The sequence below is a fragment of the Burkholderia sp. YHN3-13 genome (assembly GCF_055810675.1).
The window spans coordinates 503,847-559,855 of record NZ_JBVVNQ010000003.1; the positions used below are offsets into that span (position 1 = coordinate 503,847).

52 protein-coding genes and 2 pseudogenes (2 of these 54 cut by a window edge) are annotated in these 56,009 nt (G+C 66.1%); 23 read left to right on the top strand and 31 right to left on the bottom strand.

The annotated features are described in order from the left end of the window. Positions 1-600 carry the 3' portion of an ABC transporter substrate-binding protein gene (locus AC0KUR_RS10525; RefSeq protein ID WP_034191906.1) on the top strand. Its footprint begins 183 nt before the window's first position, so the window shows 600 of its 783 coding nt (coding positions 184-783); the start codon falls outside the window, past its left edge; the stop codon is at positions 598-600. Positions 601-768: 168 nt separating this feature from the next. Then, positions 769-1,680, top strand: a complete 912-nt coding sequence (locus tag AC0KUR_RS10530; RefSeq protein ID WP_124670044.1) for a LysR family transcriptional regulator — start codon at positions 769-771, stop codon at positions 1,678-1,680. A 99-nt stretch (positions 1,681-1,779) separates the two neighbouring features. Here the strand turns inward: AC0KUR_RS10530 and AC0KUR_RS10535 are convergent, their stop codons facing one another. Both AC0KUR_RS10535 and AC0KUR_RS10540 read right to left on the bottom strand, forming a co-directional pair. Beyond that, positions 1,780-2,196, bottom strand: coding sequence for an SRPBCC family protein (locus AC0KUR_RS10535; protein ID WP_301741807.1), 417 nt, complete (start codon positions 2,194-2,196; stop codon positions 1,780-1,782). 17 nt (positions 2,197-2,213) lie between these two features. Next, positions 2,214-3,233: an aldo/keto reductase gene (locus AC0KUR_RS10540; protein WP_473375852.1), complete on the bottom strand. Its 1,020-nt coding sequence runs from the start codon at positions 3,231-3,233 to the stop codon at positions 2,214-2,216. A gap of 319 nt (positions 3,234-3,552) precedes the next feature. On the opposite strand from AC0KUR_RS10540, the gene AC0KUR_RS10545 reads away from it, so the two are divergent. Next, positions 3,553-3,876, top strand: a complete 324-nt coding sequence (locus tag AC0KUR_RS10545; RefSeq protein ID WP_176730026.1) for a DUF4148 domain-containing protein — start codon at positions 3,553-3,555, stop codon at positions 3,874-3,876. A gap of 106 nt (positions 3,877-3,982) precedes the next feature. Here AC0KUR_RS10545 and AC0KUR_RS10550 read toward each other — a convergent pair whose 3' ends face one another. Both AC0KUR_RS10550 and AC0KUR_RS10555 read right to left on the bottom strand, forming a co-directional pair. Continuing rightward, positions 3,983-4,684, bottom strand: coding sequence for an ankyrin repeat domain-containing protein (locus AC0KUR_RS10550; RefSeq protein WP_473375853.1), 702 nt, complete (start codon positions 4,682-4,684; stop codon positions 3,983-3,985). Positions 4,685-4,726: 42 nt separating this feature from the next. After that, positions 4,727-5,581 (bottom strand): helix-turn-helix transcriptional regulator, encoded by an 855-nt coding sequence (locus tag AC0KUR_RS10555; protein WP_034191910.1) that lies wholly within the window; start codon positions 5,579-5,581, stop codon positions 4,727-4,729. 271 nt (positions 5,582-5,852) lie between these two features. Here AC0KUR_RS10555 and AC0KUR_RS10560 point away from each other — a divergent pair, with 271 nt between their 5' ends. Both AC0KUR_RS10560 and AC0KUR_RS10565 read left to right on the top strand, forming a co-directional pair. Then, positions 5,853-6,971, top strand: coding sequence for a polyamine ABC transporter substrate-binding protein (locus tag AC0KUR_RS10560; RefSeq protein WP_059562400.1), 1,119 nt, complete (start codon positions 5,853-5,855; stop codon positions 6,969-6,971). A 77-nt stretch (positions 6,972-7,048) separates the two neighbouring features. After that, a complete protein-coding gene (locus AC0KUR_RS10565) occupies positions 7,049-7,420 on the top strand; it encodes a cupin domain-containing protein (RefSeq protein WP_082744791.1) in 372 nt (123 codons plus the stop codon). Between the two features lie 62 nt (positions 7,421-7,482). On the opposite strand, the gene ampC is transcribed toward AC0KUR_RS10565, so the two are convergent. The 4 genes from ampC to AC0KUR_RS10585 all read right to left on the bottom strand — a co-directional run bounded on the left by ampC (position 7,483) and on the right by AC0KUR_RS10585 (position 11,212). After that, on the bottom strand, positions 7,483-8,652 hold the full coding sequence (gene ampC, locus AC0KUR_RS10570) for a class C beta-lactamase (protein ID WP_175026847.1): 1,170 nt from the start codon (positions 8,650-8,652) through the stop codon (positions 7,483-7,485). A 230-nt stretch (positions 8,653-8,882) separates the two neighbouring features. Beyond that, positions 8,883-9,839: an alpha/beta hydrolase family protein gene (locus tag AC0KUR_RS10575; RefSeq protein WP_473375854.1), complete on the bottom strand. Its 957-nt coding sequence runs from the start codon at positions 9,837-9,839 to the stop codon at positions 8,883-8,885. A 22-nt stretch (positions 9,840-9,861) separates the two neighbouring features. Then, on the bottom strand, positions 9,862-10,674 hold the full coding sequence (locus AC0KUR_RS10580) for an alpha/beta fold hydrolase (RefSeq protein WP_226229219.1): 813 nt from the start codon (positions 10,672-10,674) through the stop codon (positions 9,862-9,864). A 70-nt stretch (positions 10,675-10,744) separates the two neighbouring features. Further along, positions 10,745-11,212, bottom strand: coding sequence for a hypothetical protein (locus AC0KUR_RS10585; protein WP_226229221.1), 468 nt, complete (start codon positions 11,210-11,212; stop codon positions 10,745-10,747). A gap of 401 nt (positions 11,213-11,613) precedes the next feature. On the opposite strand from AC0KUR_RS10585, the gene AC0KUR_RS10590 reads away from it, so the two are divergent. Further along, positions 11,614-11,748: a hypothetical protein gene (locus AC0KUR_RS10590; RefSeq protein ID WP_006405345.1), complete on the top strand. Its 135-nt coding sequence runs from the start codon at positions 11,614-11,616 to the stop codon at positions 11,746-11,748. 91 nt (positions 11,749-11,839) lie between these two features. Here the strand turns inward: AC0KUR_RS10590 and AC0KUR_RS10595 are convergent, their stop codons facing one another. The 9 genes from AC0KUR_RS10595 to AC0KUR_RS10635 form a co-directional block, all read right to left on the bottom strand. Next, on the bottom strand, positions 11,840-14,491 hold the full coding sequence (locus tag AC0KUR_RS10595) for a GH92 family glycosyl hydrolase (protein WP_473375855.1): 2,652 nt from the start codon (positions 14,489-14,491) through the stop codon (positions 11,840-11,842). A 324-nt stretch (positions 14,492-14,815) separates the two neighbouring features. After that, positions 14,816-16,003: a YncE family protein gene (locus AC0KUR_RS10600; protein ID WP_473375856.1), complete on the bottom strand. Its 1,188-nt coding sequence runs from the start codon at positions 16,001-16,003 to the stop codon at positions 14,816-14,818. Between the two features lie 122 nt (positions 16,004-16,125). Next, entirely contained in the window at positions 16,126-17,628 is a 1,503-nt protein-coding gene (locus tag AC0KUR_RS10605; protein WP_034191918.1) for a M81 family metallopeptidase, read from the bottom strand. Further along, positions 17,625-18,905 carry a Zn-dependent hydrolase gene (locus AC0KUR_RS10610; protein WP_034192036.1) on the bottom strand — a complete coding sequence of 427 codons (1,281 nt, stop codon included), beginning with the start codon at positions 18,903-18,905 and terminating at the stop codon, positions 17,625-17,627. The genes AC0KUR_RS10605 and AC0KUR_RS10610 overlap by 4 nt, the downstream gene beginning before the upstream one ends. Positions 18,906-18,939: 34 nt before the next feature. Then, positions 18,940-19,641: an ABC transporter ATP-binding protein gene (locus tag AC0KUR_RS10615; RefSeq protein ID WP_059562383.1), complete on the bottom strand. Its 702-nt coding sequence runs from the start codon at positions 19,639-19,641 to the stop codon at positions 18,940-18,942. Then, entirely contained in the window at positions 19,638-20,405 is a 768-nt protein-coding gene (locus AC0KUR_RS10620; protein WP_049034556.1) for an ABC transporter ATP-binding protein, read from the bottom strand. Before AC0KUR_RS10620 ends, AC0KUR_RS10615 begins: the two co-directional genes overlap by 4 nt. Next, positions 20,402-21,445, bottom strand: a complete 1,044-nt coding sequence (locus tag AC0KUR_RS10625; RefSeq protein WP_034191921.1) for a branched-chain amino acid ABC transporter permease — start codon at positions 21,443-21,445, stop codon at positions 20,402-20,404. Before AC0KUR_RS10625 ends, AC0KUR_RS10620 begins: the two co-directional genes overlap by 4 nt. Beyond that, positions 21,442-22,302 (bottom strand): branched-chain amino acid ABC transporter permease, encoded by an 861-nt coding sequence (locus AC0KUR_RS10630; RefSeq protein ID WP_034191922.1) that lies wholly within the window; start codon positions 22,300-22,302, stop codon positions 21,442-21,444. Before AC0KUR_RS10630 ends, AC0KUR_RS10625 begins: the two co-directional genes overlap by 4 nt. Before the next feature lie 70 nt (positions 22,303-22,372). After that, the gene (locus tag AC0KUR_RS10635; protein ID WP_034191923.1) at positions 22,373-23,581 is read right to left on the bottom strand and encodes an ABC transporter substrate-binding protein; all 1,209 of its coding nucleotides are present in this window, start codon (positions 23,579-23,581) and stop codon (positions 22,373-22,375) included. Between the two features lie 226 nt (positions 23,582-23,807). Between AC0KUR_RS10635 and AC0KUR_RS10640 the strand changes: the two genes are divergently transcribed. Beyond that, on the top strand, positions 23,808-24,662 hold the full coding sequence (locus AC0KUR_RS10640) for a FadR/GntR family transcriptional regulator (protein ID WP_034192037.1): 855 nt from the start codon (positions 23,808-23,810) through the stop codon (positions 24,660-24,662). A 171-nt stretch (positions 24,663-24,833) separates the two neighbouring features. Here AC0KUR_RS10640 and AC0KUR_RS10645 read toward each other — a convergent pair whose 3' ends face one another. Genes AC0KUR_RS10645 through AC0KUR_RS10655 form a run of 3 tightly spaced genes read right to left on the bottom strand, consistent with a single transcriptional unit; the run spans position 24,834 to position 29,143 of the window. Further along, positions 24,834-26,270: an aldehyde dehydrogenase family protein gene (locus AC0KUR_RS10645; protein WP_473375857.1), complete on the bottom strand. Its 1,437-nt coding sequence runs from the start codon at positions 26,268-26,270 to the stop codon at positions 24,834-24,836. Between the two features lie 33 nt (positions 26,271-26,303). After that, positions 26,304-27,701 (bottom strand): aspartate aminotransferase family protein, encoded by a 1,398-nt coding sequence (locus tag AC0KUR_RS10650; protein WP_034191925.1) that lies wholly within the window; start codon positions 27,699-27,701, stop codon positions 26,304-26,306. A 50-nt stretch (positions 27,702-27,751) separates the two neighbouring features. Further along, the gene (locus tag AC0KUR_RS10655) at positions 27,752-29,143 is read right to left on the bottom strand and encodes an APC family permease (RefSeq protein ID WP_473375906.1); all 1,392 of its coding nucleotides are present in this window, start codon (positions 29,141-29,143) and stop codon (positions 27,752-27,754) included. Positions 29,144-29,409: 266 nt separating this feature from the next. On the opposite strand from AC0KUR_RS10655, the gene AC0KUR_RS10660 reads away from it, so the two are divergent. Next, entirely contained in the window at positions 29,410-30,504 is a 1,095-nt protein-coding gene (locus AC0KUR_RS10660; RefSeq protein ID WP_226229236.1) for an AraC family transcriptional regulator, read from the top strand. Between the two features lie 365 nt (positions 30,505-30,869). On the opposite strand, the gene AC0KUR_RS10665 is transcribed toward AC0KUR_RS10660, so the two are convergent. Beyond that, positions 30,870-31,055: a hypothetical protein gene (locus AC0KUR_RS10665; protein ID WP_034191928.1), complete on the bottom strand. Its 186-nt coding sequence runs from the start codon at positions 31,053-31,055 to the stop codon at positions 30,870-30,872. Between AC0KUR_RS10665 and AC0KUR_RS10670 the strand changes: the two genes are divergently transcribed. The 6 genes from AC0KUR_RS10670 (at position 31,054) to AC0KUR_RS10695 (ending at position 35,602) form a co-directional block, all read left to right on the top strand. Beyond that, the gene (locus AC0KUR_RS10670) at positions 31,054-31,770 is read left to right on the top strand and encodes an ABC transporter permease (RefSeq protein WP_034191929.1); all 717 of its coding nucleotides are present in this window, start codon (positions 31,054-31,056) and stop codon (positions 31,768-31,770) included. The two genes, AC0KUR_RS10665 and AC0KUR_RS10670, sit on opposite strands and share 2 nt — an antisense overlap. Continuing rightward, complete coding sequence (locus AC0KUR_RS10675) at positions 31,767-32,672, top strand: glycine betaine ABC transporter substrate-binding protein (protein ID WP_200086766.1); 906 nt, start codon at positions 31,767-31,769, stop codon at positions 32,670-32,672. Before AC0KUR_RS10670 ends, AC0KUR_RS10675 begins: the two co-directional genes overlap by 4 nt. Positions 32,673-32,682: 10 nt before the next feature. Beyond that, the gene (locus AC0KUR_RS10680) at positions 32,683-33,336 is read left to right on the top strand and encodes an ABC transporter permease (protein WP_049036718.1); all 654 of its coding nucleotides are present in this window, start codon (positions 32,683-32,685) and stop codon (positions 33,334-33,336) included. Then, positions 33,333-34,508, top strand: a complete 1,176-nt coding sequence (locus AC0KUR_RS10685; protein WP_059562369.1) for an osmoprotectant ABC transporter ATP-binding protein OsmV — start codon at positions 33,333-33,335, stop codon at positions 34,506-34,508. Before AC0KUR_RS10680 ends, AC0KUR_RS10685 begins: the two co-directional genes overlap by 4 nt. Positions 34,509-34,542: 34 nt before the next feature. After that, entirely contained in the window at positions 34,543-34,764 is a 222-nt protein-coding gene (locus AC0KUR_RS10690) for a PEP-utilizing enzyme (protein WP_049036721.1), read from the top strand. A gap of 70 nt (positions 34,765-34,834) precedes the next feature. Then, positions 34,835-35,602, top strand: coding sequence for a DUF169 domain-containing protein (locus AC0KUR_RS10695; protein ID WP_059562358.1), 768 nt, complete (start codon positions 34,835-34,837; stop codon positions 35,600-35,602). 38 nt (positions 35,603-35,640) lie between these two features. Here AC0KUR_RS10695 and AC0KUR_RS10700 read toward each other — a convergent pair whose 3' ends face one another. Beyond that, positions 35,641-36,015, bottom strand: coding sequence for a hypothetical protein (locus AC0KUR_RS10700; protein ID WP_059562355.1), 375 nt, complete (start codon positions 36,013-36,015; stop codon positions 35,641-35,643). A 197-nt stretch (positions 36,016-36,212) separates the two neighbouring features. Here AC0KUR_RS10700 and AC0KUR_RS10705 point away from each other — a divergent pair, with 197 nt between their 5' ends. Both AC0KUR_RS10705 and AC0KUR_RS10710 read left to right on the top strand, forming a co-directional pair. Continuing rightward, complete coding sequence (locus AC0KUR_RS10705) at positions 36,213-37,193, top strand: bifunctional helix-turn-helix transcriptional regulator/GNAT family N-acetyltransferase (protein WP_124608672.1); 981 nt, start codon at positions 36,213-36,215, stop codon at positions 37,191-37,193. A gap of 65 nt (positions 37,194-37,258) precedes the next feature. Further along, entirely contained in the window at positions 37,259-38,104 is an 846-nt protein-coding gene (locus AC0KUR_RS10710) for a lysozyme inhibitor LprI family protein (protein ID WP_051701120.1), read from the top strand. A 19-nt stretch (positions 38,105-38,123) separates the two neighbouring features. Here AC0KUR_RS10710 and AC0KUR_RS10715 read toward each other — a convergent pair. Then, positions 38,124-38,258: pseudogene (locus AC0KUR_RS10715) on the bottom strand (IS256 family transposase); the annotation flags it as partial. A gap of 184 nt (positions 38,259-38,442) precedes the next feature. Further along, complete coding sequence (locus AC0KUR_RS10720; RefSeq protein WP_049036729.1) at positions 38,443-39,216, bottom strand: TetR/AcrR family transcriptional regulator; 774 nt, start codon at positions 39,214-39,216, stop codon at positions 38,443-38,445. Positions 39,217-39,329: 113 nt separating this feature from the next. Here AC0KUR_RS10720 and AC0KUR_RS10725 point away from each other — a divergent pair, with 113 nt between their 5' ends. From AC0KUR_RS10725 to AC0KUR_RS10745, 5 genes are all read left to right on the top strand, one after another. Then, positions 39,330-41,042, top strand: a complete 1,713-nt coding sequence (locus AC0KUR_RS10725) for a bifunctional 3-(3-hydroxy-phenyl)propionate/3-hydroxycinnamic acid hydroxylase (RefSeq protein ID WP_059562346.1) — start codon at positions 39,330-39,332, stop codon at positions 41,040-41,042. 7 nt (positions 41,043-41,049) lie between these two features. Beyond that, positions 41,050-42,120 (top strand): VOC family protein, encoded by a 1,071-nt coding sequence (locus AC0KUR_RS10730; protein ID WP_059562343.1) that lies wholly within the window; start codon positions 41,050-41,052, stop codon positions 42,118-42,120. 36 nt (positions 42,121-42,156) lie between these two features. Then, positions 42,157-43,113 carry a fumarylacetoacetate hydrolase family protein gene (locus AC0KUR_RS10735; RefSeq protein WP_034191941.1) on the top strand — a complete coding sequence of 319 codons (957 nt, stop codon included), beginning with the start codon at positions 42,157-42,159 and terminating at the stop codon, positions 43,111-43,113. Further along, positions 43,110-45,071: an acyl-CoA synthetase gene (locus tag AC0KUR_RS10740; RefSeq protein ID WP_059562340.1), complete on the top strand. Its 1,962-nt coding sequence runs from the start codon at positions 43,110-43,112 to the stop codon at positions 45,069-45,071. The genes AC0KUR_RS10735 and AC0KUR_RS10740 overlap by 4 nt, the downstream gene beginning before the upstream one ends. Before the next feature lie 212 nt (positions 45,072-45,283). Next, on the top strand, positions 45,284-46,009 hold the full coding sequence (locus AC0KUR_RS10745; protein ID WP_034191943.1) for an OmpW/AlkL family protein: 726 nt from the start codon (positions 45,284-45,286) through the stop codon (positions 46,007-46,009). Between the two features lie 41 nt (positions 46,010-46,050). Here AC0KUR_RS10745 and AC0KUR_RS10750 read toward each other — a convergent pair. The 3 genes and pseudogenes from AC0KUR_RS10750 to AC0KUR_RS10760 form a co-directional block, all read right to left on the bottom strand. Further along, positions 46,051-46,344, bottom strand: a pseudogene (locus AC0KUR_RS10750) (ISNCY family transposase); the annotation flags it as partial. Positions 46,345-46,458: 114 nt separating this feature from the next. Beyond that, entirely contained in the window at positions 46,459-47,031 is a 573-nt protein-coding gene (locus tag AC0KUR_RS10755; protein ID WP_034191944.1) for a cupin domain-containing protein, read from the bottom strand. 83 nt (positions 47,032-47,114) lie between these two features. Continuing rightward, positions 47,115-47,525 carry a hypothetical protein gene (locus AC0KUR_RS10760; protein ID WP_034191945.1) on the bottom strand — a complete coding sequence of 137 codons (411 nt, stop codon included), beginning with the start codon at positions 47,523-47,525 and terminating at the stop codon, positions 47,115-47,117. 226 nt (positions 47,526-47,751) lie between these two features. On the opposite strand from AC0KUR_RS10760, the gene AC0KUR_RS10765 reads away from it, so the two are divergent. Continuing rightward, entirely contained in the window at positions 47,752-48,591 is an 840-nt protein-coding gene (locus AC0KUR_RS10765) for an AraC family transcriptional regulator (RefSeq protein WP_034191946.1), read from the top strand. 103 nt (positions 48,592-48,694) lie between these two features. Here AC0KUR_RS10765 and AC0KUR_RS10770 read toward each other — a convergent pair whose 3' ends face one another. The 4 genes from AC0KUR_RS10770 to AC0KUR_RS10785 all read right to left on the bottom strand — a co-directional run bounded on the left by AC0KUR_RS10770 (position 48,695) and on the right by AC0KUR_RS10785 (position 55,102). Continuing rightward, positions 48,695-49,267 carry a Fur family transcriptional regulator gene (locus AC0KUR_RS10770; protein ID WP_080288027.1) on the bottom strand — a complete coding sequence of 191 codons (573 nt, stop codon included), beginning with the start codon at positions 49,265-49,267 and terminating at the stop codon, positions 48,695-48,697. 124 nt (positions 49,268-49,391) lie between these two features. Then, on the bottom strand, positions 49,392-50,861 hold the full coding sequence (locus tag AC0KUR_RS10775) for an efflux transporter outer membrane subunit (protein ID WP_226229254.1): 1,470 nt from the start codon (positions 50,859-50,861) through the stop codon (positions 49,392-49,394). Beyond that, a complete protein-coding gene (locus tag AC0KUR_RS10780) occupies positions 50,848-53,940 on the bottom strand; it encodes an efflux RND transporter permease subunit (RefSeq protein WP_473375858.1) in 3,093 nt (1,030 codons plus the stop codon). The genes AC0KUR_RS10775 and AC0KUR_RS10780 overlap by 14 nt, the downstream gene beginning before the upstream one ends. Before the next feature lie 13 nt (positions 53,941-53,953). After that, positions 53,954-55,102, bottom strand: a complete 1,149-nt coding sequence (locus AC0KUR_RS10785) for an efflux RND transporter periplasmic adaptor subunit (protein WP_473375859.1) — start codon at positions 55,100-55,102, stop codon at positions 53,954-53,956. Positions 55,103-55,581: 479 nt separating this feature from the next. Here AC0KUR_RS10785 and AC0KUR_RS10790 point away from each other — a divergent pair, with 479 nt between their 5' ends. After that, on the top strand, positions 55,582-56,009 hold the beginning of the coding sequence (locus tag AC0KUR_RS10790; protein WP_473375860.1) for a TonB-dependent receptor. The gene runs 1,708 nt beyond the window's last position; only the first 428 of its 2,136 coding nucleotides appear in the window; it begins with the start codon at positions 55,582-55,584; the stop codon falls past the right edge of the window.

Below are 56,009 nucleotides of genomic sequence, written 5' to 3' on the forward strand. Positions count from 1 at the left end.
AAGCTGAAGGCGAAATGCGTGTGGGTGTCGAGCAGTTTCGACGGGCTGATTCCGGGGCTGCAGGCGCGCAAGTTCGACGTGATCCTGTCGTCGATGGCCGCGACCGAACAGCGGCGCCAGCAGATCGACTTCACCGACCGCCTGTACCGCAACCAGACGCGGCTGATCGCGCGCACCGGCTCGGGGCTGTTGCCGGACGCGGCGAAGCTCGCCGGCAAGCGCGTCGCGGTCGAACAGGGCACGATCCAGGAAACCTATGCGCGAGAGAAGTGGGCGGCCGCGAAGGTCGAGGTCGTCCCGTATCCGAGCTACGACCAGGCGTATGCGGACCTCGTCACCGGGCGCGTCGACGGCGTGCTGATGGATGCCGTGCAAGGCCAGCTCGGGTTCCTGTCGACGCCGCGCGGCAAGGGCTTCTCGTTCGCCGGCGGCGTCGTGTACGACCCGAAGATCATGGGCAACGGCGACGCGGCCGGCGTGCGCAAGGCCGACGGCGACCTGCGCGACGCACTCAATCGCGCGATCGCGCAGATTCGCAGCGACGGCACCTACAACACGATCCAGTCGAAGTATTTCGATTTCGACCTGTACGGAAATTGACGAGGCGCGCCGGCGGCGCCGCGCATGCGACGCCTGACGCGCGATCGGCGGCATGTCGTCGAGGCTCGCACGCCTCCCCGGGTTTGAAGGAAATTGCATCCGGCCAGGTTGCACGAGTAAGTCCACCAGGGACATAATTACAAACACTTGAGTCCCCGAAGGTCTTATATGCTCGACATCCGCCAGCTTCAGTATTTCATCGCGGTCGCGGAAGAAGAACACGTCGGCCGCGCGGCCGAGCGCCTGCACATTTCGCAATCGCCGCTCAGCCGCCAGATCGCGCAGCTCGAGGAAAAGCTCGGCCTGACGTTGTTCGAACGCAGCCAGCAGCGCATTCGTCTGACGCGCGACGGGCGCACGTTCCTCAGCGAAACGCATGCGTTCCTGCGCCATGCGAACCGGCTCGAATCGCTCGCGCGCCGGCTCGGCCGCGGCGACGAAGGCGGCCTGTGCATCGGTTACCTCGAAACGGCCACGCACTCGGGCGTGCTGCCGCGCGCGCTGAAGACGCTGCGCGCCGATCGTCCCGCCGTTCATATCGCCTTGTACAACTATCAGTCCGCCGCGCAGCTTGAAGGCTTGCGCGAGCGCAGCCTCGACATCGCGCTCGTCACCGAGCCCCCCGCGCCCGACGATCCCGAACTCGACTCGACGATGGTGCTGAACGATCCGATGCTGCTCGCGATGCCCGACGGGCACCCGCTCGTGAAGAAGAAGGCGCTCGTTGCCGGCGATCTCGCCGCCCAGGCGTGGATCGGCGTGACGCAGCAGGAAAGCGCGCCGCGTCACGGCGCGTTCGTCGCGGCCTGTGCAAGGGCCGGCTTCTCGCCGGACATTTCGGTGGAAGCGACCGAGCCGCTCGCGGCGCTCGGCCTGGTTGCCGCCGGGCTCGGCGTGACGATGATCCAGCAGAGCCTGCGACACCAGGTACCGGAAGGCGTCGTGTTGCGCGAGCTGCCGTGGTTCAGCTACCGCACGCCGCTGTGGGCCGCGTGGCACAAGGTCAACCTGCGGCCGCTGGTCGGCATCTTCCGCGAGATCCTGACCGGCGAGGACGTCGTCGCGGCGGTTGAGAAATAAGACCGGCACCCCGCGCGCAGGTGGCGGGCGCGCACCTGCTTCGCATACCGAACGGCATGGACGCGCCCCCGCCTTCACACACGATGCGACGCACTGCCGTCAGTCCGCCGCGAACCGCTTCGCCAGTTCCTCGAGGCCGTCTTCGTAGATCCCGCGGAACAGCCGGATGGTCTCGTCGTCGGTCGCGCCGCGTGGCGTAAACGTGCCCGACCACTCGACGGTCGACGCGTTCGATCCGTTTTCGCGCACGCGCAGCGTGGCGCGATAGTTCACGACCGGGAACGGCGCTTCGAGGATCGCGTACGTGTAGCTGCGTGCCGCTTCGTCGAACGCGACCAGCCGCTCGACGATCGTCTCGCCGACCGGGTTCGCGAGACGCCTCACGCGCCCGCCTTCGCCCAGCTCGCTGGCAGGAATGTACGACAGCCAGTCGGGCAGCGACCCGAAGCCGCCGATCAGTTGCCAGACGGTTCCGGCCGAAGCCGGGAGTTCGATGCTTGCATTTGCCTGTGCCACGTCATCACCCGTCAGGATCAACGACCGGTCGGTAGCGGCGCATTGGCCGCGATCAGGCCTTGTTCACGCATGTCACGCCAGAAATCGGCCGGAATCGCCACGTTCAGCGCAGCCTGGTCTTCCGCGATCCGCTCCGGACGGCTCGCGCCCGGGATCACCGCGACGGTGGCCGGATGCGACATCGAGAACTGCAGCGCGGCGGCCTTGATCGGCACGTCGTGGCGCGCGGCGATCGCCTTGATCCGCTCGACCTTCGCGAGGATTGCCGGCGAAGCCTTCTGGTATTCGAAGTGCGTGCCGCCTGCAAGCACGCCCGAGCTGTACGGGCCGCCGACGACGATCCCGACGTTCTGCGCGGCAGCCGCCGGCATCACGCGTTGCAGCGCACGTTCGTGATCGAGCAGCGTGTAGCGGCCGGCCAGCAGCATGCCGTCCGGTTGGGGTTCGGCGAGGTCGAGCACCAGCTCGATCGGTTCGACGCGGTTCACGCCGAGGCCCCATGCGTCGATCACGCCTTCTTCGCGCAGCTTGCTCAGCACGCGGAATGCGCCCTTGCGCGCGACCTCGAATTGCGCGAGCCATTCATCGCCGTAGAAGTCCTGGGCGATGTCGTGCACCCAGACGATGTCGAGGCGGTCGGTACGCAGGCGCTTCAGGCTGTCCTCGATCGAACGCAGCGTCGCGTCGGCCGTGTAGTCGTTGACGATGCGGTTCGGCCGGCCGTGTTCGAACAGGCCGCCCTTTTCGCCGAGATCGCGTGCCGACACGTCTTCGATTTCATCGAGGATCACGCGGCCGACCTTCGTGCTCAATACGTATTCGTCACGCGCATGGTTCGCCAGCGCGTCGCCGAGGCGGATTTCCGCGAGACCGGCGCCGTAGAACGGTGCCGAATCGAAATATCGGATGCCGTGTTGCCATGCCGCTTCGACGGTGGCCGCGGCTTCCGCGTCGGGAATGTTGCGGAACATGTTGCCGAGCGGGGCAGTACCGAAACCAAGGATCTTGTTGCCGGGCAGCTTGTCTTCGAGACTCATGATTTTCTCCAGGGAGTATGGGAAAGCGAGTTCAGTCTAGGGAAGCCGGTTAAGTCTGTCCAAGACGGAATTCGACACACTTGAGTCCCACGAGGTCTGATCGGCCTGTTTGATGCGCGTACCGATGTGCCTCCCCGCCCCCGTTCCGGCGAAACGCTTGACCGGCAAGGCCGTCGACCGAATTCGCTCCCGATTCGTGATTCCAGCTCAAAAATCAATTGGGCCGGAGGCCGTTTTTCCCGGGCGTGGCGATACCTATATTGGCTGCACTCGCAACGACATCGACGTGGTTGCGGTTCACCCAACCTGACAGGGACCCATGATGAAAACGCTGATTTCTTCCACGCTTGCCGCACTGATCCTTTCCGCACCGGCGCTGTCGTTCGCGCAACAGGCCGACCGCCCGCTGACCCGCGCCGACGTGAAGGCCGAAATGGCCCGCCTCGCGGCCGTCGGCTACACCCCGGCGCTGGACCACAACCGGTATCCGGTCGCGATCCTCGCCGCAGAACAGCGCGTGCGTGAAAATACCGTCGCACCGGAAGCCGACCAAGCGGGCTACGGCAGCGAAGCCCGCACCACCGGCGAATCCGGCCGCGCGACGACGATCGACAGCCGCCACTCGATCTATCGCGGACATTGAGCCGCGGCGGCGCGCAGGAGAGCACGCCTCCCGACACGCGCAACGATTCGCCCCTCCCCTGCGCATTGCCGGCCCGAATCGCCCGAACAGGCATTCGGGCCGCGCGTCATTCGGGTTTCGAGCGCGACGGGACGATCGGCCGCGTCAGACGAACCCTTCTTCGACCAGCGTGCAGCCATGCGCGGTGATCTCGTGTCGCTGGCCCGACCCGCCGACCACGCGGCTCCAGCTCTCCGACACGAGCACGGTCGTCTCGCCGTCCGTGCGCAACGCATAACCGAAGCCGCCGTACATGCCCCGGCACGGCGAACCACGTGTTTCCGGCCTGCGCGTCGAGTTCGAGCAGCGGTTCGAGTTCGGGCAGGCGCAGTGCGTCGACGCGCAGGTGAGCGATGCGGCCGAGAATCATCTCGTGGAAACGGCGCTGGATGGCGCGCAGCGTATCGTCGGGCACGAAGCGCTGCGGCTGCGGCGTCAGCAACTCGACCAGGTGCCGATGCCCGAACCGCGTGGCGATGTCGACCGCACGCTCGCGTCGTGCATCGCGCAGCATGCGCGATGCACCGAGGCGCAGCAGCTCGGCAACGACCGTTCGCGGCGCGCCGCCGAAAGCGGCCTGATGCAGCGGCGTGTAAAACGACGTGCCGCCGAGCCGCGTCGCATTGACGAGGTCGGGCTGGCGTGCCACGAAGTCGAGCACCGTCGCCCATTCGCCGCTGCGCGCCGCGTCGGCCAATGCGTGCCGGCTTTCGACCTGCGCGTCACCGAGCACATCGGCGCTCGTGATTCCATCCCAGACCATGCTCAACGGGCGCTCCTTGCGTATCGCGGGTGCGTCACGGCGGCGCCGTCACGCGTCGCTCCTGCGCGCCGCCGACGACGCGTCGAGCGCATCGTGATCGACCAGCAGGTTCAGCAGCTGGCGCCGCGATTCGATGCCGAGCTTCGCGAACGCGCGCCGCGCGTAGGTGTCGATCGACGACGGACGAATGCCGAGTTCGTGCGCGATATCCTGCGTCTTCCGGCCGCGAATGAGGCGGGCACACACTTCCGACTCGCGCGACGTCAGCTTCTCGAACACGTCGTGCAGTCGCTGCGTGACGACGCCCTCGCGCGCACGCGCCGCGCCTGCATCCGCCGGCCGGTCGCCGACGATGCGTCGATGCGCGACCGCCAGCGGCAACACGATCAGCGCGACATGCCGGACGATGCTCAGCTCCTTCAGCGAAAACGGCGGCAGCCGGCGCGCGCGGCATACCGACAGCGCGTAGGTCAGCTCGTCCACGCGATACGTGACCACGCATTCGTCGTGAATGTCCTCGGTATCGTAAAACGCGCGCCGGATCTCCGGGTTCAGCCGCAGCGTCGACAACTGCAGCAACTGCGTATCGCGCTCGCCGCGGATGCAGTCGAAGGTCGTGTCGATCCGCGCGAAATCGCGGTAATAGCGCGTCATCGTGCGCTCGATCTGGTCCGGATACGTGCCGTAGCTGCCGATCCAGCCGACGCGCCGCTCGAGCAGCGACTCGTCCTCGTAATCCAGATGAATGGAATCGCAATCGACGATGCGCGCGAGGTTCTCGAACACGACCGCGACGAAATCCGGCGATCCGATCGCGCCGGCCACGGCCGACAGCGCGTCGGACAGGAACACGAGCTGGTTCAACTGGATATCGGTCGCCGCGGCGGTGTCATGGTCGGTCATACGATGCACGGGAGAAGGAGACGACCACCGTTACCACGCCAAAAGTGCGTTGCCAATTCCCTCGCGCCGGGTTCCGGTGCACGCGGCCGCCCGGCTGTACGGATTTCATGGACAGACATCCGGCCGGCCGCCCCCTACAGTCATCTCCGATATCCGGCGAGGCCCGTCGGCGCGTTCGCGGTTCGAAGCGAACCGGCGCGCGCCTCGCCGACCGTCCCGCGGCGCGCATGCGCCACGCAGTGCGCCGCCCTCGTTCCGAAAGGGAGTGACCATGATCGTCCGCGTTTTTCGTCTCGCCTTCCCCGTTGCAATCGCGACCGTTGCGTGCTTCGCGCCGCTGTCGGTGTCGCCGGCCCGCGCGGCCGACGCCGAACTGAACGTCTACAACTGGTCCGAGTACATTGCGAAGACGACGATCCCGGACTTCCAGAAACAAACGGGCGTGCACGTGCGCTACGACGTCTACGACAGCGACGACACGCTGCAGTCGAAGCTGCTGGCCGGCAGTTCGGGCTACGACATCGTCGTGCCGACGTCGAACTACATGGCCAAGCAGATCCAGGCCGGCGTGTACCAGAAGCTCGACAAGACGAAGCTGCCGAATCTCGCGAACCTCGATCCCGCGCTGATGAAGAAGATCGCCGAATCGGACCCGGGCAACCAGTACGGCGTGCCGTGGGCCTACGGCACCGACGGCGTCGGCTACAACGTGCAGGCGGTCAGGAAAGCACTCGGCGACGGTGCGCCGCTCGACAGCTGGGCGCTGGTGTTCGATCCGGCCAACGTGTCGAAGCTGAAAAGCTGCGGCGTGTCGTTCCTCGATGCGCCGGACGACGTGTTTGCGGCCGCGCTCCAGTATCTCGGCAAGGACCCGAACAGCAAGAACCCGGCCGACTATCACGCGGCGTTCGACATGCTGAAGAAGGTGCGCCCCTACATCACGCAGTTCAACTCGTCGGGCTACAACAACGACCTCGCGAACAACGACGTCTGCGTCGTGCTCGGCTGGTCGGGCGACGTCAGCGTCGCGCGCCGTGAAGCGGCCGCGGCGAAACGCGGCTACGAGATCCGCTACGCGAACCCGAAGGAAGGCGGCATCCTGTGGTTCGACGTGATGGCGATTCCGAAGGATGCGCCGCATCCGGAGGCCGCGTTGCAATGGATCAACTACATCCAGGACCCGAAGGTCAACGCGGACATCACCAACGAGATCTACTACCCGAGCGCCAACCGGGCGGCCCGTCAGTACGTGACGCCGGCCGTCGCGCACGACCCGAACGTGTACCTGTCCGCCGACGTGCTCGACAGGATGACGCTCTCGAAGCCGCGTTCGGCCGACATCGCGCGCCTCGAGAACCGCCTGTGGCAGCAACTGAAAACCGGCAACTGACGCAACCGCCCGCAAGTATGAAATCATGCGAACGCGCCGACGGCGCGTTCATTTCAATTCGACGCAACCTGACCATCATGATCGACGTTTCATTGATTACCGACGCGCTCCGCCCGAGCGGCGCGCCCACGCAGTACCGCGTGTCGCCCGAGAAGCTGATCTCCGGCGATCCGCTGCAGACGCTCACGCCGGGCTTCGCGAGTCCGTGCGGGCGGTTTTCGACCGGCATCTGGGAAAGCACGCCCGGATGCTGGCATGTCGCCTATACGGAAGCGGAGTACTGCGAGATCCTGGAAGGCACGTCCGTGATCACCGACACCGAGGGCAACCGGAAGACCGTGCGCGCGGGCCACCGCTTCGTGATTCCCCCCGGCTTTCGCGGCACCTGGGAAGTCGTCGAACGCACGCGGAAGATCTTCGTCGCCTACGACGAGCAACCGGCCGGGTAAGCAACGGCGACACGGCTCGCCCGCGCCATCGCGCCCCCCTGTCGCCGCCGCTCGCGGCAGCGTTACCGCCCGGCGCCAAGGGACCCGAGAATCCCGTACGCGGCCTTCACGCGGTCCTCGATGGGCACGCTGCCGTTCGCGAGCATCACGATCGCGATCCGCTTCGACGGCACGAATGCGACATACGTGCTGAAGCCGCCGGTCGAGCCGGTCTTGTTGATCCACGTATCGGGGTTCGGCGCCAGCGGCGGCTTGATCGCGCTGGCCGGTACCGCGTCGTACAGCATCTTCGGTGCGTTGCCTTCGAGCAGCGTCGGCAGCGCGACCGGGTACGGATACTGTTCCCAGATCAGGTCCTGCGTCAGCGGCCCCGCGCGGAAATAACCGGCGTGCGTGCGGTCGATCGCGCGCTGCAGGCGCGGCGCCGTCTGGATCATCCCCATGTTCGCCTGCACGAAGCGCAACAGGTCCGCCGCCGTGGTCCGCACGCCGTAGGCCGGCTGCCACAGCATGCCTTGCGTCATCCGGACCGGCCTGCCGTCCTTCGTATAGCCCTGCGCGTAATCGGCCATGCGTGCGTCGGGCACGTTGATGTACGTGTGCGTCATGCCGAGCGCGGGAAAGAGCCGCTGCTCCATCAGCGCCGCGAAGTCCTTGTGCATGGCCTTCGCGGTGAGCCACCCGAGCATGCCGATCGCGACGTTCGAATACTTGCGGTGCGTGCCCGGCGCATACTCGGGCCGCCAAGCGTCGAGATAGCGGATCAGGCCGGCGTCGTCGCGAATGCTGTCGGGCACCTGCAGCGGCGTCCCGCCGGGCGTGTGCGTGCCGAGCTGGAGCAGCGTGACGACGCCGAACGGCTTGCCCTGCAGTTCGGGCAGATACTTGGCGACCGGGTCCGCGAGCGACAGCTCGCCGCCCTCCTGCGCGTCCGATGCGAGCGTCGCGGTCAGCGTCTTGCTGACCGAGCCGATCTCGAACAGCGTGCCGCCGGTGACGGGCTTGCCGGTCTGCTTCGACATCACGCCGTAGTCGAACACGTAAGGCTTGCCGTCGGCGACGATGCCGATCGCCATGCCGGGAATCGCGTACTGCTTCATCAGCGGGGCGACGTGGCGGGTCACGGTGTCGCGGATGTCGTCCTGCACGGCGGCGGCCGCGCGGCCGGCCGCGGTGGTGGCGCAGGCGGCGACGAGCAGCGTCGCGGCGAAGCGGGTCATGGTGAATCGCATCGTTGCGGTTCCTTTGGTATCGGATGGTTGCATGAGCAACAGGCCGCTACGCGCCGCACGGCGATCGTTCTGGCCGGCCTGTCGATGCAGGACTATCCGCCGCCGGCCAGCCGCCAACAATCGACGATATGTTGCGCGAGCCTAAAGAAATTCTTATGAGACCCGCGGCATCACGCATCGTCACGGGTGCCGCCGCGCCTGCCGCGATCGAGGCTCGACCGCGATGCGGGTCAAGGCTGGTGTGCGGAAGGAAAGCCGTGATGCTCGAGAAATTCGGACACGACGGGTTGCCAGAGGTCGATGCCACGCGAGAACAGCAGGTGTCCGTTGTCGGAAAACGGCGGCAGCAGCCGATAATCCGCGTCGCCGCCCGCACGGACGAAGGCCTTGTACCACGCGCCGCTGTAGGTCGGATCGAAGTACCGGTCGTTCTCCGTATAGATCCACAGCATCGGGACACGCGCCGTGGTCCCGAAGCTTGAAAACATCGCTTCCATCAGTTCGCCCTGACACGGCGCCCCGGGGTGCTGGACGGGATCGCCGCCGGCGCCGCCGGCGAAATTGATCGCCGCGACCACGCCGTCCGGATTGTCGGCCGCCATCGCCGTCGTGATGAGGCCGCCTACCGATTGACCGACGATGACGATGCGATTCGGGTCGACGTCCGATTGGTGTTTCGCGTAGTCCAGTACCGCGCGCTCCTCGGCGCGTGCCGCGTCGACCAGCGGGTGATAATCCTTGTGGCGACATGCGCCGCTGTATTCCGGATCGAACTGCGTGCCGAATCGCCCGTATCCGATCCGCGTCGGTTCGAATACGGCAAATCCTTTGCTGACGAAGAACCTGGCCTGTTGCGTATAACGAAATCGCGCCGGTGAGACACGATCCTGCGCATTGCGCCCGTGATTGAGAAGCAGGATCGGGAATGGGCCGTTCCCGCTCGGCATGAACCGCGTGATCGCGACCGTGCCGGTATCTTCCTTGCCGTAAAAATCCTTCACCTTGACGTCGACCGTATCCACCGATTCGTGCAGGTCGGATGCAAACGGCCCGGCGTGGGCATCGCCAATCAGGAATGCAAGGCAAATCAGGATGACGCGCATGATCTGAGTCCCGAACGATTGTTTTTCTGGAACGACGAAGTACGACGGCCGGCGAGAAGAATCCGCATCGGCCGGACGACGCACGCGGCCCGGCGGGCGCGTACGATCACCGCGGCAGCCGGTCGAGAAACGCCAGCATCGCCGCGTTGAATCGCGCGGGGCGCTGCAGCGGCGCGAAATGGCTGACGCCGGGCAGGATCGTCAGCGTCGCGCCCGGAATCGTGTCCGCCAGATACGCGGCATGCTCGGGGCGGATGAATTCGTCGTGCTCGCCCTGCACGATCGCGACCGGCACGGCAATCGCCGCGAGATCCCCCGCCGTGTAATTTGGTTGCGTGCGCATCATTTCACTGACGGCCGCGACGAATGCGTCGAATTGATCGGGTGTCGCGGACAGTTGCGCGTAGTCCTTGCGGTGCCGCGCGAAACAGCGGTCGATCAGCGGGCCCGGCACCACCTCCTTCGTGCCGCTCGGGTCCATGTTGCACGCGAAGAAAAACACGCCGGCCGCGCGGGCCGGTGCACGGGCCGCCAGCACGAGCGCGACGCACGCACCGTCGCTCCAGCCGACGAAGCGCGCGCGGTCGACATGCAGCGCGTCGAGCACCGCCAGCACGTCCGACGCCATGCGTTCGTAGGAATAGGGTTGCGCGTCGCGCGTGCTGCGGCCGTGGCCGCGGCTGTCGATCAGGATCGCGCGGTAGCCGGCCGCGAGCAGCGCCGACACCTGGTTGCCCCAGTTGCCGCCGTGACCGAGGCCGCCGTGCAGCAGCACGACCGGCGGCCCATGGCCGAACGACGCGTGCCAGATGCGCGCGCCGTCGTGTTCCAGCCAGCCTTCGACCTCGGCCGCCGGCAGCGGCGTGCCGCCGTGGGCGTCGAAGCGGACGAGTTCGTCGTCGTCGGGTTCCGCATGCATCGTTTTGCCGTCCTTTCGAGGGAGACGCGCTTGCGATTGTAATGCGTGCGGGCCGCGCGGCCCGAAGCCGTCAGGCTTGGGTCGACACCAGCCCGCCCGACGACGCGTTGCCCGACTTCTGGAGCGCCGCCGCGAGTTGCGAGATCGCCGTCGACAGCGCCGCCGAGATCGAGCTGGCTTGCGCGCCCAGCGTCTGCTGCTCGATGACGGCGGACGGATCGTCCTTCGCGCGCCGGGCCGCGTCCGCCATCTGCCGTTCCAGCGTCGCGAGCTGCTTCTGCAGCCGCTCGATCAATGCCTTCAACTGCGTGACGGCCGGGTCCTCCGCCGACGACGCACCCGATGCGCCGAGCGTTTCGCCGGCATCGCCGGCCGCCTTCGCGCCGGTGGTACTGCTCGTCCCCGTCGTGCCGGTGCTGCCCGGGGCAGCCGTCGTGCCGTCGGCGGACGAGGTCGCGGCCGCGGCGGCCGATGGGTTCGCGCTCACGCCGCTGTCCGCCAGCGAGGCGCGCGCGGTCGTGGAGAAATCGATCTGCATCGTGTCGGTCCCTGTGTCGGTAAACGAATCGTGACGGGGCGGGAAATGCCTTCCAACTCGTTTACGGCATTCGTCACACGAAACTTGAGTATCGGGGTCGGACGGATGCGCCGACCGATCGCCGTTTCAGTCGCGAAAGGGCCAGAATGGCACCACCGCGGCGCTGGTAAAATCGCGGCTTCGCCGGCCGGAACCGCGCGTCGACCGCCTTCGGGCGTTCGCGTGCTACCGCGCCGGTATCGACTCCCGCCCTGTCGGGCGCGGCATGCCACGCGTGCCGACGCCGCCATCGCGGCGCAGCGGGTCGCCTGTTCCGCCTGCCTCCGTGACCCGCTCGCCGGTTCGAGCGGCGAGCGCCGAGCGGCGCGCGCTTCATTCATCATGTATTCGAGGAACACACGATGGCCCGCATCGGCGCCTTCTGCATCACGACGTGGCTTGCCGCCGCGATTCTCTACTTCGGCCAGCACTCCGTCGCGATGATCGCGCTCAGCGGTGTCGTCGTGTTCGGCGGGTTCGATCTGCTGCGTCCGTAACGCCCGTCGGCATGCCGGCGGCACACCGCCGAGCCCCGATCCGCGGTCGGGACGGTCGAGCCGCCACGCGCACTCCGTGATGGCGCCGCCGTCAGTGCGCGCCGGCCGTCATGCGCGTGTAGTCCGCGTTCGGCCCGGACGGCGGCGTCAGGTTGTCGGCAGCCGCCCATTGCGTCGGCGTCGCGGACAGCGTGTAGCGCATCGTCCCGCCGTTGGCGATCGTGCCGAGCGGCAGCCACGACCCGGCATAGTCCGCACCGTTGACCTTCAGCGACTGGATGTACGCGAACGACGGACGACCCGACGCGTCCATCGCGACCTGCTTGTCGCTGTCGAGCCGCAGTGTCTTGCCGTTGCCGAGCCAGACGGTGATCCCGCTGAATTGCGGCGTGGACAACGCGAGCCCGGCTTCCGACGGAATGACCGGGAACATGCCGAGCGCCGCCCACACGTACCAGCTCGACGTCGCGCCCATGTCGTCGTTGCCCGGCAGGCCGTCGCGCGTGGTCGTGAACGCCTTCGACATGATGATCGGCAGGATGTACTGCGCGCCGCTCGGCTGGCCGGCCCAGTTGTATCCCCACGGCGACTGGAACGACGGTTCGTTGCCGATGTACAGGCGGGTGGACGCTTCGCCGCCGTTCAGGTCGGCGGAGCCCGGCACGGTCGAGAATGGCGTCGTGATCGCAAACAGGTTGTTCAGCCGCGCGACGGCCGCCTGCTTGCCGCCGATCGCGTCGATCAGTGCGGTCCAGTCCTGCGCGAAGGTCCAGAAGTAGTTCGGCTCCGTCGACTCGTGGAACGCGCCCGGCACGAGCGTGCCCAGCGTGCCGGGCGCCGAACCGGACGGCGGTGCGTTGCGCGCGGCGATCACCTTGTTCGTGTAGTCGAAGAGGTTGCGCCACCATCCGGCTCGCGTGTACAGCGCGCCGATGTTGTCGGGCGTCACGCCGACCGACGGCGCGTTCAGCACGCTCGCCGGTAGCGCCTGCAGGAACGCGGCGGCCGAACGATCGCTCAGCACGCGCTCGATGGTCGCGGACGACGAATGGCCGTCGTCGCTTTGCGACAGGTAATGGGCCGTCAGGAAATTGGCGAGCCCCGCCGCGCTCGTGCGGTCGTTGCATGCGCTCGACGGATCGAATACCGACTGCTTCGTCAGCCGCGCGGCCGACACCAGGTCGAAATCGGTCGCGCCGAACTTGTACGCGCCGGCAATCACGTTCAGTGCGTTGTCGCCGGCCATCGGCGTCGAGTCGTCGCTGCCGTCGACCCAGTGCGGAAAGGCGCCGCACTGCAATGCGTCGACGACGAGCGACTGCATCATGTCGCTCGATTCCTTCGGCGCGAGCATCGCCAGCAGCTGCACCTGCGACCGGTAGGTATCCCACAGCGAGAAGCCGGTGTAGTGTGCGCCTGCGCCGCCCTGTGAGCCGTCGGCGCGCCGGAACGCGTAGTCGCCGACCTTCGCCGTCGCGCGCGGCGGAATCGTGCCGGTCTGGTCGACCGATTTCGGATAGCTGCCGTCCGCGTTCCTCGGCTGACGCATGCTGCGGAATTCGCCGTTCGCGTCGCTGTAGAGCGTCGGCGTGGCGAACACGCGGTAGAGCGCGGTGTAGAACTTCGTGAGGTTGGCCTTCTGTGTCGCATCGAGCGAGGACGGATTCGCGGCCTGGTCGATCTGGATCGTGTTGAGCCGGTCGTTCCACAGGCCGGACGCGGTCGCCCGCGCGTCGTCGAACGTGAGCTTGTCACCCTCGCCTTTCAGGTTCGCCCGCGCATTCCGGAGGCTGACGGACGAGATCCCGATCTTCACGGTCACCGTCCGGTCCGCGTCGGTCAGGTCGAACTGCAGCGTCGCCGCGCCGTTGCTGGCCGTGTTCACCGACGACGTGCCGGTCTGCCTGCGCAGCGGCTTGTCGAAGGTCGCGTGGAAATACACGGGCGCATTCCAGACCGTACCGTACGGCGTGCAGAATGCCGGCGCCACGGCCTGTCCGCTCAGCGACTTGCCGTCGCTCGCGAGCGCCAGCGCGACGTTGTTCGCGGTGACCTTCGTGCTGCCCGAATCGCTGTTGCCGTTCAGCTTCGCATCGATCGAGAAAAAGCCCTTGTCCTTGTTCGTGTACGTGAAACGCGCGATGCCGGCGCGCGCCGTCGCGCTCAGCTCCGTCACGATGCCGTTCGCGAGGCGCACCTTGTAGTAGCCGGGCTGGGCCGTTTCATCGGCATACCTGTACCCGATACCGATCGGCCGGCCGCCCGATGCCACCGCCGTCGCCGCATCGGTCGGCAGCATCGCGACCGTCCCCTGCCCCGGGCAGCCGACGCCGCCCAGATGCGTCACGCTGAAGAAGTCGATCGTGCCGCCCGAGCCGCCCGACGACAGATAGCCGCCCGAGCCGTTGAAGTCGCGGCGCGGCGTGTTCGGCCCGAAGTTCACCATGCCGAACGGCACCATCGCGCCCGGGCTCACGTTGCCCGCATAACCCGAATCCGGGTTGACCTGCGTGCCGATGAGCGGGTTGACGAACCCGGTCAGCTGCATGTCGGTACGCTTGGGCACGGTCGATCGACCGGGCTGCGGCTGCGGGGACGGCACCGAAGTCGCCGGCGGCACCATCGACAGCGTATCGCCGGCAGTGTTCGTGGCCGTCGAAACACCGTTCACGTCGTCGCCGCCACATGCGGCAAGCGCTGCACAGGCCAGTGCAGCGACAAGCATGAGTCGCGAATTTTTCATTTTTTTGATTAGTACCGTTGATTAAAACGATTAATCCGGCGATGGAGATCGTTGCTGTCGCAACCGTCGCGCCCTCCAGTTTCAGGGAATGCCACCTGCTTCCCGAGGGCTTACAGTGCCGCAACGACTGTTTATGCACTACAGGAAGTTTCCCGAATTTTCAGTTTGTTTAACTAAACAATCTGAAGCCAAGTGCTTCGGGCATGAATTGCCGCCATTTGTTGCATTGCGGCGGCGGCGTGAACGAGTGTGGGCGACGGACGCCCGGCGAAGCCGGGCGCCGCATGAACTCGCGGAGAAGAACGAGCGGGCATGCCGCGCGCGTCAGCGCGGCAGCGTCCTCAACGACGACGGCCCGCCCGTCAGCGCGATCCGCTTGCCCGTGTCGCGCAGCTTGCCGCCTTCGACCACATACAGCGCAAGCTGCCGTTCGACGTTGAACTGCACGATCACGTGCCGGCTGTCGGCGGCAAACGCGATGCCCTGCGCGGCTTCGCCGCCGGGCACCTCGTTCACCTTCACGGCCTGGCCGTCGCGGATCGCGAACAGCAGCACCTTGCCGTGCGCGTGGCGGCCCGGGTTGTCCGGTGTCAGGTTCGAGCCGTCCATCGCCTGCACGGCGATCCATTTGCCGTCCGGCGAGATCGCGACGCCTTCCGGCAGCGACGGCACCGTCAGGTACTGGACCGTGCGGAACGGCACGCGCGACACGTCGACCAGTGCGACCGAATCGGCGTCGCCCGCGAGCGTGCCCGTATAACCCGGCAGCCCCGCCAGCCCCACGTTGCTGACGACGGCCCAGCGATTGTCGCTCGACACGTCGATCGTGTAAGGCGCGACGCCCGTGCTCAAACGCGTGCCGCTGTCGGTCACCTTGCCGTCGTCGACGTTCAGCACCGCGACGCCCTGCTCGTCGCGCAGCGACACGAGTGCATGCTTGCCATCGTGCGTGAAGCTGATCCCGGCCAGCCGCTTCTTGCCGATCTTCAGGCTGCCGTCGAGCGTCACCTGCGTGCCGTCGATGCGCAGGATCGACACGCTGCCGTCGACATTGGCGACGAGCGCGAGCCGGCCCGAGCGGTCGATCGCGATCCCTTGCGGATGCGTGCCGAGCTCGATGCGCGTGATCGCGGGCGGTGCGGCGCCGAGATTCACGACCTGCAGGAACGTGTCGAACACGAGCTGCTTCGCGGCCGTGTCGTAGCGCGTCGGTGCGCCGACGAGCGCGAGCTTCGCGTCGGGCGTGATCGCGACGGCCTGCGGCGGCCCCTGGATGCCGTTCTCGACGTCGACCTGCAGCGCGACCTTCGGCGGGAACGTGCTCGCATCGAGCAGCGTCAGCGTGTCGGCCGGCGGAGACGGCAGATAGGTGTCGCGGCCCTCGACACGCTGGTACTTGCCGTCGTTGCCGGACACGATCCAGTCGGCGGCGTGCGCGGCAACGGCCGTCGTGGCGAAGGTCAGCGCGGCGAGCAGGCGCGCGCTGCGCAGGCGGAAGGGATTCGAATGCATGGCGGTCGGTTCTCCGGATCGGTTGCGGACGCAATGGATTGCCCGGCCCTGCTGCTCGACGGGCCGGTGCCATCGCATGATGCCCGAAAGCGCGCGAATCCGGCGTCTCGCGCCCCGGCCCGTCACGCAGCCGATCGCGCGCCCGACTCCCATCGTGCCACGTCGTCGAGCGGATACACCGGCCGCGCGAGCCGCTCGTAGCGGAACAGCCCGTAGTCCGAGCCCGTCACGCCGCGGCTGTCGCATTCGACCAGCGCGGCCGCGATCGGCACGAATACCGGCCGGCAATACATCCGCGACTTCAGCAGCAGGAAGCGGGCCCGGCGCGGATCGACGCCGACGCTCTCGAACACGCCGAGATCCCACGGCTCCTGCGTACGCTCGGTGACGACGAGCGTGGCCGCGCCGATGTCGAGCACGGCAGCCCGCCCCATGTATGCGCGCTGCCCCGTGTACGTCGGCCCCGTGATCACGTATTCGCCGTCGGTGATCGCGCGCACGACGCCCGTCGCACGGAACGGCTCGCGCCGCACGCCGCCGTGCGACGGCAGCCGGTTGCCGACCGGCACCGTGACGGTTGCGCCGACGCCCGCGTCGATCAGCGCCGCCACGGCTTCGGGGTCGCACAACGGCCCGCTGACGATGCCGTCGAGCCCCTGCGCGAGCGCGGCCTCGAGCAGGTCCATCGTGTCGCACGGGCCGCCCGACATGCAGTTGTCGCCGTGATCGAGCAACAGCACGGGGCGGTCCGCGCCGCGCGCGAGCGCCGCGGCCTGCGCGACCGAGTCGGCAAGCGGTGCGCTGCGATAGACGAATTCGTCGCGCGCGTCCCAGATCTGCCGCGCGATGCGCTCGGCAACCGCGTCGGCCGCGGCACGGTCGCCGTCGGCCACCACCACGACGCTGATGCACGGTGCGGGAATATCCGCGAGCGAAAAGCCGGGCAGCACCGATACCGCCAGCATCCCGTCGGCTTCGGCCGCACGCGCGGCCTCCACCGCGCGCCGCATCGCGCCGTCCGCGCTCGCGCTGCGCAGCGTCGACGTCATCAGCGGCGGCTGCCGCCATGCGAGCACGGGCCGCGCGCGGCCGTGAAGCCGGTCGAACAGCAACCGTGCCGCATGCTCGCCGGTCTCGTACATGTCGACGTGCGGATAGGTCTTGAAACTGACGATCACGTCCGCGTGATCGACCATCTTCTGCGTGACGTTCGCATGCAGGTCGAGCGCGACCGCGATCGGCGCATCGGGCAGCGCCGCGCGCACGCGCGCGAGTAGGTGGCCCTCGCCGTCCGCGCTCTGCTCGGCGACCATCGCACCGTGCAGGTCGAGCATCACCGCGTCGCAACCGGGCGCGGCCGCGACGATCGCATCGCAGATCGCCGCATACGCGTCGGCCGCGACCGGCCCGCTCGGGTTCGCGGCCGCCGACACGGGCGTCACGATGTCGGCGCCTTCGCGCGCGGCCGCGTCGATGAACGCGGCCATCGCGGTGCGCATCCCGCGGTTCGCACGATACGCGTCGTCGCCCCAGTCGGGGCCGTTGCGGCCGAATGCGGCGAGCGGCGTCGGCACCGGCGAGAACGTGTTGGTCTCGTGGTTCATCCGGGCGATCAGGATCTTCATCGCGCAGCGCCCTCCGCGATCCCGGCAGCGCCCAGCATCGCCTGCAGCAGCACGTTGCAGCCGGCTTCCAGATGCGCCGGATCGGCGTCCTCGATCTCGTTGTGGCTGATCCCGTCCTTGCACGGCACGAAGATCATCGCGGTCGGCGCAACACGCGCGAGATACACGGCGTCGTGGCCCGCGCCGCTGATCACGTTCATCGACGACAGCCCGAGCGCGCTCGCACCGGCGCGAACCTGCTCGACCAGCGCCGCGTCGAACGGCTGCGGCGGAAAGTACACGACCTGCTCGACGTCGATCCGCATGCCGGTTGATGCGTACAGGTCCGCGCATGTCGCACGCAGTTCCGCATCCATCGCCGCCAGCGTCGCGTCGTCGGCCGCGCGCAGGTCGACGGTCAGCGTCACCCGGCCGGGAATCACGTTGCGCGAATTCGGATGCACGTCGACCCAGCCGACCGTGCCGCGACCGTGCGGCGGATGCGCGCGCGCGATGCCGTTCACCGCACGCACGAGATCGGCCGCCACCAGCAGCGCGTCGCGCCGCAGCTCCATCGGCGTCGGGCCCGCATGCGCTTCCATGCCGTGTACGGTCACGTCGTACCAGCGCTGTCCGAGCGCGCCCTCGACCACGCCGATCGTCGTGTCGTGCGCCTCCAGCACCGGCCCCTGCTCGATATGCGCTTCGAAATACGCGCCGACCGGATGCGCGCCGGTCGCATCGCCCGCATAGCCGATCGCGGCCAGCGCATCGCGCACCGACACGCCATCGCGGTCGCATTGCACGAGTGCATGATCGAGCGTGAATGCGCCCGAGAACACGCCGGACCCCATCATCACCGGAACGAAACGGGAACCTTCCTCGTTGGTCCAGACGGCCACCTCGAGCGGCGCGCGCGTACGCACGCCGGCGTCATCGAGCGTACGCAGCACCTCGAGGCCGGCAAGCACGCCGTAGTTGCCGTCGAACTTGCCGCCCGTCGGCTGCGTGTCGATATGACTGCCCGTGGCCACGGGCGGCAGGTCGTCGCGTTCGCCCGCCCGCCGCGCAAAGATATTGCCGATCGCGTCGACACGCACCGTGCAGCCGATTTCCTTCGCCCACGCGACGAACAGGTCGCGTGCATCGCGATCGAGTTCGGTGAGCGCGAGACGGCACACGCCGCCCTTGTCGGTCGCGCCGATCCGCGCGAGCCGCATCAGGCTGTCCCACAGCCGTGCGCCATCGACGCGCAAGCCGGACGCCGCGACGCCCGGAGTCAAATGCTCTACTTGCATCGTTGCCATTCCTCGCATTGAAAGGGTACGGCGTTCATGCGACGCCGACGCCCAGGTACCGGTCCTTCACGTCATGATCGGCCGCGAACGCGGCATTGCTGCCTTCGTAGACGATCACGCCCTGCTCGATCACGAAGTGGCGGTCCGCGAGCTGCGTGCACACTTCGAGGTTCTGCTCGACGAGCAGGATCGCGACGCCAGCGGCCTTGATCTGCTTCAACTGCTCGACGATCTCCTCGACGATCACCGGGGCGAGCCCCTCGACCGGCTCGTCGAGCATCAGCAGCCGCGGATGATTCATCAGCGCGCGGCCGATCGCGAGCATCTGCTGCTCGCCGCCCGACAACTGCCCGCCGCCGTTGCGGCGGCGCTCCTTCAGGCGCGGAAAGATCCGGTAGATGTCGTCGAGCTGCCACGGCGAATCGCGGCGCGCGCCGAGCCGCAGGTTTTCCTCGACCGACAGCAGCCGGAAAATGCCGCGATGCTCGGGCACGAAGCACAGGCCGCGCGCGGCGATCCGGTGCGCCGGCTGCCCGGACACCGGCCGGCCGTCGAACGTCACCGTGCCGGCGGTCGGCACGACGACGCCCGCGATCGTCTTGAGCGTCGTCGACTTGCCCGCGCCGTTGCGGCCGAGCAGCGTCACCGTCTCGCCTTCATTGACGTTCAGCGAAATACCCTGCAGCACGTGGCTCTTGCCGTAGCAGGCGTGCACGTCCTTCACGTCGAGCATCATGCGCGGCCTCCCGTGATCATGTTGCCGAGATAGGCGCTGCGCACGCGCGCGTCGCCGCGAATCGCATCGGGCTTGCCTTCGACCAGGACGCGCCCCTGCTGCATCACCGTGATCGTGTCCGAGATGTCCATCACGATGCCCATGTTGTGTTCGATCAGCACGACCGTGTAGTCGTCGCGCAGGCCGCGGATCAGTGCCTTCATGTCGTCGAGATCGTCGATCCCCATGCCCGACGTCGGCTCGTCGAGGAAAATCGCACGCGGCCGCGCCGCCAGCGCCATGCCGACCTCGAGCCTGCGCTGCTGGCCATGCGACAGCACGCCGGACGCGGTGTCGGCGAACCGCTGCAGGCCGAGCCGCTCGAGCACCTCGTCGACGATGCCGTCGTGCGCGAGCGCACCGCGCGGCGGCGCCCACGGATTCAGCGCGCGACGCGAATCGACGCCCTGCGCGGCAACCCGCAGGTTCTCGCGCACGCTCAGGTTCGGAAACAGGCTCGTCACCTGGAACGAGCGTGCAATCCCGCGCCGCACGCGCTTGTGATCGGGTTCGCGCGACACGTCGTGACCGTCGAACAGGATCGAGCCCGACGTGATCGGCAGCGTGCCCGTCAGCGTATGGAACAGCGTCGTCTTGCCTGCCCCGTTCGGGCCGATCACCGAATGCACGGTGCGCGGCATGATCCGCAGGTCGACCCCGCCCAGCGCGGTGAACTTGCCGTAGCGCTTGACGACGCCGCGCGCTTCGAGAATCGCTTCGCTCATGGCTGCTCCTTGACCGTGTCCGCAGTGCGATCGTTACGCCGCAGCGATGCGATGACGCGTTCGCCGAGCCCCCACAACCCGCGCTGCATGAACAGGCTGACCGCGATCAGCACGAGGCCGAGCAGCAGCAGCCAGCGCGGCCACAACGTCGACAGCCAGTCCGCGAACAACACGTAGAACGCCGCGCCGAGCACCGACGCGAACAGGTTGCCCGTGCCGCCGATCACCGTCATCACGAGGATCACCTCGCTCGTGTGGTAGTCGATGTTCGACAGCGGCGCGATGCCCGTCATCAATGCATGCAGCGCCCCCGCGAGGCCCGTGACCGCGCCCGAGATCACGAACGCCGCGAGCTTGAAGCGCTTCACGTCGTAGCCGGCCGCCGCCGCGCGCGCCTCGTTGTCGCGAATCGCGAGCAGCGTCCGGCCGAACACCGAGCGCGACACGCGCAGCAGCAGCCAGAACACCGCGACGAACAGCACCGCGACGAAACCGTAGTAGCGCCACGGCGAATCGAGCACGACGAGCGGATGCCCGAACGCCGACAGCGCGGGGCGCGGGATGTCGAGCAGCCCGTTGTCGCCGCCCGTCACATCCGGCGTCGTATACGCGAGGAAGTAGAACAACTGTCCGAACGCAAGCGTCAGCATCACGAAATAGGTGCCGCGCTGCCGGATCGAGAACCAGCCGACCAGCGCGGCCGCGACGGCGCCGAGCACCGCGGCCGCGGCCAGCGCGGCCGTCACCGACTCGACGCCGCGCGTCAGCACCAGCCCCGCCGTGTAACTGCCGAGCCCGAAGAAGATGCCCTGCCCGAACGACAACAGCCCCGTATAGCCGAGCAGCAGGTTGCAGCCGAGCGCGGCAAGCGCGAACACCAGCACTTCGGTCGCGAGCGACCCCGAACTCAACACGAGCGGCAGCACGCACGCGGCGATCACCGCCAGCCAGCCTTCCGGCCGCTGCAGCATGCCGCGCCACGGCTGCGGGCGTTGCGACGCCGCCGCGCCCGGCGGCAGCGGTTTCGACGACTGGATCATGCGGCCCTCCCCAGCAAACCGTTCGGACGCAACAGCAGCACGGCCGCCATCGCGACATAAATCATCAACCGCGCGCCTTCCGGCCACAGCGTGCTCATCAGGCTCTGCACGATGCCGACCAGCAGCCCGCCGACCAGCGCGCCGAGAAAATTCCCCATCCCGCCGACGACGACCACGACGAACGCGACGCCGAGCGCCTCGATACCCATGAACGGATCGACGCCGCGGATCGGTGCGGCGAGCACGCCGGCCAGCGCGGCCGTCGCCGCACCGAGCGCGAACACGAGGCTGAACACGCGCGTCACGTTGATGCCGAGCAGCGACACCATCTCCGTCGACTCGCTGCCCGCGCGCACCGTGCTGCCGAGCCGCGTGCCTTCGAGCACCCACCACAGCAACGCGGCGAGCACGGCCGTGAACCCGATCACGAACAGCCGGTACTTCGGATAGACGAAGCCGCCCCAGATCACGACGCCGTTCAGCGCGTCGGGCGGCGGCACGTTGTCGCCGAGCGGCCCCCACGCGAGGATCGCGCACTCCTGCAGCACGAGCGCGAGCCCGACGGTCGCGAGGATGTGGAATTCGTGCTGCTGCGCGTACACATGGCGCAGCACGAGTTTTTCGACGCCCCACGCGAACGCGCCGACGACGAGCGGCACGATCGCGAGCGCGACCCAGAAATTCGCCGACCATTGCAGCGCCTGGTAGCAGAGATACGCACCGAGCAGGTAGAACGCGCCGTGAGCGAAATTCACGAAGCGCAGCAGGCCGAACACGATCGACAGGCCGACGGCGAGCAGGAAATACAGCATGCCCACGCCGATGCCGTTGACGATCTGCAGCAGATAGACGTTCATGGCTTCCGTGTCGGAAAGGAAGGTAACGGACGCCCGCGGCACACGAGGCGCCGCGAACGCATGCACTGCGTCACGCGAGCTTGCAGCCCGTCTTGTCGACCGGCAGGAACGACTGGCCCGAGCTGACGATGTCGGCATAGTCGTCCGCGTTCTTCATCCGGCTCTTCGGCTTGCCTTTCAGCAGGTAGTAGTTCTTCAGGACCTGGTGATCGCCCTTGCGGATTTCCTCCGGCCCCGTGAGGCCGTCGTACTTCATCCCTTCCATCGCCGCGACGACCTTCTTCGGATCGGCGCTGCCGGCCTTCACCATCGCGTCGATCAGGATCTTCGTGCAGATGTACGAACCCGCGAGGCTGTAGTTCGGGTTCGCCTTGAACGCGTCATTCGCGCGCTTCACGAGATCGCGGTTCAGCGGCGCATCGATGCCGTGCCAGTACTGCGCGCCGAAATACACGCCGTCGCAGATGTCCGGACCGAGCGCCTCGAACTGCTCGAGGCCCGATGCCCACGCGAGCAGGATCGTGCAGTTGCGCTTCATCCCGAAGCTGACGGCCTGGCGCAGCGTGTCCGACGATTGCGAGCCGAAGTTCAGGATCAGCAGCACGTCGGGCTGCGCGGCCGCCGCATTCGTCAGATAACCGCTGAACTCCTTTTCGGCGAGCGAGTGGTAGCTGTTGCCGACGTGCTCGATGCCTTTCTCCTTGAAGATCGCCTTCGCGGCCGACAGCAGGCCGTCGCCGAACACGTATTGCGGCGTGATCGTGTACCAGCGCTTCGCCTTCGGCAGCATCTGGACCAGCGGGCGCACCGTCTGCTCGATCGCGCCGAAGGTCGGCACCGACCAGCGGAAGGTCGCCGCGTTGCAATCCTTGCCGGTGATCTCGTCCGCGCCGGCCGTCGTGATGAACACGCCGCCCGCCTTCTGGACTTCCTTGCCCATCGCCAGCGATTCGGACGACAGGATGCCACCCGCGAAGAAACGCACGCCCTTCTGCTGCGCGATCTCCTGCACGCGCCGCACGGCGGTCGCGGGCTTGCCCTCGGTGTCGAGCGACGTATAGGCGAGCGGCGCGCCGAGCACCTTGCCGTATTGCTTGACGGCCAGTTGCATGCCGAGATCGGCGTACTTGCCGTTGGCCGCGAACGGGCCGGACATCGGCACCGGGCACGCAAGCTGGATGGGCGAGCCCTGCGCGAACGCGACACGGGACGACATGCTGCCGAGCGCGCCCGGCACGGCCGACAGCGCGGCCAGTTTCAACAGTTCTCGGCGATTCAAGTTGACGCTCCTGATAAAGGGGGACACACGATGCGACCGACTGCCAAACCGTACCCACGCCCTGCAGGATGCGCGTCGCCGGTTGATCCTATTTATCATGATAAATAGAATGAACCTGATGCTAGAGTTGATCAAAATTGGTGTCAATCAGGCAAAATTCCGTACCCGCGCCGGGACCGATCGTCGACGATGACGCGGCGCGCAGTCAGACAAAGGAGTCGTGAAGATGGTCATGGACCGAGCCAGGGCGGGCCTCGCGGTCGAAATCAAGCAGCCGAAGCGGGCCGATCTCGTCGCCGAGGAGATCAAGCGGCTGATCACCGAGAAGGACCTGAAGCCCGGTGACCGCCTGCCGCGCGAGGCCGAGCTGCAGCAGCTCTATGCGGTGAGCAAGAGCACGATCCGCGAGGCGCTGAAGTCGCTCGAGGTGCAGGGGCTCATCAAGGTCACGACGGGGCCGTCGGGCGGCGGGATGGTCGTCGAGGTGCCGCTCGACCGCACGCTGCAGCTCCTGCAGAACTACCTGTTCTTCAAGGACGTGTCGATCGACGACATCTATACGGTGCGCAAGCTGCTCGAACCCGAGCTGGCCGCCGGCGCCGTACCGCACCTGACGGAGCGCGACTTCGCGGCGCTGGAAGCGAACATCGCGTGCTGCGACGGCGGCTCGGGCGTGCACGATCGCGGCCACATGCTGCGCCAGCGGCAGGAGGACACGACGTTCCACGACATCCTTGCGGCCGCGAATCCGAATCCGTTCCTGCGCTTCAGCTGCGAACTGATCAACGAGATGATCCGGCAGTTGATCGAGTTCCGGAACGATACGCCGCTCGTCGAGCACAAGCGCTTCGGCGAGGCGAACGTGTCGATTCACAAGGCGATCCTGCAGGCCGCGCGCGAGCGCGACGTCGAGCGCGTCCGCGCGCTGATGGTCGAGCACATGACCGAGGCGCCCAAGCATGTGAAGCGGATGAAGGGCAAGCTGCGCGGGCGGTTGATCCTCGATTCCGAGATTCGCCGGCGCGCCGCCGCTCCCGTTGCGGGCGCCGATGCGGCCGTGGCCGATCCCGAAGACCGCTGAGCGGCGGCACACGCGGCGTGGAATCAAGGCCGACCGCTTCGTGGCGGCCCGGGGACTGCTGCCGCACCCGCGGCGGGCGGCCACGTGCCGTTCCGATCGAACGCCAGGCGAGGCGCCGCCATCGGCGGGAACCGGTTCGCCGCCCCGGTCCCCAGGGCGATCAGGGCATCATCACGCGCTGCCGTCCGTGTACCCCGTCGTCCCCTTCGTTTCCAGATACTCGACGAGGCCGAACTCCGCATACTCGCGCCCGTTGCCCGAACGCTTGTAACCGCCGAACGGCGCGGCCGGATTCCACGCCGGGTAGTTGATGTGAACGTTGCCGACCCGCAACCTCGCCGCGACGCGACGTGCGCGCTCGAGATCCTTCGACTGCACGTAGGCCGCGAGCCCGTACACCGAATCGTTCGCGAGCGCGATCGCTTCTTCCTCGGTCCGGTAGGTCATGATCGACAGCACCGGCCCGAAGATTTCCTCGGTCGCGATCGTCATGTCCGGCGTGACGTTCGAGAATACCGTCGGCCGCACGTAGAAGCCGTCGCCTAACCCTTCCGGCCGGCCGGGACCGCCGGCGACGAGCGTCGCGCCTTCGTCGATCCCGAGCCGGATGAAGTGCTGGATGCGGTCGAACTGCGTGCGGCTGACGACCGGGCCGATGCCCGTTTCCGTCGAACGCGGATCGCCGACGACGGTACGCTCCGCTTCGCGCCGCGCCGCCTGCTCGGCCAGCGCCAGGTGATCCGCATGCACGAGCATGCGCGTCGGCGCATTGCACGACTGGCCGCTGTTGCTGAAGCAGCTGCGCGCGCCGCGCGTGACGGCATCCTCGATGTCGGCATCCGGCAGGATCAGGTTCGGGCTCTTGCTGCCGAGCTCCTGGTGCACGCGCTTCACGGTATCGGCGGCCGCCTTCGCGACCTCGACACCCGCGCGCGTCGAGCCCGTGAACGACACCATGTCGACATCCGGGTGTCGCGACAACGCATCGCCCACTTCATGCCCGTAGCCGTGCACGAGGTTGAACACGCCGGGCGGCACGCCTGCCTCGTGCAGGATTTCCGCGAACAGGATCGCGCTGAACGGCGCGACCTCGCTCGGCTTGAGCACCATCGTGCAGCCGGCGGCGAGCGCCGGTGCGACCTTGCACACGATCTGGTTGATCGGCCAGTTCCACGGCGTGATCAGCGCGCACACGCCGATCGGCTCGTGCGACACCAGCAGCGAACCGGTCTGCGTGCTGAAGCGGAACGACTGCAGCGCGCGGATCGTCTGTTCCAGGTGCGCGGTGCCGACCGCGGCCTGCGCCGCGCGCGCAAACGCGATCGGCGCGCCCATTTCCCGGCTGATCGTCTGTGCGACCTCTTCGTAGCGGCGCTGGTAGATCTCGAGCACGCGCCGCAACAGCGCGACACGCTCGTCCACCGGCCAGCGCGAATACGTGTCGAAGGCCCGTTTCGCCGCGCCGACCGCGCGATCGACGTCGGCCGCGGCGCCGATCCTGAGCTGCGCATAGGGCCGCGCGGTGGCCGGATCGATCACGTCGATCGACCGGGCGTCGGCCGGATCGAGCCACTGGCCGTCGATATAGGACTGTTGTGACGTTCGCATCGGTTGCTCCTTCTGAAATGAACGACGCCGCGCTCAGCGCGTCGCCCGGGCATGGGTGTCGGCGAGGATGTCGCGGATCTGCGCGACGAACCACACGATCTCGTCGCGCGACATCACGAGCGGCGGCGAGAACTGCACGATCGGCGTGCCTTCGTGATCGACGCCCGCACGGCACAGCAGCCCCGCGTCGAAGATCGCGGGCGCGAGCATCGTCGACACGAACGCCTGCGCGCTGATACCGGCCGCCCAGCGGCGCGCGGCCTTGTCCGTCACGAGTTCGAGCGAGTAGTGGTAGCCGTCGCCGCGCACGTCGCCGACGCACGGCAGTTCGAGCAGCCCGTCGAGCGTCTGGCGGAATACGGCTTCGTTGTCGCGGACGTTCTCGAGCACCCCTTCACGCGCCATGATCGCGAGGTTCGCGAGCGCGGCCGTACAGGCGACCGGATGGCCGCCGTACGTCGCGCCGTGCAGGAACATCTGCTGCGGCCCGTCGAGCACCGTGTCGACCACGGCGTCGCTCGCGATCACGCCGCCGAGCGGCACGTAGCCCGACGCGATGCCTTTCGCGAACGTGATGATGTCCGGCTTCAGCCCGTAGCGCGCCGACCCGAAGTATTCGCCGAGCCGGCCGAACCCGCAGATCACCTCGTCCGCGACGAGCAGCACGCCGTGCCGGTCGCAGATGTCGCGCAGCCCGGCCGCATAGCCGGCCGGCGGCGTCAGGCTGCCGCCCGCGTTCTGCAGCGGCTCGACGACGAGCGCGGCGACGGTATCCGGCCCCTCCTGCACGATCAGCGATTCGATCTCGTCGAGCAGATGGCGTGTGAACTGCGCTTCCGTCTCGCCCGCCGGGCGGCCGTAGCGCTTCGTGTTGCTCACGTGCCGCACGCCCGACATCAACGGTTCGAAGTGCTTGCGGAAATTCGTCATCCCGTTCAGCGCGAGCGCGCCGAACGACGTGCCGTGATACGCGACGCGCCGCGCGATGAACTTGCGCCGCTGCGGTTCGCCGCGCGACTGGTGATACTGGCGCACCAGCTTGATCGCCGATTCGTTCGACTCCGAGCCGCTCGACGTGAAGAACACGCGGTTCAGGCCCTCGGGCGCGAGCGCCGCGAGCTGGTGCGCGAGCCGGATCGCCGGTTCGTGGCCATAACCCCAGTTGGTCGCGAACGGCAGCCGGACCATCTGCTCGCGGATCGCATCGCCGATCTCCGCACCGTGGCTGTAGCCGACCTGCACGCAGTACAGCCCGGCGAGCCCGTCGAAATAACGCTTGCCGTGGCGATCGACGAGCCAGCAGCCTTCGCCGCGGTCGAACACGGTGAGCGCGTTCTCGCGGTACGCATCGGCATGCGTGAAATGCATCAGCAGGTGGCGCTTGCCGAGCGCCTGCAGGTCCGCACCGGGATTGACGTCAACAGCGTTCATGGGTCACTCCTCCTTCAGGGTTTCAGAACCGGCGACATGCCGCCGGTCATTCAATGCATCGACAGCGTCGGCGCCGGGCGCGTGAAGCCGCGCGTGAGCCACACGAGCTGGCAAAGGCCGAGCACGAGCCAGCCGAAGCCGACGTAGAACGTCTGGCGCGACAGTCCCGACCAGAGCCATACATTCATCGCGAAGCCGATCGCCGGCATCGCGCCGAACGTGATCCAGCCCGCGACATGACGGTGCCCGCGCTGGCCCAGGTAGCTGCGCATCACGCACAGGTTCACGACCGCGAACGCGACGAGCGCACCGAAACTGATCATCGTCGACGCGAGGTCGAGCGTGACGAACAGCGCGGACAGCGACACGACGCCGACCGCGAGCGTCGCGCGCACCGGCGTATGCAGCCGCGCATGCTGGTGGCCGAACACGCATTCGGGCAGCACGCGATCGCGGCCCATCGCGAACAGCACGCGCGTCACGCTCGCCTGCCCGGCCATCGCGCTCGCGAAGCAGCCCGCCACGTACACCGCGACGAAGAACGCCGACAGCGTGCCGCCGCCGATACGCCGCATCAGTTCGAGGCTGGCCGAGTCGAGATCCTTGAACGCACGCCAGTCGGGAAACACCACTTGCCCGGCATACGCGATCAGCATGAACAGCAGGCCGCTCGCCAGCGTGCAGAGCAGGATCGCGCGCGGCACCGTGCGCCGCGGCTCGCGCGTCTCTTCCGACAGCGTGGTCACCGCATCGAAACCGAGAAACGACAGACACAGGATCGCGGCGCCCGCGAAGATCGCGCGCGCGTCGCCCGACGACGGCAACGCGACGGTCATCGACAGCCCTTCGCCGGCCGCGACGCGCGCCGACGCGACGACGAAGATCGCGATGAACACGAACTGGCTCGCGATCAGGATCAGGTTCACGCGGTTGACGAGCCGGATCCCGACGATATTCAGCCCGGTGACCAGCGCGATACTGCCGACGATCCATACGCTGGCCGGCACGCCGGGGAAAATCTGCTTCATGTAGATGCCGATCGCGAGGTAGCTGATCATCGGGATGAACAGGTAGTCCATCAGCAACGCCCAGCCGACCATGAAGCCGGCCGAGGTGCCGAAGTTGCGGCTCGCGAACGTGTACGCGGAACCGGCGCTCGGCATCAGCCGCGCCATGTGGCCGTAGCTGCGCGCGGTGAACAGCATCGCGACCAGCGTGACCGCATAGGCGGCCGTCAGATGCCCGTTCGTCTCGCTTGTGACGAGGCCGTAGGTCGTGAACACCGTCATCGGCAGCATGTACGCGAGGCCGAAGATCACCAGCGTCGAGAGGCCGAGCAGACGCGGCGTGCGGCGCTCGTCCGGGTCGCCTCGATGCGCGCTCGCGCCGACGTCGTGCGTCGCGGCGGCCGATACGGTTCGGCCTGACCTGTCGTTGTCCATGCTGTCCTCACGTGGGTGGGTGGCGTTCATGACTTCAACTCTCGATCGCCCGGCGCCGCCGGCGGCGCGCGATCGGAAGAAAGTGTGGTGCGCCAAAAAATCCCGGACGAATGAGAAATACGGACGTAATAGGGGGATATTTCAGGACACAGCGTCACGCATTGCATCGTCCGGCCATGCATGCTGCTGTGCCGCACTGGCATTTTTCGGACATTCCGGCTATGTTCCGTGCACGCCCGTCACCCGCCCGTCACCGTATCGGCACCATGGACAGCCGCTCCCAACGCAACCAGAGCCGGGCCGAGCGCAGCCTGCGCACATCGCTCGGCCTCGCCCGCCCGGCCGGACGCCAGGAAGATATTCCGGCCACCGTTCACGCGATCGCGGTCGCGCTGGACGAGTGCCGCGTGCGGCACATCGACGGCGCCGCGCTGCTCGAAGGCACGGGGCTCGGCGCGGACGAGGTCGCGTCGCCGAACCTGCACGTGAATCGCGGCCAGGAGCAGCGCTGCTTCCGCAACCTGCTGCGCTGCAGCGGCGTACCGTCGATCGGGCTGTCGATCGGCGCGCGGCTGCACGTATCGACGCTCGGTCTCGCCGGCTACGCGATGCTGATCAGCGGCTCCGTGACGCAGGCGTTCCGCTGCATGGGCCAGTTCCCGCTGTTCATGGGGCTGTATTTCGACGTGCGCGTCGACGCGCACGCCGGTGGCATGAGCGTGACCATCAGCCGCTACAACGGCGAACCCGATCTCGAGGTATTCCAGGTCGACATGTGCCTGTCGAGCCTGCGGCTGATCGTGTCCGATCTCGTCGGCAAGCCGGTATGGCCGGAACAGTTGCAGCTCGCGCGCCGCACGCCGCGCAATGCAGCCGACTACGCACGCCACTTCGGCTGCCCGGTCGCGTTCAATGCGGCCGACAACCGTCTCGTGTTCACGTCGGTGAACGGCACGGAAACGCCGCGTCTCGCGAACGAAGTCAGCTTCAATGCGCTGCACGGCCAGTGCGAGGTGCTCGAACGGCAGTGGGCCGCGTCGGTCGGCACGCGCTTCGCCGATCGGGCGAAGGAGCTGATGGCGCGCGACCTCGTGCGTTTCAAGTCGATGACGGCGCTCGCGAATGCGCTGCACCTGACGGAGCGCACGCTGCGCCGGCGGCTCGACAAGGACGGCATCACGTTCCAGTCGCTGCTCGATGAAGTCCGTCACGACGAAGCCGTGCGGATGCTCGACGACCACACGCTGACGGTCGCGGTGATCGCCGAACGGCTCGGCTACAGCGAGCCGCGCAGCTTCCGACACGCGTACCGGCGCTGGACCGGCAAGACGCCGCGCGCGGACGCCGGTATCGACATGTAACGTCGATCGCGCACGCCGATTCCGAACGGCGCCCCCGCCTGTTAGTTTGGAATTCGAATCATTTCCACGAAAGCCGCCGGCGGCGTCCGGCTCGACGCCGCCGCACGACCGCGTGCCGTGCCCAAGCTGGACGCGCTCATTCGATTGCTCTATACTCGCTCCAACTTCATCACAAAACGCATGATCTCGTGCGCAACGTGATGTCATTTCGCACTTTGTTGCGCATGCATCCGTTTCGCCACGTCAAAGGGGCCACCGGCCCCAGCGGTCGGCGCCAAGCCGCCCGCATCCATGCCGTCTTCGCAGGACGGTGCCCTGCTCGAACGCGCCTTGCCGTTACGGCGCCGCCGGGCTGAACCTGACAATCAGACGAACGCAACATCGCGTTCACCCGACCGCCAGCCGCACTTCGGTGCAGCCGGCAGCACTGTTTCCGTCAGTTCAATCGCGGCCATGCCGGGATCACGAACTTCCATCGCGACGCCATCCGGCGTCATCGCGGCGCGTGCCTGCGCGCGTGCCGCATCGGGATCGAGGAGGGGTATCTTCATGACTCGACGCACTGTCCAGCTGGTGGGCAGCCTGGTAGCCATCATCGCGGTCGGATGGGCGCTGGCGCGCGGCATCGGCGCCGACACGTTCCGCCAGCGCGCGGACGATCTCGCGTACTACGCGGGCCAGCACATGCTGCTGGTCGTCTACTCGATGACGCTCGCGATCGTCGTCGGCGTACCGGCCGGCGTGCTGCTGAGCCGGCCGCGGTTTCAGCACCGGGCCGAGCGCTTCATGCAGGTCTTCAACATCGGCAACACGGTCCCGTCGCTCGCGGTGCTGGCCATCGCGCTCGGCATCTTCGGCATCGGCGACGTACCTGCGATCATCGCGCTGTTCCTCGCATCGCTGCTGCCCATCACGCGCAATGCCTATGAAGGCATGAAGAACGTGCCGGCCGCGCTGCGCGAAGCGGCCAAGGGCATCGGCATGACGGGCTGGCAATCGCTCGCCCGCGTCGAACTGCCCCATGCGGTGCCGATCATCGTCGGCGGCGTGCGCACCGCGCTCGCGATCAACGTCGGCACGGCGCCGCTCGCGTACCTGATCGGCGCGGACAGCCTCGGCTCGTTGATCTTCCCCGGCATCTATCTCGACAACCAGCCGCTGCTGCTGCTCGGCGCGTCGCTCACCGCGATCCTCGCGCTCGTGCTGGACGGCATCGTCGCAACCGGCAGCCGCCGCTGGCTCGCGCGCCACGGAGGTGCCGCATGATGCGCCCGCTTCGATCGATCGCCCGCCTGTGCGCCGCCCTGGCCGTGTGCATGGCGGCCGGCACACCGGCATTCGCCGCCAGGCTCGTGCTCGGCGCGAAGAACTTCACCGAGCAATACGTCCTCGCGGAAATCACGTCGCAATACCTGCGCTCGCGCGGCTACGACGTGGAAGTCCGCGCGGGGCTCGGCAGCACGCTCACGCGCAGCGCGCTGGAAAACGGCCAGTTCGACCTGATGTGGGATTACACGGGCACCGCCGCGCTCGTCTACAACAAGATCCAGGACAAGCTCTCGCCCGAGGAGATGTACCGGCGGGTCAAGGCGCTCGACGTACCGCGCGGGCTCGTGTGGCTCGACGCGTCGCCGCTCAACGACACCTACGCGATCGGCCTGCCGAGCCAGCTCGCGCAGGCCACCGGCATCCGCACCGTGTCGCAGCTCGCCGAGCACCTGAAGACCGATCCGGCCGCAAAGCACTACGTGTTCGGCATGGATGCGGAATTCGCGAACCGTCCGGACGGCCTGAAGCCGCTGCTCGCCGCGTACGGCATGCAGTTCAGCCGCGCGCAGTTGAAGCAGATGGACCCGGGGCTCGTCTACACGGCGCTGCACAACAACCAGCTGAAGATCGGCCTCGTCTACACGACCGACGGCCGCGTGAAGGGCTTCGGCATCGTGCCGCTCGAGGACGACAGGCATTTCTTCCCGCCGTACAACGCGACGCCCGTGGTGCGCAAGGACACGCTCGAGCGCAATCCGGGACTCGCGACGCAGCTCAACGCGCTGTCCGCCGCGCTCGACAACGACGCGATGCAGGCCATGGCCAAGGCCGTCGACCTCGACGGCAAATCGCCGCGTGACGTCGCCGACGCGTTCCTGCGCACGCATCCGCTACCTTGAAGGAGACCCGATGAGCGTATTCGACTATCTCGCTTCGAGCTGGCCCGAGCTGTTGCAGCTCACGCTGCAACACATGTGGCTCGTCGCGATCGCCGTGGGCTGCGCGATCGTCGCGGGCGTACCGCTCGGCATCCTCATCAATCGCCACGAATGGCTCGCCGGGCCGCTGCTCGGCATCGCCACGATCGTGCTCACGCTGCCGTCCATCGCGCTGTTCGGCCTGATGATCCCGTTCTTCTCGCGCTTCGGCCAGGGCATCGGCGCCGCGCCCGCGATCACGGCCGTGTTCCTCTATTCGCTGCTGCCGATCATGCGCAACACCTACCTCGCGCTGCGCAACGTGGATGCGGGCATCAAGGAAGCCGGCACCGGCATCGGCATGACCGCGTGGCAGCGCCTGCGTCTCGTCGAGCTGCCGCTGGCGGTGCCCGTGATTCTCGCGGGCGTGCGCACCGCGGTCGTGATGAACATCGGCGTGATGACGATCGCCGCCGTGGTGGGCGCGGGCGGGCTCGGCACGCTGATCCTGCGCGCCATCGGACAGAGCAGCATGATGAAACTGCTGGTGGGCGCGGTGCTCGTGAGCCTGCTCGCGATCGTCGCCGACCGGCTGCTGCAGAGGCTGCAGCGGGCATTGACACCGAAGGGAGTGCAGAAGACATGATCGAACTCGACCAACTGACCAAGACCTTCACGCGCAAGGACGGCCAGACCGTACGCGCGGTCGACTCCGTGAGCCTGTCGGTGCCCGAGGGGGAAATCTGCGTGTTCCTCGGCCCGTCGGGCTGCGGCAAGACGACCACGCTCAAGATGATCAACCGGCTGATCGCCGCGACATCGGGCCGCGTGCTCATCAACGGTGAAGATACGGCGCAGCTCGACGAAGTCGACCTGCGGCGCCACATCGGCTACGTGATCCAGCAAATCGGGCTGTTCCCGAACATGACGATCGAAGAGAACATCACCGTCGTGCCGCGCCTGCTCGGCTGGGACAAGAAGCGCTGCGCCGAACGCGCACGCGAGCTGATGTCGATGGTCGCGCTCGATCCGAAGCTGTACCTGAAACGCTATCCGCGCGAGCTGTCGGGCGGGCAGCAGCAGCGTATCGGCGTGATTCGCGCGCTGGCCGCCGATCCGCCCGTGCTGCTGATGGACGAACCGTTCGGCGCGGTCGATCCGATCAATCGCGAGTCGATCCAGAACGAGTTCTTCCAGATGCAGCGGCAACTGAACAAGACCGTGATCATGGTGAGCCACGATATCGACGAAGCGATCAAGCTGGGTGACCGCATCGCGGTGTTCCGGCGCGGCCAGCTCGTTCAGTACGATCACCCCGACACGCTGCTCGCACGCCCGCGCGACGAATTCGTCGCGCAGTTCGTCGGCCAGGACAGCACGCTCAAGCGCCTGCTGCTCGTGAAGGCCGGCGACGCGGCCACGCAACCCGACACCGCGCGCGTCGATACGCCGCTCGCGCACGCACTCGCGGTGATGGACGAAGCCGACTGCCGCTACCTGACCGTGCTCGACGACGCGGGCCGCGCGCTCGGCTACGTGACGCGCCGCGCGGCGCGCGGCGACGGCGGCACATGCGGCGAACGCGTGACGCCGTTCCCGGCCGGTGTCTCGGCCGACGACAACCTGCGCATCGTGCTGTCGAAGATGTACCAGTACAGCGTGTCGTGGATGCCCGTGCTCGACCCGGACGGCGTGTGGCTCGGCGAGGTCACGCAGGACTCGATCGCCGCGTACCTGAGTTCGGGCCGATCGCGCCGGCAAACGGGGCAGCCGCCGGGCAGCCCGGTCGATCGGGTTGAGGCGGCCGCGCCGCATTGATGCGTCGTCCTCGTCACGCCGGTGCGCGATCGGCGTGACGCCGTTCATCCTGCTCGAAGACGCGCTCGACCCGGGCCGGCATGCGCAGTACCAGGCCGCCCGCGCGGTGATCGCGCGCATGGGCGGCCGGCTGTCGCACGGCGCAACGCTGCTGCGCGAACTGCGCAAGCCGTCGGCCGTGCTGCCGCGCGTCGATGCGGCGTGGATCGGACGCGAAGTGCGGCTCAGCGACGGCCGGCTGACGCTGGCCGACTGAGCGGCCGGCGGCGTGTTGAAGGGGGTACCCCGGATCGCTACACTGGTCCGGCGAATCCCGGAGACCTCACATGAAAGAAACGCTTGCCGGACTGTCGGCGGACCTCGAGCGGCTGCTCAAGCTGCGCAGCATCCCGTTCGGGATGAAGCTGTTCGAACGGCGCGAGGACATGGAAGCCGTCCCGCGCATTCGCCGCCCGAAGGCGATTCACTCGCTGGACCAGATCGTCGGGCAGACGGCGCGGCTCGGCTTCACGGTCGGCATCACGGCCGACGACCTCGTCGGCGCGCAGTGCCGGTCGGTCGTCGGGCTCGGTCACGCGAAGGACGCGGAGTGGGCATCCGGCCAGCAGATGGCCGGCGTCTGGTACGCGACGCAGGAAGATTCGCGCGCGCACCAGGCCGCGATGCACTGCGTGGCCGACGGCCAGTACGAAGCGCTCGTCGTGTCGCCGCTCGCGGCCGGGCGCATCGTGCCCGACATCGCGCTGTTCTACGCGACGCCGGGCGCGATGATGTACTTCATCAACGGGCTGCAATGGTCCGGATACAAGCGCTTCGACTGGAGCGTGGTCGGCGAATCGGCATGCGCGGATTCGTGGGGCCGCGCGCTGTCGACCGGGCAGCCGAGCCTGTCGATTCCGTGCTACGCGGAACGCCGCTACGGCGGCGTGCTCGACGACGAGATGCTGATGGCGCTGGCGCCCGACGCGCTGGAACAGGCCGTTGCCGGAATGGAGGCGCTGTCGCGCAACGGGCTGCGCTATCCGTTCGCGCAGTACGGCATCCAGCAAGACGTGCGCGCGGGCATGGAAGTCAGTTACCCGAAAGCGACGTGACTTGACGCGTCGCCGCTGCGGCGCGCTGGAAGCAGCACTCAGCGCAGCGGCGTACGGACCTTGCCGTCGACCTTCAACGTGCGCCTGTCGCGCGCGGCCTCGTATTCGACCGTCTGCGCAGGCGTGACGGCGCCGTACGACCGTCCGTTCACATAGACGATGCCGTCGCGCAGTTCGATCCGGTCGCCGTTGACCGTCGCGGTGGCGCGGTCGCCCTGCAGCACCGCGCCCGAACACCCGGCGGTGGAGAAGCTGCGGACCGACGCGCCCGGCATCGCCGCGTTCCCGCCCGGGTCCGCCGCATGCGCGGCACTGCACGGCGGCGCATCCATGCCGCCGGCGGCATGGAGCGGCCCGGTACTGATGCCGCATCCGGCAAGCAACCCGATCGTCATCGGCAACAGCTTGTTCATGGTGGCCTCCGTGGTCCGCGAACCTGGATCGATGCCCGGGCACGCGCTCGCCCGTCGCCCGATACGCGCAGTATGCGTCCACGTGCCGGCACACCGCCATCCGCGCCAATACCACTTCTGCGCGCCACACATTCGCCTTGACAAGTTGCGATCCGCAACTATTATCGATTGCGACACGCAACCATTTGGGGCAAACCATGGACCTCATCGACGCGCCCGCGAAGCCTCGCGACGCGACCATCCTCGAATTGCGCGACTTCTCCCGCAAACTGGTGCGCGAGCTCGGCTTCATGCGCGCGACGCTCGCCGACAGCGACTGGGCGCCGTCGGCCGTTCACGCGATCCTCGAGATCGGGATGGCGCCCGGCATCAACGCGAAGGATCTCGGCAACATCCTGCGGCTCGACAAATCGAACACGAGCCGGCAACTCGCACGGCTCGAGGCGGCCGGTGTCGTGGAGCGCCGCGTATCGAGCGAGGACGCGCGGGCGATCGAGCTGTACCTGACCGCCGAAGGAAAAAAGCTGCAGAAACGAATCGACACGTTCGCGACCGACCAGGTGTCGAATGCGTTGCGTCGCATGATTCCCGCCGACCAGCAGGCGTTGCTGCGCGCCCTCGCGCTGTATGCCGATGCCCTCGCGCAAGACAACGCCGCCAGGGCGCCCGCGACGACCCTCGATGCGCCGCCGATCCGCGAAGGCTACCAACCGGGTTGTATCGGCGACATCGCGAGCCTGCATGCACGCTTCTATGCGGAGCACTGGGGGTTCGGCGTCTTTTTCGAAAAGCGGGTGGCGACCGAGCTGGCCGAGTTCGCGGGCACGTTGCCGGCCGTCGGCAAGGCACTGTGGCTCTGCCAGGAAGACGGGCGGACGCTCGCGTCGCTCGCGATCGACGGCGATCCGGCGACCGGCGTCGCGCACCTGCGCTGGTTCATCGTGAACGACGCGTTGCGCGGGTCCGGCATCGGGCGCCAGATGATGACGCTGGCGATGCGCTTCGTCGACGAGCACCGGTTTCGCGAGACCTACCTGTGGACCTTCAAGGGACTGGATTCGGCACGCCACCTGTACGACGCGTTCGGCTTCACGCTGACCCACGAGTCCGCGGGCACGCACTGGGGCACCGAGGTCGTCGAGCAGCGGTTCAGCCGGCCGGGGCCCGCCGGCAGCTGACGTTCGACGCACCCGATTCACGCTGAAGGGCGTCATCACGCTCACCACGACAAAGGACGCTGCCCATGCTCGAACGTCTCGCGGCCCTCGCGCTTTGCGCGGTCGTCACCGCGCCTGCCGCCGTTGCCGCGCAACCCGACGCCGCGACCGTCATCGATCCGATCGACCGGACGATGACGCAGTGCCTGAACGATCCCGAACATGCGTCGACGGCAGGCCAGGACGAATGCGTCGTCGACGCGGGTCGCGCATGGGACGCACGGCTCAATGCGAGCTATCGCGCGCTGCAGGCATCGCTGCCGGCGGCGGACCGACCCGCGCTGCTGCGCGCCCAACGCGCGTGGCTCGCGCGCCGGGATGCCGACCTGAAGCTGATCGGCGCCGTCTACGCGACGACACGCGGCACGATCTACGCGCCGATGAATGCAAATGACGTGATGGAACTGACACGGCAGCGCGCGCTGTCGCTGCAACGGTTCGAAGCGGATCGCGCGGCGCACGGCTTCAGTCTGGCCACACGCCTGCCGCCCGCGACGGACGACCGTCCCGAACGCGTCGACGCCGTACCGCGACGCGGCGCACGCTTCGAACGGGCGCACTGCGCGGCGCTCGCCGATCTCGACGCAAAGGGCCGCTGCGCGGCGCAGGCCGCGCCGCTGTACCTGCAGGATATCGACGACGTGACGGCCGCGATCGAACGCCGCCTGCCGCGTGCATCGCGCGAAGCGATGCGCGCGTCGTCGCAGAAATGGCGCGCGTTCATCGCCGCCCAGCCGCCGCTGATCGGCGCGCTTTACGCGCCAGCGGATGTTTCCGGCGTGCCGCCGCAGGTTTCGATCGAGATGCGCGATGAAGCCGCCGCGCGCCTGCAGCAACTCGTGTACGCCGAAGACAAGATCGGCGCCGATTGAGGCGGCGGTGCACAGCCGCCGCGTTCTTCAGCGCCAGCGTCGCGGCATGGAGGGCTTCGGCCGTCATCGGGTCGCTGCCGAATTGCTCGGGCAGTTCAGCGGGAATGGCCGGTAGCTCAACCGGCGGGGTCTTCGGTTGACGAGGCTTATTCAATGAGCGCCACCGATACCGGGATCACCCCGGTGGCGCTCGTTCATCGCGATCGGCCCCGAAAAGTCAGCACCGCGTCCCTACCGCTCCCCAACCCGCTCCACCAACTTCACGAAATCACTCGCCCCCATCGGCAGCGTTGTGCCGACGGCCAGACCTCCTGCGTCGAGAAACACCCCCTTCACGCTCACAGCTCACGCGCTGGCGATGCCTGGGGCGCTGACGTCACAGCGGGCGGCAAGGGACGATTCGCAATCTCCATCGCTTCAGTTCGCGGCACACCGAGCGTCTGCAAAAGGGATGACGCTGCGCGCTCGGCAAAGCCGTTCTGACTGTACCCGATCATGTTCAACATGTCGGTGACGGGCTTCTCGTCTGCATCGAATCGTAATTCGATTGCAATGGCGGTCAGTACCGCGCCGCCGACCGTGACAACGCTCATCAGCGGGTCATTTGCCGAGAATCTCCCGGCGAGGATCCCTTTCTGGATATCCCTCAACAACCGAGGTCCGAGGCCGCGGCTGAGTGCTCGCATCGACAGCCCTTCGCGGAGGAGAAATTGTCCCCAAACCGGTTCACCTCTGGCTCGCAGCAAAGTATGACGCAACGACACCGAAATGATCTCGGCAGGGTCGGTGAGGTTGGCGGCGATGCGGTCCAGGGTATCCGCGAACTCCTCGAACACGATTTCCAGAACCGCGGCATGAATCGCTTCTTTCGATTCGAAGTGGTTATAGAACGAGCCGAACCCCACGTCCGCGGCTTCCGTAATTTCATTGATCGCGACGCCTTCCATCCCCTTTTGCGCCATGAGTACGAAGGCGGCATCCAGCAGGCGCGCCCGCGTCTCGCGCTTTCGACGCGCGCCTCGAGGCTCGCGAACCTCGGGGCCTGACGGCGCTTGCCCGTTCGAGACGGCCGGCGACGGTGTTCTGGTGCGACGGGAAGAAGTGCTGGGCATCGGCGTGCGCGTAGGTTCGATGTTTCGAGTATACGTTCGAACATCAAAATTGACAAAATCATCAGTTATGATTTTAATGTCATCAAGGCAGCCTGCAGCGGCCTGCCTGAAGAATGGGAGACAGAACGGTGGCGGAGACAAAACTGACGTGCGAGTCGGGCGTCCATGAAGGCAACGACACCGCGAGCCGTGCCGGCGGGCGCGACTTGCCGTCGGACGTCGACGTGCTGGTCGTGGGCTGCGGTCCCGTCGGCGCGACGATCGGCGCGTTGCTTGGCCGGGACGACGTGCGCGTGCTTGTCGTCGACAGGGCGGCGGAGATCTTCATGGCGCCGCGTGCGATCGCGCTCGACAACGATGCGCTTCGCATCCTGCAGTACGTCGGGGTGAACGAAGCCGACCTCGATACGGTGGCGATTCCGTACGTCCGGATGCGCTCGCCGTGGTTCGGCGAGTTCGGGCGCATCAATACGCTCGGGAGCATCGATGGCCATCCGAAGCTTGTGACGTTCTATCAACCGGACCTCGAGCGATGCTTGCGTGCCCGACTGACCGCACACCGCACCGCCCGAATGGCGCTCGGTGTGACGCTCGTCTCGCTCGACGAGAACGCCGATCACGTCGCCGCCACGCTCGACAGCGCGCAGGGCGTGCGGCACGTCGTGCGAGCCCGCTACGTCGTCGGCGCCGACGGTGCCAGCTCGATCGTGCGCCAGTTGATCGGACAGGAGTTCAAGGGCAAGACGTTCGCGGAAGACTGGTTGATCGTCGACGCGCGAAACGTGCGCCGACCGATCGACCATGTCGAGTTCCTCTGCGACCACCGGCGGCCGACGCCTCATATGACCGCTCCCGGCGGGCGCGAGCGTTGGGAGTTCATGCTCCATCCCGACGAGACGCGAGAGGAGATGGAATCCGACGAACGCATCCGCGAACTGCTCGCACCGTGGGGCGGCATCAAGGACATGGTGATCGAACGCAAGGCCGTGTACCGTTTTCATGCCCGAACCGTCAGGACCTTCAGCAAAGGACGCGTTTTCCTAGCGGGTGACGCCGCCCACATCACTCCGCCGTTCGTCGGCCAGGGGCTCGTCGCCGGCCTGCGCGATGCCGCGAATCTCGGCTGGAAACTGGCGTGGGTCGTCAAAGGCCACGCAACCCCTAAAATTCTGGACTCCTATGATCAGGAACGCCGACCTCACGCCAAGGCAATGATCGGCGTCGCGAAATTCATGGGGAAGCTCGTGATGCCGCGAAATGCCGGGATCGCGTTGTTCACGCACGGTCTGATGCGATTGACGCGGCTCGTTCCGCCGCTACGGAATCACTTCGACGAGCTCGGGATCAAGCCGAAGAATGCGTTCCGCAGAGGCTTGTTCGTCCCCGGCTGCTCGACCACGCGGCTCGTGCGCGGCGCCGTGCTTCCGCAGGGATGGCTGCGCAAGCACGATGGGGCGATCCGCCTGAGCGACGACGTGTTCGGCAGCGGTCTTGCGTTGATCGGATTCGGACGGGATCCAGACGTCGAACTCGACGCCGGCGCGCGAGCCGCGTTGATTGCGGCAGGTGGTGTCGTGGTGCAAGTCGTGCACCGCGGGCAGCGCCTTCATCGCATCGAGAACGACGGCTGGGAGGACCTGGACGGTACGTTCATGCCGGGTGTCGTGCGGTTTGGCTGGGCGGCCGTGATTCGGCCGGACAAAACGGTCCTGCACGAAGGCCCGGTGGCCGACTCGACCCGCCTCGTTCTCGAATCCCTGCAATTGCTGGGTGCGCGCACCTCCTTGTCGTCGCTATCCGGTCACATTGCCCAGCCGACTTCCTGAGGCCCCCATGAAGCTCATGACTGCACAACCCGCACGGAACCCCCGACCAACGACGAAGGCTCGGGCACTGTCCTATTTGATGTTCGAGCGTCCCGATCTCGAACGGGCCGAACGATTTCTCAACGATTTCGGCCTGCGGACCGTATCCCGTGACGGCGAATATCTGTTCCTCCGGGGCACCGCCGCCACGCCGTTCTGCTACGTCGTCCGGCGCGCTGAAAAAAACCGTTTCGTCGGCTTCGGGCTTGAAGTTGACGACATCGACGCACTGCGAAAGCTTGCCCACGTGCCGGGCGCATCGGACGTGGAGCCGTCACCGTGGCCCGGCGGCGGGCATCGAGTCACGCTCGTCGATCCATCGGGTTTTCGTGTTGACGCAGTCGCGGGACAAGCGCGGGCCGGCGCCCTGCCGCACCGGTCGGCGTTACCGTTCAACTCGCCCGATTCCATCGTTCGTGTGAACGATACCCAGCGTCCGCCGCCGGAGGTGCCGGAAGTGATTCGCCTCGGTCATGTCGTGCTCGAACTCGCCGACTTCCAGGCGACCTGTGCGTGGTACACGTCTCACTTCGGCTTCATCCCGAGCGACGTTCAGGTGTTGCCTGATGGATCGCCCGCCGTCGCGTTCCTGCGACTCGATCGCGGGGCGATACCCGCGGATCACCATACCCTCGCGTTGGCACAGGGATTCGCAGCGCTCTACAGCCACTCGGCATTCGAGCTGGTTGACGCGGACGCGGTGGGGATCGGGCAGCGTCTGCTGAGCGAAAAAGGATGGACGCACGCATGGGGGATGGGGCGCCACATTCTCGGTAGCCAGGTCTTCGACTATTGGCAGGATCCTTGGGGCGACAAGCACGAACACTATTGCGATGGGGACATGTTCACGGCGGACGTGGCCACGGGCATCCACGAAGTCAGCCGCGAAGCGATGTCGCAGTGGGGCCCCCGGATGCCGCGCAGCTTCACCAAACCGAAGATCACTGCCGCAAGCATCGCATCGCTCATCCGAAACCTCCGGACCAGTCCGGACGTCACCTTCGCGAAGCTGCGCACGCTCGCGAAACTGTTTGCGTGACTTTCATCTTCACTCAGACCTGTTCGAGGCATCTTCATGGCATTGCACGTCTTGCACTATCGGCATCAGGGGCGCGCCCAATGGGGCGTGGTGACGAATCACCGGATCACACCGATACCGGGCGACTACCCGACGACCGGCGAATTCGTGCGGGCACATCGGATCGATGAACTCGCCGCGCTCGGCGGAGAAACGATTCCCGAGTCGGACGTGGAGTGGCTGTCGCCGGTCACGCACAATCAACAGTTCGTTTGTCAGGGCGCCAACTATCGCCAGCACATGATCGAGTCTGGCATGAATCCGGACGCGAAGTCATTCAACATGATCTTCACGAAGGCGACCGGCTGCATCGTCGCCGCCGATTCCGACGTCATCCGGCCGCAACATGTGCAGTTTCTGGATTACGAGATCGAACTGGGGCTCGTGCTTCGCCGCGATATCACGTCCCGGCAAGCCATCACGGAACAGAACCTGCACGAGTACGTGGCCGGCCTCGTGATCGTCAACGACTATTCCGCACGCGATATCCAGATTCCCCAGATGCAGTTTTACAAAGGGAAAAGCTATCGAACGTTCGGGCCGGTGGGGCCGTATCTGTGCCTGCTGGAGGCAAGCGATATCGCGCGGCTGCGCACGCTGACGCTGACACTGACCGTGAACGGGGAAGTCCGGCAGAGCGATTCGACCGGGAACCTCGTATACGGTCCAGCCGAAACACTCACCGAGCTTTCGGGTGTTCAGGATCTGAACGCCGGTGACTTGCTTGCAACGGGCACGCCTTCCGGATGCGCGCTCAGCATTCCGTCGCCGGCGAAGCAACGAATTGCCGCGTTGCTGCCCGAGCACGTGAAGTGGCGGATTTTCACGAAGGTTCAGGCCGCGCGTCCGCAGTATCTGAAGGCCGGGGATCTGGTCGAATCACGGATCCGGAGCAGGGACGGGGCGATTGACCTCGGTGTGCAACGCAACCGAATCGTGGACCAGCTCGCATGAACGCCATCGCAACCGAAGCGGACGTGCTGCGGATCGAAAACCAGGGGCCGCCCGCCGACCTCCCGGCCAGCACCTACGAGATGATCGGCCGTGGTGCGGCGATCGACCCGACCGCGCCGGCCTTGTCGTTTTTCCTGCGCGCCGACGATCATCGCAAGCCATCGCGCTGGACTTATTCGGAGCTTATGCGGGATATCACCCGGACCGCGAACATGTTTTCGCGCCTGGGCATCGATCGCCACTCGGTGGTTGCCTACGTGCTGCCGAACTTGCCGCAGACGCATTTCGTCATCTGGGGAGGCGAAGCGGCCGGGATCGTATGCGCCATCAATCCTTTGCTGGAGGGGCCGGCAATCGCATCGCTGCTCAAGGCCGCACACGCAAAAGTACTGGTGACGCTGGCGCCCTTTCCGGGAACGGATATCTGGTCGAAGATCCAGCCCATCCTCAGCCAGGTGCCGTCGCTGCAAAGCCTCGTCCTGATCGACCTGGCCGAGCGCGTGCAGGGTTGGCGCCGAATGGCGGCGCACGTGATGGGAAGCCGCGAATGCAAACGGCTGCACGGGCGCGCGGGTCTGCGCGGCGCCGTTCCGCGCCACATCGCGATCCACGATTTCGACGCTGCGATGGCGCGCGAATCCGGTGATGCGCTGCTGGCCTCACGGCGTTTCGAAGCCGACGACATATCGTCCTACTTCTGCACGGGCGGCACGACGGGATTGCCGAAAATCGCGATTCGACGGCACGGCAACGAGGTGGCCAATGCCTGGAGCGTCGGGCAGGTCGTCGGTACCGGGATGGGCCCGGGGAAAACCGTTTTCTGCGGACTACCGCTGTTCCATGTCAATGCCGTGCTGGCAACCGGCCTGGTGCCGTTCTCGCGCGGCGCACATGTGGTGCTCGGTACGCCACAGGGCTATCGCGGCGACGGAGTCGTCAAACGATTCTGGGAAATCGTCGAGCAACACCGGATCAATTTCTTCAGCGCGGTACCGACCTTGTATTCGGCATTGCTCGACGTGCCCGTCGACGGCTGGAATATCGACTCGCTCGAGTATGGGCTCTGCGGTGCCGCGCCGATGCCCGTGGAAGTATTCCGCACGTTCCAGGATCGCACCGGGGTCCGGATCCTCGAAGGTTACGGGCTCACCGAGGGCGCATGCGTAAGCAGCGTCAATCCGCCAGGCGGCGAACGGCGTCTCGGTTCGATCGGTTTGCGCATCCCCGGCCAGATGATGAAGGCGGTGATACTCGACGACGCCGGCCGCTACATGCGCGATTGCGTCGAGAACGAAGTCGGTGTGCTGACGATTTCCGGGCCGAACGTTTTCGCGGGCTATCTTCAGGAAGATCAGAACAAGAGCTTGTGGCTCGATCTCGACGACGGCCGGCAGTGGCTCAACACCGGGGATCTCGCGCGGCGCGATGCGCAGGGCTACTTCTGGCTCACGGGCCGCCGCAAGGAACTCATCATCCGGGGCGGTCACAACATCGATCCGGCGACGATCGAAGAGCCGCTGCACCGCCACCCGGCAGTGCAAATCGCTGCGGCAATCGGACGTCCCGACGTGCATGCAGGCGAGCTGCCCGTCGCGTACGTGCAGTTGAAAGCCGGCGCAACCGCAACAGAGACGGAGCTGGACACGTTCATACGCGGCTTGATCGGCGAGCGTGCCGCGCTACCGAAGCGGATTCATATCGTCGAGGCAATGCCGCTCACGGCGGTCGGCAAGATCTTCAAGCCCGAACTCAAACGACGGGAGACGCTCGACGCGCTGATCGCCGCGCTGAACGATGCCGGCATCGAGGGTGCCCGAGTGAGCATGGCGGACGACCCGTCGTACGGGCTCGCCTTGCATGTGGCGCTGAGCGATCGCGCGCAGATAGCGAAGACCCATACGGTGATGGGTCGCTTCCCGTTTGCCTTTTCGACGTCGGTCGAACCCGAACATCAGTGACTGTCGATTCTCGGAATGCTTGACGTTGGATTAAACAAATATGTTCGGAATCCGAAATTACTGAAAGATCTTTTGATTACCGAAGAAGAACCCGATGCCCTTGGCGTCGCGCTTCATCCGCGCAGGACCCGCCCGCGCGTCACGTCTGGCGCACGGGGATGAAGACAGGTTTCACGATTCCTGAACACAAACACCAAAATCTGGAGACAATCATGAAACGAATGAGCGCAGGAACCGTCGTACTGCTCGCGGCCATCTCTGGCGCGCATGCGCAATCAGCCGGCCAGTGGGTAGTCAATGCCGGCTGGTCGCACTTTGCCCCGCAGGGGTCGGCTGATCCGCTTACCGTCAATGCGCTCGGCCGGTCACAAGTGATGACCGGCAGCGGTGGGGAGATCGCAAGCGGCGATACGTTCGGGCTGACCGCAACGTACTTCTTGACCGACCATATCGCGGCGACGATGGTCATGGGCGTTCCGCCGGCATGGCGCCTGAACGGTGCGGGCACGCTCAGCGGTATCGGGGAACTGGGCACTGCACGCGCGTGGAGTCCCGCGATCCTCTTCAACTACTATTTCGGCCAGCCGAATGCGCGGTTCAGGCCGTATCTGGGCGCCGGCGTCACCTATACGTGGTTCAGCAACATCAAGCTGAGCAATCCTGTCTCCACCGGGCAGATCTATTTTTCGCCGACCGCTGGGACAGCGCTCGAGGGGCCGACGTCCGTGTCGCTCAGCAAGTCCTTTGCGCCCGTCGTCAGCGGCGGCCTGACCTACAACATCGACTCTCGCTGGTCGATCAACGCGTCGGTGGCGTATTCGTGGGTATCGACACGCGCCACGCTGACGACCCGGTCGTCCGTCGGCACGGTCACGAGCACCAGCAAATTCCGGGTCAATCCGATCGTGACGTTCCTTTCGGTCGGATACCGCTTCTGATCGCGGGCGACGTCGACGGCCGAACGCGTGCTCCGGTCGGTACCGGTCTTACCTGACTTCACATTGCGGAACACAGCGGCCTTGTCGCTGTGGAACGCCCCAGATTTGCCGTGCCATTCGATGTACGCTCGTGTCGCTTCGAAGTAGCCGAAGGTCGATTCGGTTTGCGTAAAGTGCAACATCGTCAGCCGGCTCGTCGCGTCGTCGACGTACACCAGCAGCGTGCAGGCCGGCGCCCGTTCCTCGCACCATCGATGATCGCAGCCGTCGATCTGGATCAACGCCCCCCAGGCACCCGCCGATAGCCGCTCGGGATTGGACACTTTCTCCCCTCGCACTGGACTCGGCGACTGCATATTGAGCCGCCCCATCATCATCTTGCCAGGCAAGGTCGAGCTCTTTAGGACGTCGCCTCACGCGCAAGCAAGTCCTGCCGCGCCGCGCGCCAGTCAGAGCAGCTGCGGCGTGCCGGCCCAGACCAGCACGGCTTCGTCGTCGCGCGTGTTGGTCCAGAGATGCGGAATTGTCGATTCATAGTGCGCGCTGTCGCCTGCGCCGAGCACGAACGATTTGCCTTCGAGCGTGATCGTCACTTCACCACTGAGCACATGCACGAATTCCTCGCATGCGTGCGTGGTCACTTTGCTTGGTCGCTCGCCGGGCGGCATGCGCACGAGAATCGCTTCGAGTTGGCGGCCGCCCGACTGATTCGACAGGCGCGCGAGCAGATCGGCTGAACCGGCGAAGGCGAAGTACTGCAAATCCTTATGGCGGCGCACACGGCCTTCCTCGGTCGGCGTATCGACGAAATAGCTGACGGACACGCCCAGCGCTTTCGCGATGCTCGCGAGCGAAGTGATCGACGGGCTGGCGTGATCTCGCTCGACCTGAGAAAGAAAGGATTTCGAAAGATGTGAGACGATCGCGATGTCATCCAGCGTGCGGCCCTGGCGCTGGCGCAGCGAGCGGATCTTGCTTCCGACGGAGACGACGCTCCGGGTTTCGACGGGTTTCGATGCCATGACCTGCCTCATTTCTTCGGTGACCGTACCGCCGCTTAACGCGTTGCCGTCCACCGATACCGACCGCCCTCAGTTAGTCGGGCCTAGTGCGACCATGCATCCGTTTGCTCGCCCAGCAACAACCTCCGCGCCAGGGCCAGCGCCTCGTCTTTCGTCGCAACCGTGAGCATGGGATAGCCCCAAAATTTTTCGTAGACCAGAGCGAACGCCTTGGCCGCCAGTCGCTTGGCGGTATTCGGTTCGATGTAGATCCCTGCCTTGACGAAGGTTCGCAATTCGCTCTTGTGGCGTTTCATCCAAAGCGAGGTTTGCTTCCTTTCTTCCGGCGAATGTTCGTGTTCGCCTTGATCAAACCCCTCGTCGTTGAGTAAAACGAAAACTTCCTTCCGTGCGAGCAATCCCTCGAACTCGGCAAAAGGCGAGGCTGCGGGGTCGGTGCCTGGCGCGTTCAGCCGCATCCAGACCAAGGGGAACTTCGAGGCGTCAATCAACATGCCAATACTCCTTCGGCGCTTCACGGGAAATAGCTGGCGGCCCTGCCTCGTCAAGAAAATGGGATACCCCTCCGGACCGGAAGCGCAATAGCCCTGGCGAGCAGAACGACCAGCATGGTCAATCACACGATACCGACGGAATGGCTGGACGTCATTGCACAAGTTGGCCATAATGTTTTTCAATTAGGCCAGCGCCTCATCTTGGATCCGAAGCCCGATACGCATCATGTCAAGCATTGCCATCACCGATCCGACCGTGGCCAAGGACGTGGACAACCTGCCCCGTCCCGTTGTCGCCCTGAGTGCCATGTCGGTAGCCAAGGGCTGGGAACATGCGAGGCATCGGCACCGCAGGGCGCAACTGCTTTACTCCGTCCGTGGCATCCTCAACTGCGAAATCGAAAACGGTGTCTGGATCGTGCCGCCGCAATGCGCGGTATGGATACCGGGAGACTTGCCCCACTCGGCACGGGGATCCGGTGAAACCGAATGTCATTGCCTGTTCGTGGAGCCTGATGCCGCACCGGATCTTCCGAAAACCTGCTGCACGATCTCCGTCTCGCCATTGTTGCGCGAGTTGCTTCTGAAGGTGGCCGGCTTCCCCGCGTCATACCCGTCGGGCGGCCGGGAGGACCGACTGATTGCCGCGTTGCTAGATGAGTTGGCGGCGGCGCCGGTAGAAGACCTGCATTTGCCGATGCCGCGTGATCCGCGATTGCGCCGACTCGCGGAAATGCTGTTGGCCGATCCTACCGACAAAACCTCAAAGGGCGATTGGGCTACCCGCATTGGCATGAGCGAACGAAGCATGAGCCGGCTTCTGCTGCACGAAATCGGCATGAGCTTCGGACGCTGGCGCCGGCAATTGCATGTGATCCTTGCGCTTCAACGCCTGACCATCGGCGAAAGCGTGCAAACGGTGGCGCTGGAACTGGGCTACGAAAATGCCAGCGGATTCATCACCATGTTCCGCAAGGCGGTAGGCAAGCCGCCAGCACGATACCTTTCCGATCGAACGACAACCGCGCAGTCTGCCGCCGTACGCGGCATCATGCTTCCCGATTAAGTCTCACCTTGACGGGAGCGTGCCGTCGTCCACCGAGCATGGACGCTTGGCAGCAAAAAGCGGCGAGCCGCCGTCAGATCGGGCGACCTCGGTTTAAAGTCGCCTACTCTCTTCTCCTGCGGAACGACCGACATTCCGCACACGTCACGGTGATGGTAAAAGCTGGCTCCTTGTCGAGATCGAAGCCTTCCTTGGTCGCCAGCGATCGAAGATGCTCGTGCAAAGCCCGGTCCTCGATAAAAACCAACCGCGCGCCACAGTGGCAGCGCACGGTGTCGTTCTGAAGGTTCTTCCTGTCCGGCTTGAGCGCGTAGAGTGCGCGGCCTTGTGCGCCCTCCGTACGGACCAGCAAGCCGGAGGTCCACAAATCATTCAGCGCACGGTAGATCGAGGCCGGTTTGAGGCTGTCGAGTTGCGTGCAGAGGATGCGATACATTTGACTGGCATCGAGACAGCGCGGCGCCGCCTGTTCCAGTACGGACAGGACACGGGTACGAGCGATCGTCGGTCGCAGTCGGCTGGCCGCCAATCGTTGTTCCTGAGACGACATCGGCGGTGTGGTCGCCGGACAGGCTGCTGTGGTGTGCTTCATCGTGTGTTTGCCAGACGGCGGGCTCTTGCTGCCGAATGATGTAATCAGGTCAATGATCCGAGGCGGGTCGTCGTGCGGGTCCATATCCGTCTTCCTTCGCTATGCCGGACCTCCGGTCGTTCGCGACAACGCGGAGCCGCGTGGCTAATGGTTGGCATCAGACATCGGCGCGACGGTGAGATCGCCCACGCGCCGATGCCCTCGAGCATTACTGCGTACTGGCCTGTTCCCAGCCACCGCCAAGCGCCTTGAATACGCTGACTCGCGCAGAACCGACTCGCTGGTCAGCAGCGGCCACCTGGGCTTTCGCGTCGATCAGACCGGTCTGTGCCACGATCACGTCGAGGTAGCTGATGGAGCCGGCGCGGTAACGCTGGTCGGCCAGCCGGAAGGCATTCTCGGCACGGTCACGCGCCTCTGCCAGCGCATCGCGCTGCTGCATCGCCGCGCCATAGGCGCTCAACGATTGCTCCGACTCTTTCAGTGCATTCAGCACGGCACCGTCGAAGCTGGCCAGCGACGCCGCGCTTTGTGCCTTCGCCTGCGCAATGCGACTGCGAGCCACCATCATGTTGGGGAACGTCCACGAGATGAGCGGCCCGAAAGAGAAGGACAAGGTGCGATTGCCTTTCAGGTAGTCGTTGCGCAGGTAGTTACCCGAGGTGCCCAGCGTGACACGTGGATAGAGATCCGCCACGGCCACGCCGATGCGGGCGGTATCCGCCGCCAGTTGGCGCTCGGCCTGCCGCACGTCGGGACGACGGCGCAGCAGCGCCGTGCCATCGCCGACCGGCAACGCACCGGAAATCTCGGGAGCCTTGGTGCAGGCACGCGCCGGTTCCGGCACTTGCGAGGGCGTGCGCCCCGTCAACGCGGCCAGCTCGAACAGTGCGGCTTCGCGCTGGCCTTGCAAGGGCGGCAATGCGGCCTGGGCCTGAGCCAGCGTGACGCCAGCCCGTTCGACATCCAGATGCGACGCCGAGCCCGCGCGCGCCTGGCTGTCGATGAGATCCAGGCTGCGCTGTGCCAGTTCGACGGACGAGCGCGCCACGCCGATGGACTCACCGTAGCTGCAGGCGTCCACATAGGCCCGCGTCGTCTCCGCAACAACAACTACCCTGGCGGCATCGTAGGCGGCGGCGATTGCATCGGTGTCGTCGCGAGCAGCCTCGATGTCGCGCCTGACCCGACCGAACAGATCGAGTTCATAGGAGACGTCGAGGCCGGCGCTGTAGCTCCATTGCGCGGGGGCCTGGCCGGTGCCGGACCACGTGGTCTGATCGCGCCCGTATCCCACGCCTCCTGACATACGGGTCGAAGGGAATTGCCCGCTGCGCGCTTCCGTGTAGATGGCCCGCGCGCGATCGAGGTTGGCCATCGCCACGCGCAGGTTGGGATTGGCCGACAAGGCCTCCTGCACCACCTTGTCGAGCGCGGGGTCGTCATACAGCTTCCACCAGTTCGCGGGCAGTGCTTCGGCAACATCCGTATTGGACGGGTGACTGACGAACGGGCCTGCTGCGGTTTCCGGTAAGGCCGGCGCGTGGTAATCGGGGCCGCTGGCGCAGCCTGCGGTGATAAAGGCAACGGCCATCGCCATGAAGGCTGCGCGTGGAGAGAGAAGCGTCGCCGGACGCGACACAACAGGCATCGCGGGAACCGGTTTAAAGAGCGACATCGGGAGCCTCCGCAGTAGCGAGTTCACGGGCGCGAGAACTTTCCGCTGTTCCCCGGTGATCCTTGGCGATGAAACTGTAGATGGTGGGAAGTACGAACAGCGTGAAGAAGGTGCCGACCATCATGCCCATCACCACCACGATGCCGATGGAGAACCGGCTGGCCGAGCCTGCACCGTCTGCAAACAACAGCGGCACAAGGCCGGCGACCATTGCCGCGGTGGTCATCAACACGGGACGCATCCGCACCGCCGCCGCCTTCTCGATCGCCTCGATGCGGCTCAGGTTTTCGTGGTGCTGGATATGGTTGGCGAAAGTGACCATCAGGATGCCGTGCTTGGAGATCAGGCCGATCAAGGTGACCAATCCGATCTGCGTGTAGATATTGAGCGTGGCAAAACCCAGCCACAGCGGCACCAGCGCGCCGCAGACCGCCAGCGGCACCGTCACCAGGATCACCAGCGGATCGCGCAGGCTCTCGAATTGCGCGGCCAGCACCAGGAAGATCACCACCAATGCGAAGCAGAAGGAGACCAGCAGGCGGTTGCCTTCCTGCACGAACTGGCGGCTGTCGCTGAGCCAGTCCACACTGGTGCCGGGCGGCAGCGGCTGCGATTGCAGGAACTTCACAGCCTCGCCCATGCTCACGCCCGGCGCCGGCAGCATTTCGAGCGTGGTCGAATTCATCTGGCCGAACTGGGTGAGCTGGTTCGCTTGCGGGCGCATCTCGACATGCGTCACGGTCGACACTGGCACCAGTGCGCCGGAGGTCGTTTTGACATAGAAGCGCCCGAGGTCTTCCGGTGTCATACGCGCGGCGCCGCGCACTTGCGGGATCACGTCGTAGGAGCGGTCGTGGAAGTTGAAGCGATTGACGTAGTTTTCGCCGACCAGCACGGCAAGGGTATCGGCGACAGACTGCATGGTCACCGCCATTTCGCTGGCCTTCGCATTGTCGATCGTGATGTGTGCCTGCGGGCTGTCGTAGGACAGGTCGTTCTGCACGTAGAGGAACAGACCGCTGGCATAGGCCGCTGCCTTGATCTTCTCGCCGGTCTCGTACAGCGTCTTGAAGTCGTCGGGCGAGCGCAGCACCATCTGCACCGGCAGGCCGCCGCTGGAACCCGGTAGCGGGGGCAACTGCACGGCGGTCAACGTCTCGCCGTCGATGGCGCCGCCGGCGGCTTGAATCTGCCCCTGGATCTCGGTGGCCGACCGCTTGCGCTTCGACCAGTCCTTGAGGATCGCGCCACCGAGCATCATGTTCTGGCCACCGGCGGAGTCGCCGATGTTCATGAAGCTGCTGTCGAACTCGGGAATCTGCTCGAACAGCTTTTCGATCTGCTGAGCATAGCGGGCGGTGTAGCCGACGCCGGCATATTGCGGGGCCTTGGTGACGACGATGACGGCGCCCTGGTCCTCGGTCGGCGCCAGTTCGCGGCGGGTGCCGGTGAACAGCACCGCGATGGCGGCCAGCACGGCCACACCGACCAGCAGCACCGCACCGCGAGCGGCGAGCGTGCGGGCCAGCAGGCGCCCGTAGAACGCCGTCAGCCCTTCCATGTAGTGCTCGACCCGCTTCGCCAGCCGCCCCTCTCCCTGCCTGGAACTGAGCAGCATCGAGCTCATCACCGGCGAGAGCGTCAGCGCGACCACGCCGGAGACGATGACCGAGCCGGCCAATGTGAAGGCGAACTCCTTGAACAGCGCGCCGGTCAGTCCACCCATCATGCCGATTGGCGCATAGACCGCCGCCAACGTGATAGTCATGGCGATCACCGGCCCGACGATTTCGCGTGCGCCGAGCAGGGCCGCGCGCACCGGCGTCAGCCCCTCCTCAATGTGTCGATGGATGTTCTCCACCACGACGATGGCATCGTCCACCACCAGACCGATCGCCAGCACCATCGCCAGCAGGGTCAACAGGTTGATCGAAAAACCGCAGACCAGCATCAACGCAGCGGTGCCGACCAGCGACAACGGAATGGTGACGACCGGAATGATCACCGCGCGGAACGTGCCGAGGAACAGGAAGATCACCGCGATCACGATCACGATGGCTTCCACCAGCGTGTGTTTCACTTCCTCGATCGAAGCATTGACGAAGCGCGCTACGTTGTAGTTCGGCGCTACCGTCAGTCCCGGGGGCGCCATTGCACGAATCCTGGTCAGCAGTTCGTTGGCCTGCTTGACGATCTCCAGCGGGTTCCCGGCCGGCGTGGGCTGGATGGCGACGAAGATCGCGGGTATGCCGGTAGCGAACGAGAGGCTATTGTAGTTTTGGCCGCCTATTTCCACGGTGGCGACATCCGACAACCGCACGACGCCACCGCCGGGGCTCGACTTCACGACCATCTGGCGGAAGTCCTCGACGCTGCGCAAATCGGTGGCGGCGCTGATGTTGGTGACGGTCAGCGCGCTCTTGAGCTGGCCCGGCGCGGCCTGCACGTTGTTGGCGCGCAGCGCGGCCGATATCTCGCCGGCCGACAGCCCGCGCGCGGCCAACCTCACCGGGTCGATCCAGATGCGCATGGCCAACGTCTGGCCGCCATAGACGTCCGCCGAGGCCACCCCCGGAATGCTGGTGAGCAGAGGCTGCGCAACCCGCGATGCGAAATCCGTCACTTGCGGGATCGACAGCGTCTTGCTGTAGAAGGCGATGTACTGCACCGCTGTACCGCCCTCGGTGGACTTGCTGATGACCGGATCGGTAATGCCCGCCGGCAACTGGTACTTGACCTGCTGCACCTTGGCAAGGATTTCGGTCATCGCGCGATCGGCGTTGGCGTTGAGCACCAATCGCGCCTTGATCTCGCTCTTGCCTTGCGTGGTGGTCGAACTCAGGTATTCAATACCGCTGGCCGTGGCGATGGACTGCGCGATCGGCGTGGTCACGAAACCCTGCATCACGTCCTGGGTTGCCCCGGGCAGCGTGGTACTGACCGTGATGGTGGCGTTTTCGAGATAGGGGTATTGCCGCACCGGCAACAGGAAAATCGACGTGGCACCCATCAGCAGAATGAGCAGGCTGACGACCAGTGCCAGGATGGGTCGACGGATGAAGATGTCTGTAAAGCGCATGGCGTGGTTTCCTTTACCGCGCGCTGGCGCTGGAGGACACAACGGCCGGGGCGTCAGGTGTCGCCGTTGCCGAAGGGGGCGTGCCGTTGATTTTTACGGTCGCACCGGGCGGAAGACGGTTCTGGCCAGCCATCACCACGATGTCGCCAGGCTTGACGCCTTGGGATACGAGAACCTCCTCCCCGAGCCGGCGGCCGGTGACGACCGGCACGGCAACCGCCTTGCCGACTCCCTGCGCGTCGGCCCCTTTCACGACCACCACGCTGTCACCAGAGGCCGAAGTCTGGATCGCCGTCAGCGGCAATACGATATTGTCGGTCGTGGCAGGCAATACCAGCCGCGCCGTCACGTACATCCCGGGTTTCAGCACCCGGTCGGCATTGGGCAACAGCGCCTGAACGGCCACATTGCGGGTTTCTCCATCGATACGCGGTTCGATGGCGCTGATCCTGGCGGTGAACACCCTCCCCGGCACAGCATCCACCGTGACCTGAACCGGTGCGCCCGACGTCAGCCCGGGCATGTCCTGCTGCGGCAACGTGAAGTTGACATAGAGCGGGTCGAGCTGGGTCAGCGTGGCGATCGCGTCACCGGCATTGAGATACTGACCCAGGTTGATCCGTCGGATACCTAACTGACCGGAGAACGGCGCGCGAATCGCCTTTTGCTGAATGCGTGCGTCCAGTTGCCGGACTGCCGCGGCAGTCTGGGCAGCGTCCGCCTTATGTTGTTCGAGCAATTCGCGCGGTTCCGCGCCGGTAGGTGCCAACGCTTGCGAACGCCTGAGTTGCAACTGGGCGAAATCGGCTTTGGCCACGGCGGCGGCACGATCCGCTTGTTCGGGGGCATCGTAGAGCTGAATCAGCACCGCCCCTTCCTTCACGGACTGGCCTGCGTTGAAATTGACGGCGGTCACCCGCCCCGAGGTATCGGGAGCCAGCAGCACTTCATGCACGGCTTGCAGGCTGCCAACGGCCTGCCACTCGTCGGCCACACTGCGTGGCGCTGCGCGGATCGTCGAGACAGGCATCGGCGGCATGGCCTGTTGTTCCGCGCCGCCGCTTCGAACAGCGCGCCAGGCATACAGCAGGCCGAAGACCACGGCCAGCCCAACAACGCTTATGACAATGGGTTTGGTACGGGAGAGAGCGGCGGTACTCATGCGCGCCCCGCTTGAGCAAAGGGGCTCGAGATGGCGCTTGAACGGCCGCGCATGGCCGATCTACCGATGATATGTGAGTGCACGGGTATTCCTCGGGAAGGACGAAGTACTCGGCCGGCCAGAGAACAGGCATGGCAGGCCACGATGAGGCGCAGCCTACCCGTGCAGCCACACTTCTACATTGCGAAATCTAGTCAATTTATTTCGCAATACGGCCATCTCGATGGAAAGACATCCACTTGGCCTGATTGAACAAGGAATTGGCCAAATCTCGCTACGGAGGTGTGTCGGCGAATCGGTAAATTGACGGTCCCGATAATGCAAATGAGTCTCGTTTAATGTCTAGCACGCCTCATATTGAAGGGCAATGCGCGGTACGTCGCTCTCCCTTTCATCAATCCCTTGGCAGAAGTTCAGGCTCGATCGACGCGATGCGCGAAAGGCTCCCGGCGTGTGGCTTGCGTACCGTCCGACATACATTGCTCAACGCAACGATTGCCGCAGCCGTCGCCGTCGCTGCTCCGGACGTGTTCGCTACCGAGGGAAAGCAAGCGCAATCAACCACTGAGTCGCCGGATAGCGGCACGTCGGCATCGAGCGCAGAGAGCACCGTCCTTGAGCCCGTCACGGTCACCGCCCGGAAAACGACCGAACGCCTTCAGGATGTGCCTGAAAGCATCACGGTTCTGCAAGCGAAGACCTTGAAGGAATCGCCCTTCGATCCAGGTGTGGCTATCGCCGGCCATTCGCCCAATGTGCAATGGGTCAGCCGCGCCACAGGCTCCCAGTGGTTCTCGATTCGCGGTGTCAGTTCACTTGGGACGCCTGCCAACTACGCCGATGGCACGATCGCATTCAATGTCGATGGTGTGCCGAACAGCATGATGAGCGCGTCGAACATGTTGCT

Excerpts from the sequence above, each read along its gene's own strand:
- AC0KUR_RS10540 (WP_473375852.1), bottom strand. The coding sequence starts at position 3,233 with ATGAGTCTCGAAGACAAGCTGCCCGGCAACAAGATCCTTGGTTTCGGT.
- AC0KUR_RS10760 (WP_034191945.1), bottom strand. The coding sequence starts at position 47,525 with ATGTTGATTGACGCCTCGAAGTTCCCCTTGGTCTGGATGCGGCTGAAC.
- AC0KUR_RS10620 (WP_049034556.1), bottom strand. The coding sequence starts at position 20,405 with ATGAGCGAAGCGATTCTCGAAGCGCGCGGCGTCGTCAAGCGCTACGGC.
- AC0KUR_RS10780 (WP_473375858.1), bottom strand. The coding sequence starts at position 53,940 with ATGCGCTTTACAGACATCTTCATCCGTCGACCCATCCTGGCACTGGTC.
- AC0KUR_RS10560 (WP_059562400.1), top strand. The coding sequence starts at position 5,853 with ATGATCGTCCGCGTTTTTCGTCTCGCCTTCCCCGTTGCAATCGCGACC.
- AC0KUR_RS10735 (WP_034191941.1), top strand. The coding sequence starts at position 42,157 with ATGGCATTGCACGTCTTGCACTATCGGCATCAGGGGCGCGCCCAATGG.
- AC0KUR_RS10615 (WP_059562383.1), bottom strand. The coding sequence starts at position 19,641 with ATGATGCTCGACGTGAAGGACGTGCACGCCTGCTACGGCAAGAGCCAC.
- AC0KUR_RS10555 (WP_034191910.1), bottom strand. The coding sequence starts at position 5,581 with ATGACCGACCATGACACCGCCGCGGCGACCGATATCCAGTTGAACCAG.
- AC0KUR_RS10755 (WP_034191944.1), bottom strand. The coding sequence starts at position 47,031 with ATGGCATCGAAACCCGTCGAAACCCGGAGCGTCGTCTCCGTCGGAAGC.
- AC0KUR_RS10710 (WP_051701120.1), top strand. The coding sequence starts at position 37,259 with ATGCTCGAACGTCTCGCGGCCCTCGCGCTTTGCGCGGTCGTCACCGCG.
- AC0KUR_RS10740 (WP_059562340.1), top strand. The coding sequence starts at position 43,110 with ATGAACGCCATCGCAACCGAAGCGGACGTGCTGCGGATCGAAAACCAG.
- AC0KUR_RS10630 (WP_034191922.1), bottom strand. The coding sequence starts at position 22,302 with ATGAACGTCTATCTGCTGCAGATCGTCAACGGCATCGGCGTGGGCATG.
- ampC (WP_175026847.1), bottom strand. The coding sequence starts at position 8,652 with ATGCGATTCACCATGACCCGCTTCGCCGCGACGCTGCTCGTCGCCGCC.
- AC0KUR_RS10670 (WP_034191929.1), top strand. The coding sequence starts at position 31,054 with ATGACTCGACGCACTGTCCAGCTGGTGGGCAGCCTGGTAGCCATCATC.
- AC0KUR_RS10675 (WP_200086766.1), top strand. The coding sequence starts at position 31,767 with ATGATGCGCCCGCTTCGATCGATCGCCCGCCTGTGCGCCGCCCTGGCC.
- AC0KUR_RS10650 (WP_034191925.1), bottom strand. The coding sequence starts at position 27,701 with ATGAACGCTGTTGACGTCAATCCCGGTGCGGACCTGCAGGCGCTCGGC.
- AC0KUR_RS10585 (WP_226229221.1), bottom strand. The coding sequence starts at position 11,212 with ATGCAGATCGATTTCTCCACGACCGCGCGCGCCTCGCTGGCGGACAGC.
- AC0KUR_RS10695 (WP_059562358.1), top strand. The coding sequence starts at position 34,835 with ATGAAAGAAACGCTTGCCGGACTGTCGGCGGACCTCGAGCGGCTGCTC.
- AC0KUR_RS10590 (WP_006405345.1), top strand. The coding sequence starts at position 11,614 with ATGGCCCGCATCGGCGCCTTCTGCATCACGACGTGGCTTGCCGCCGCG.
- AC0KUR_RS10765 (WP_034191946.1), top strand. The coding sequence starts at position 47,752 with ATGTCAAGCATTGCCATCACCGATCCGACCGTGGCCAAGGACGTGGAC.
- AC0KUR_RS10545 (WP_176730026.1), top strand. The coding sequence starts at position 3,553 with ATGATGAAAACGCTGATTTCTTCCACGCTTGCCGCACTGATCCTTTCC.
- AC0KUR_RS10625 (WP_034191921.1), bottom strand. The coding sequence starts at position 21,445 with ATGATCCAGTCGTCGAAACCGCTGCCGCCGGGCGCGGCGGCGTCGCAA.
- AC0KUR_RS10680 (WP_049036718.1), top strand. The coding sequence starts at position 32,683 with ATGAGCGTATTCGACTATCTCGCTTCGAGCTGGCCCGAGCTGTTGCAG.
- AC0KUR_RS10725 (WP_059562346.1), top strand. The coding sequence starts at position 39,330 with ATGGGAGACAGAACGGTGGCGGAGACAAAACTGACGTGCGAGTCGGGC.
- AC0KUR_RS10685 (WP_059562369.1), top strand. The coding sequence starts at position 33,333 with ATGATCGAACTCGACCAACTGACCAAGACCTTCACGCGCAAGGACGGC.
- AC0KUR_RS10595 (WP_473375855.1), bottom strand. The coding sequence starts at position 14,491 with ATGAAAAATTCGCGACTCATGCTTGTCGCTGCACTGGCCTGTGCAGCG.
- AC0KUR_RS10730 (WP_059562343.1), top strand. The coding sequence starts at position 41,050 with ATGAAGCTCATGACTGCACAACCCGCACGGAACCCCCGACCAACGACG.
- AC0KUR_RS10665 (WP_034191928.1), bottom strand. The coding sequence starts at position 31,055 with ATGAAGATACCCCTCCTCGATCCCGATGCGGCACGCGCGCAGGCACGC.
- AC0KUR_RS10660 (WP_226229236.1), top strand. The coding sequence starts at position 29,410 with ATGGACAGCCGCTCCCAACGCAACCAGAGCCGGGCCGAGCGCAGCCTG.
- AC0KUR_RS10565 (WP_082744791.1), top strand. The coding sequence starts at position 7,049 with ATGATCGACGTTTCATTGATTACCGACGCGCTCCGCCCGAGCGGCGCG.
- AC0KUR_RS10700 (WP_059562355.1), bottom strand. The coding sequence starts at position 36,015 with ATGAACAAGCTGTTGCCGATGACGATCGGGTTGCTTGCCGGATGCGGC.
- AC0KUR_RS10530 (WP_124670044.1), top strand. The coding sequence starts at position 769 with ATGCTCGACATCCGCCAGCTTCAGTATTTCATCGCGGTCGCGGAAGAA.
- AC0KUR_RS10705 (WP_124608672.1), top strand. The coding sequence starts at position 36,213 with ATGGACCTCATCGACGCGCCCGCGAAGCCTCGCGACGCGACCATCCTC.
- AC0KUR_RS10785 (WP_473375859.1), bottom strand. The coding sequence starts at position 55,102 with ATGAGTACCGCCGCTCTCTCCCGTACCAAACCCATTGTCATAAGCGTT.
- AC0KUR_RS10770 (WP_080288027.1), bottom strand. The coding sequence starts at position 49,267 with ATGGACCCGCACGACGACCCGCCTCGGATCATTGACCTGATTACATCA.
- AC0KUR_RS10640 (WP_034192037.1), top strand. The coding sequence starts at position 23,808 with ATGGTCATGGACCGAGCCAGGGCGGGCCTCGCGGTCGAAATCAAGCAG.
- AC0KUR_RS10645 (WP_473375857.1), bottom strand. The coding sequence starts at position 26,270 with ATGCGAACGTCACAACAGTCCTATATCGACGGCCAGTGGCTCGATCCG.
- AC0KUR_RS10745 (WP_034191943.1), top strand. The coding sequence starts at position 45,284 with ATGAAACGAATGAGCGCAGGAACCGTCGTACTGCTCGCGGCCATCTCT.
- AC0KUR_RS10720 (WP_049036729.1), bottom strand. The coding sequence starts at position 39,216 with ATGCCCAGCACTTCTTCCCGTCGCACCAGAACACCGTCGCCGGCCGTC.
- AC0KUR_RS10605 (WP_034191918.1), bottom strand. The coding sequence starts at position 17,628 with ATGAAGATCCTGATCGCCCGGATGAACCACGAGACCAACACGTTCTCG.
- AC0KUR_RS10655 (WP_473375906.1), bottom strand. The coding sequence starts at position 29,143 with ATGGACAACGACAGGTCAGGCCGAACCGTATCGGCCGCCGCGACGCAC.
- AC0KUR_RS10775 (WP_226229254.1), bottom strand. The coding sequence starts at position 50,861 with ATGTCGCTCTTTAAACCGGTTCCCGCGATGCCTGTTGTGTCGCGTCCG.
- AC0KUR_RS10610 (WP_034192036.1), bottom strand. The coding sequence starts at position 18,905 with ATGCAAGTAGAGCATTTGACTCCGGGCGTCGCGGCGTCCGGCTTGCGC.
- AC0KUR_RS10580 (WP_226229219.1), bottom strand. The coding sequence starts at position 10,674 with ATGCATGCGGAACCCGACGACGACGAACTCGTCCGCTTCGACGCCCAC.
- AC0KUR_RS10600 (WP_473375856.1), bottom strand. The coding sequence starts at position 16,003 with ATGCATTCGAATCCCTTCCGCCTGCGCAGCGCGCGCCTGCTCGCCGCG.